Genomic DNA, 49,751 nt, shown 5'->3' on the forward strand with positions numbered 1-49,751 from the left:
TCAATGACTTTTGCCAAACCGCCTAAAGCTCAGTAAATTCAGCAAAGTTCAGGGTTTTGGGGGTTAGAGGCATGCTCCTCCTCCAAGGACTCCGTCCCGCTGAGGCGAACGGCAAGCTGAGAAGACTGCTCACGCCGGTAGGACGGATTCCTTACTGCATTGGGAAAGTCTACGGGATGAGGACTCCGCCCCGCTGACGCGGACGGCTCTGCTCCTGTTGGCGAGCCGTAGGTCTCACCGGAGAGCAGGTCAGGGGATCCCTCGGCTTCTATAGCCTCTATTGAGGAGAGCTCTTCCGTGGATCCCGTCACGTCAGACTCCAACACCCCTTCCAAATCCACCAAGCTGCCGTTGAAGTGGTCGGCAAAACGGCGGGCAATCTCCGCCAGCTCCTGGGTTAGCTCGAAGGACTGCCCACCGTGCAGGGTGTCGCGGCGCTCTGCACGACTTGGAGAATCGGTCGCGACAGCGGTGCGGAGCACTTTGTTCGCACCGGCAGGAAAAAGTCCTTGGGTTGCCAAGCCGGCCACCTTGGGGCCACCCATAGGATTGTCCCGCTCAGGCTCTGGCGAAGGTGGGCTGGAGTCAGAAGGGGAATGTTGCTGTCGCCGGGCAAGGCCGTGGCTCTGCGGTTCTGCTCTGGGCTCCCTTGAGGAAGCACGACTGTTGGTGCTATCGCTCTGCAACCCCGGCGTGGTGACAGGATCCGGGGCCACGGGGGCGGGGGGCAGGTCTGTTTCTCGGCTGAGCAGTGCCGAGGACTCCGTCCCACTGACGCGAATGGAAACATGCGGCCCGCTGGAGCGCTGCACAATCAAGTTGAGCTGCACAGGGCGCTGCAGCAGGTTGTGGAGCACCGACCGCAGTTCGGCTTCTTTGCTGCGCACTTTTTCCACCAGACCCTTGCTGGGAAAGGCGAGGGTAATTGCTTCAGGAGTCTCTTGGTGCAGGTGGCCGGATCCCATCAGAGCCTTGGTGAGGGGAGAGAGGCGCTTGAGGAACTCGTCCCAGTGGGGGCGCAGCAGCTTGACTGTGGCGGCGTCCCTTGCCGGTTCTCCGGGCTGCTCCGAGGACTCCGTCCGAGTAGCGCGATCTGCCTTCTGGCTCGACGCAACAGCAGGGGAGGCTGAAGGCCCAACAGTTAATTCATCTATCTCACCAACAGTTGATGGGCTTGATGGGCTGATGGTCGCAGCAGGGGCCGGAGGGGCTGTCCCGTCCGGGGGAGTTCTCTGAAGTGCAGGAGATAGGTCAAGGGCTGGGAAAGGACTCCGTTCCGCTGAATCCTCAGCCACCATGCTTGGGCGCAGCTGGCCCAGCAGATCCACTAGGGCAATTTCCAACCACAGTTGGGGCTGTCCGCTTTGACGAATTTGCGGCTCACACTGGCGCAGATGGCTCTGGGCTGCCAGCAGTATCTCCACCGAGTAGCGAGGGGCCCGTTGCTGCAGGGCTGCCCAGGTGGAGTCCGTTACAGCCACCAACTCCCGTTGCTGGGGGGCTGTCTTGACCAGCAGCAGATCCCGGTAAAGGGCCACCAAGTTCTGCAACAGGGCTAAGGGCTCTTTGCCCCGCTCCAACAATTGCCGAGTTTGGCTGAGCACCGCCTGCACATCCTGAGCCAGCAGCGCATCCATCAGAGCCAAAAGCTGCTGTTCCGGGATCCCGCCCACCAAGTCCCAAACCGCCTCCGGGGTGATGGATCCTTCCAAGAGGCTGAGCTGGTCCAGCAGGCGTTCGGCGTCCCTCAGGCCCCCTTGGGAAAGTTGGGCCACCAGTTGCAGCGCCTCCGGCGTGATAGGGATCCCTTCTTGGGCGGCGATCTTGCCCAGGTGGGCCACCATGTCGTCGAGGGGGATGCGGCGGAAGTCAAACCGCTGACAGCGGGAAACAATGGTGGGCAAAACCCGCTGCGGGTCAGTGGTGGCCAGGACGAATACCACGCGGGGGGGCGGCTCTTCAAGAGTTTTCAGCAAGGCGTTGAAGGCCGCATTGCTGAGCATGTGGCACTCGTCGATGACATAGACTTTGTAGCGGCTGTTCACCGGGGCAAACTGGGCCCGCTCGATCAGCTCGCGGATGTTGTCTACGCCGGTGTTGCTGGCCGCGTCAATCTCGAGAACATCCAGGGAGGCTCCCGCAGTGATGGCGCGGCATTGGCTGCACGCCTGGCAGGGATCCGGCGTCGGCCCCTGTTCACAATTCAAAGACTTGGCCAAGATGCGGGCGCTGGAGGTTTTTCCCGTGCCCCGCGGCCCGCAGAACAAATAGGCAGGCGCCACCCGCCCCAGCCGGATGGCATTGGCCAGCGTTTGCACCACCGCTCCTTGGCCGACCACATCGGCAAAGCGCTGCGGGCGATATTTCAGATGAAGGGGTTCGTACTTGCCGGCAGCAGCCATTTCCGAGATCTCCGGTCGCGATAGTGGGACGGAGTCCTTGCCAGCAGCGCCCCAACCGGAAGAGGAGAGAGCAGAGAGCAAAGAGGAGAGAGAAAAGAGGAAAGAGCCTCACTTCTCTCTTCTCGCTTCTCTCTTCTCATTCTGGCTCCTCGATGAAGGGATCCCTCCCTGCCCATCAAGAGCAGGGCTGGACACCAGGGGGGGAGACCGGCAGAGCTTTTGTGCTCCCCTCTGCTAACGTGACCGGCGGCGGGCCAGGGGACTTGGGATCCCGGCGACGCAGAGAGGGAAGCTGGGGCAGTTGCACTCTCCAGCCGGGCGAGTCAAGCTGATCCATGTGCTGCACGCGGTAGCTGAGCTGGTACAACTCCTTCCTAAGCTGGCGATTCTCGGCCTGGATGGCGGCGATGCGCTCGCGAATGGGCTGAAGGCGGGCCTGCAGCTTGCGCCGGTAGAGCTCCGGCAACTCCTGGATCATCTGCTCCAGCAACTGCTTCTCTTGGTAAAGCTGCTCGATCTCCGCCTCATAGCTGCGAATTTGCCGGTGTTGCTTTTCTTGGCGCAGCTCCAGAAGGTCTATCTGGCCCTGCAAGATGCGATTGCGCTCTCGCAAAAGCTGGATTTCCCGCTCCCGCGCGGCCAGAGCTTGAGCAAACTCCGTCTCGCCAACGCAGCCTGCTTCCTGCATCGCTTCTCCCTCAACCCACCCGTACATGGCTACCCTCCGTCCCACCGGGGCGTAGGGGATCCCCTACCCGTCACTGTATCCGGCCCGCGGGGGTGAGGCAAATGGCCTCTGGCCCGCCGACGCCAAAGCTTGCTTCACCTGGGCTTCCAGCTCAGCCAGGGATCCGGAGTTGTCCAGCACCACATCGGCACGGCGCACTTTTTCCGCCAAAGGCCACTGGCTGGCGATGCGAGCTTCGATTTCTGCCGGTGTAAGAAGATCCCGGCGGGCAAGGCGTTGCCGCTGCTGCTCTGGAGTGCAAGTCACCACCCAAATCTCGCTGGCCCAATTTTCCATGTGGGCTTCAAACAGCAACGGGATCATCAGACAAACGGTTTGGGATCCCTGGGCAGAGGAAAACCCTGGCCCGCTGTTCTTTTGGGAACCAGGCCCTTCCTCAAGCAACACGCCATGCGCCTCAGAGCTCTGCTCCGCCAACGCGGACAGAAAATCTTGCAGTTGAGCTCTAACGAAAGGGTGGATTTGGGCCTCTAGCCAAGCCCGCTCAGCGGCATCTGCAAACACGATCTGGCCCAACCGCCGGCGATCCAGATCCCCGGAGGGTGTTTGGATGGCCTTCCCATAGCGTTCCAGTACCCGCTCGCGAATGGGGGATCCCACCGCCAAGGCCTGGCGGGCCATTTGATCGGCATCGGCTACTGGGATCCCGTGCTGCTCCAGGATGCGGGCCACCGTGGATTTGCCCGTGCCCACTCCGCCTGTCAGGCCGATGATTCGCATAGCTGTCGTGGTTACGGTTTAGCTTGCTGGGGTAGAGGGGCGCTGCCAGGGTAAAGCCAGTTGAAGGTTTTTCTTCAAGGGGAGGCCGTTTTTGCAGCCAGCGGAGAAGAACGGTGCTCTGCCGCAGCCGGCAAAGGAGAGCTGGGCGGCAGCAGGCTATACTCAAAGCCCTCCACCAAAGCCCGACAGGAGGCCTCGATGATGTTGGTGGAAACCCCCACCGTTGTCCAACGGCGGTGACCGTCGCTAAACTCCACCAGCACGCGCGTTTTGGCCGAGGTGCCGGCTCGCCCATCCAAAATGCGCACCTTGTAGTCGGACAGGTGAATCGCTTCCAGTTGGGGATAAAACTCCAGCAGCGCCTTGCGCAACGCCCCATCCAGAGCGGCCACCGGCCCATTGCCTTCCGCCGCTGTCACTCGAGTTTGCCCCTGCACCGCTATCTTCACCGCCGCCAAAGATTGCACATCCGTTGCTTCGCCACTGGGATCCCGGTCTTTGCTGTTCCAATCGGAGCGTGTGGTGGTCGTCACGTTGAAGCTGAGCACCTCAAAAGGATGGGAGCGTTGTCCCAGCAAGCCCCGCACCAACAGCTCAAAGCTGGCCTCAGCCGCCTCAAACTGGTAGCCCTGCAGCTCCAGGGTTTTCAGCCGCTCCAAAATCAAGCGCACCTGCGGATCCGACTTCTCCAGCCGGATCCCGAATCCGGCCATTTTGTGGAGGATGTTGCTCAGCCCCGCCTGTTCCGAGACCACAATGCGGCGACAGTTGCCCACTTGCTCCGGGGCGATGTGCTCGTAGGTGAGGGGGTTTTTCTGAACGGCGCTGACGTGGATCCCGCCCTTGTGGGCAAAGGCCGATAGGCCCACAAACGGAGCATGGTCATCCGGGGCCAAATTGACCACCTCGCTGATGGAGCGGGAGATCTCCGTCAGGTGTTGCAGCTTCTCTTGCGGCAGACAGCGATAGCCCAGCTTCAGTTGCAAGTTGGGAATGACGCTGCACAGGTCGGCATTGCCGCAGCGTTCCCCATAGCCGTTGATGGTGCCCTGCACCATGCGCGCCCCTGCCTGCACCGCCGCCAGGGCATTGGCCACAGCAGTGCCGGAGTCGTTGTGGGTGTGGATCCCTAGGGGCAAGTGCTGCAGGTGATGGGATTCTGCCAAGACAGCTGCCGTGATCGCCGCAATCTCGTGGGGCAGGGATCCGCCGTTGGTATCGCAGAGAACCAGCCACTCCGCCCCCGCCGCCGCCGCTGCCGCTAGGGTTTGCAGGGCATAGTCGGGGTTGTGGCGGTAGGCGTCGAACCAGTGCTCGGCATCGTAGATGACCCGCCGCCCCTGGGATCGCAGATAGGCAATGGTGTCGCGGATCATGGCCAGGTTTTCCTGCAGCGTGGTGCCCAGGCCCTCGGTGACGTGGAGATCCCAAGACTTGCCGAAGACGGTTATATAGCGGGTGCCCGCCGCCAAAATGGCCTGCAGCATGGGATCGTCTGCCGCCCGCCGCCCCGGCTTGCGGGTAGAACAAAAAGCCACCAGCTCGGCTTGCTCTAGGGGCTCTTCCCGCATCTGCCAGAAAAACTGCACATCCTTGGGATTGGCTCCTGGCCAGCCCCCTTCAATAAACGGGATCCCCAGCCGATCCAGCAGCTTGGCAATCTGTAACTTGTCTTGCACCGACAGCGATAGCCCCTCTCGCTGGGCCCCATCCCGCAGTGTGGTGTCGTAGAGAGTGATGGTGGCTGAGCAACCCAGATCAATCTTCATATCGCATCAGTTTCTTGTAAAAGGCGGTGGAGAAATCCGGCTGTTGTCCGCGCTGCACCAAAGAGACGACATCAATCAGATAATCCACAAACTCGTAGTTGGCGATGGAGAGCTGATAGGTGAGATCTGCATCCTGAGCAAAGATCACCTGAACCACCGTCAGATCCGAGGGCAACGGGGACATGTGCCAACTGGCCAAGAAGCGGACAGGCTCTTCCCCCTCGATGGCCCTCTGCCCTTCCAGGCTGGCTTTTTTGTAGAGGCCCACCGCGAGGGCTAGGTACTGTCGGCGGGCAACGGCGTAATAGGGCTGATAGACGGCCACTTCTGGCGGGCTAGCGGGTTCAAGTTGCAAAGCCATAGTGCGCTAGGAGAGGGGTACAGCTTTTTCTGATTTCATGAAGTTCTACAAAATAGGTGGGATCCCCATAGCCGAGAGAGATCTCTGCATTGGCTGTAGCAAGTGTCGCCGGAAAAAGCTGTGAGGTCAATTGCGGCAGAGAACCCAGAAAAAATTATAAGGGGCCACTGCAACCCATTTCATTCAGCGTATCGCGAAGCGGTGCGGTTCCCGGTAGGGTGCCGGAGGCATAGCACAATCGCGACAGCGGGTGAGCGGACTACGGATAGATTGCCCAATTGTCTACTTTTCCTTGAGGGATCCCGCATCCCATGCTGGGGAGAAGCGTTGGAAAGTCGGGGATCTCTGGGAAAGAATAGAAAGAGGGGGGATCCCTGCCCCTGATAGCAACCGGCTTTTCTCCTGCCGGCGGTGGCGAGACGGTGCCCTTGCTTGATTCTCCAAACGTTTGGCATCTCCTGGCTTCATGAACACAACCCAAGACCCAACCGCTTCTCGTCTCGACCTTCTCCCCCCGGGAGAGGGAGGAACAACGGCCAACCTCCTGCTGGAGTGGGATCCCGTCCTGCAGCGCAAGTTCCAGCAGCTTGTCCAGATCTTCGCCGAGATGGAGCGGGTCTTGGTGGCCTACTCGGGGGGAGTTGATAGCAGCTTGGTGGCCAAGTTGGCCTGCGATCAGCTGGGGGAGCGGGCCCTGGCCGTCACCGCTGCTTCTCCTTCGCTGCTGCCGGAAGATTTGGAGGAGGCAATTCAGCAGGCTCGGCAAATCGGGATCCGCCATCAGATCGTCGAAACCCACGAGCTGGAAGATCCGGGCTACGCCGCCAACCCCGTTAACCGGTGTTACTTCTGCAAAAGCCACTTGCACGATACCTTGCGCCTGTTGGCCCAAGCCCAGGGATATAACCATGTGGTGGATGGTCTCAATGCCGACGATCTGGCCGATTACCGACCGGGGACACAGGCAGCTCGGGAGCGCGGCGTGCGTTCCCCCTTGGCGGAGGTGGGGATGAGCAAGCTGGAGGTGCGGCAATTGTCTCGCCACCTGGGGCTGTCTTGGTGGGATAAACCGGCCCAACCCTGCCTCAGCTCTCGCTTTCCCTACGGGGAGGCAATCACCCCTGAGAAGCTGCGTCGGGTGGGAGCGGCGGAGCGCTACTTGCGCAGCTTGGGTTGGCGGCAGGTCAGGGTGCGCTCGGAGAAGGACACCGCCCGCATCGAACTTCCTCCGGATCAGATCGTGGAGTTTGTGCAGAAAACCAATCTGGAAGCGCTGGTCAAGGCCCTGCAATCCTTCGGCTATCTCTATGTCAGTCTCGATTTGGAGGGCTACCGCAGCGGCAAGCTCAACCGAGTCCTCAACCTTTCCCAGTTGGCCACAAGCTAGCGGGCTGGGGAAGCCGTAGGGGATCTGTGTTGAAGTTTTGCGCCGGGTGATTATGAGAGGGTTGCGGTTGCTCTGGCTCTGCTTGGGGGTGCTGGGGTTGGCAGTTGCCGGCCCTGCTGCGGCTCAGGTGGAGTCCCAGAAGAAGGGGGGCGCTCAGCCCATGGATACGACTGACCTCAGCGCCGTTGCCGACCGAACGTTACGGCTGCGTTCTGACCGGCAAACCTTCGATCAACGGGCGGAAGTCTTCCAAGCGGAAGGCAATGTGGAGATGCGGCTGGGCCGCTCTGTGTTGCGGGCGGATCGCCTGCGCATTGAACTGCGACAGCGGCGGGCTGTGGCCGAGGGCAATGTTTCTATTCAACTGGATCGGCAGCGCATTCAGGGATCCCGGCTGGAGTACGACTTTGAGCAGGAGCGGGGGTTTTTGGAAGAGGCCTTCGGGCAGGTGGATATTGGCCAGTTGCAGGCCAGTGGATCCCCGGCAGCCGCTTTGGCGCCAGAGCGGTTGGTGCGCTTTCGTGCCGTTCGCATTCGCTTCGATGCCAACACCTGGGAAGGAGAACAGGTGCGGCTGACCAACGACCCGCTGGATCCGCCGGAGTTGGAGATTCGCAGCCCACGGGTGACCTCCACCCTGCAAGCCGATGGCTCCAGCCTTTTGATTGCCGAGGCCGGCCAACTGGCCTTCGACCAGGTCTTGTTTCTGCCCCTGCCCATTCGGCTGCGCTTCGACTCGTTGAACCGTCAGCCTCCGGTCAGCATCTTCTACGATGATTTCGACAGGGAAGAATTGCGACGGGGCCTGATCCTGCAACCCAACTTCGAGCTGCTGCGGGATCCCAACGTGAGCTTGGTGCTCTCCCCGCAACTGTATCCACAACGTCTTTGGGGCAGTGAGCAGGGCCTTTTGGATGGGATCGGGCTGCGGGCCGATTTTCGTTGGCGGCAACCGGAAGCCAACGCTCAAACCTCGCTGTTTGCCGAGCTGCGGGGGATCGTCTTCCAGGAGTTTGCTCAGCGCTTGCGAGCCCAGGTCGAACACCGCATCACCACCGGCGATGGCGGAGAAGTCGCCTACACCTACGCCTATCGGGAACGCTTCTTCAGCGGTCGCCTGGGGTTTCAAATTGTGGAAAACCGCCTCGGTGCCAGCTACCGCTCACCCACCCTCCGCCTGGGCAATACCGGCTTGGATCTCAGCTACCGCATAGCCGCCGACTACATCGATGCCTTGGGGCAGCCGGATGAAATCGACACGGATCCGGAGTTGGCCTTAGCCAACACCACCGACCGCATTCAGCTCTCCCGCCTGCAACTGGGGGCAACCTTGAATCGCTCCTTTCCCCTCTGGAGCCCTCCCAAGACGGCGGCGGATCCCCCACCCCGCTTTTCCGCTCTGCCCATCGAGCAAGGGATCTGGCTCAGCACCGGCGTGAGCAGCAGCCAGTCTTTTTACTCCAATGGCCGGGCCCAGAGCTATACTGCCGGCAGTATTGGCATTGATGCGGTGATCGGGGCTTTCGTGGCCGATACCTTCGACTACACCAACCTGAGGGTGACCTACTCCAACGGTTTTCTGGCCGGAGCCTCGCCGTTTTTGTTCGACCGCATCACCACGCGGGAACAGCTCGTCTTGGGCTTTTTGCAACAACTGTACGGCCCGCTGCGGGTGGGGGCAGAGACAACGGTAGATTTGCAGTCAGGCCAGCAGGTGGATGTCGTCTATCGCCTGGGCTATGACCGCCGCACCTATGGCTTCAGCCTGCAATACAATCCGGTGCGCCAGTCGGGGGCTCTGGAGCTGCGGGTGGAGGGCCTGAACTGGGATCCCGGCCAATCCTCGCCGCAGCCGACGACGGGATCGAGGATCCAAGAGCCCTGATCCCCAAACTCCAAGGGAACGGAAAAATGTAATCCTGACTACTACTCTGTGGAGATTTTCTATGAGAAATTACCCCAACTTGGGGAGAAATCCTACCTCAAATCTGCCTTGAATTGCAGAACCCTTCTGGACATCGAAACGGTAAGGTAAGATACAGAAGTTACAGTCATTTTAAACAGGAATGAGACCTTTCCGTGGCATTGCTTCCTAACTCTCCTCTCCCAAAGGAGAGGGGCTGGGGGTGAAGGATGACTCCCTCTGTAAGCGGCGCGGAACGCTTGGGAAGTGTTTCAATCTAGTTTGGAATGACTATGAATGACTATGTTTTTCCAGGATTGATTTCTGCCAGTTGGGATCGCCGTATCGCAGACTACCGCAGTGATCCCCAGACAGTGTTAGGGTAGATGATAGGCTGAGCAACGTGGGCTGGTAATCTGAATTATGCAAACACTCGATGCAATCCCCGATAAAAAACGAGCAGAGCGAATAACCTGTAGCTACATCAATGCGACCAGCTCCATTCAGGTGGTTCGCATCACGAATATCGAAAACTGGTACTTTGAGCGGGTGGTCTTTCCAGGCCAGCGGCTGCTCTTTGAAGCAGTGCCCGGAGCCAAGCTAGAGATTCACACGGGCATGATGGCCAGCTCCATTCTGGCAGACACCATCCCCTGTGAAAAGCTGCGCGTTCGAGAAACGGAGCCGGCGACCGTAGGCGCCTAAATCTCCAGAGGCCAGCGGTGCGGACTAGGTTTCCCGGCTTTGTTGCCTTCTCTCCTCACTCTCTGGGCTGGGGGAAGGCTGAGGCGAGGGGCTGGCGGAGCGGCGCGGCTTGGGAGGTAGGGGGATCTCCAGGAAGCGGGCGCTCAATCTCACCAGGCTGGTCTCTTGGGGCGGCCAAGGGATCCCCAACCAACGGGCTGTGAGCTCCAGCAAGCTGGGGGGTGGTGTCGGCGTAGGAGTTGGCGTGGGTGGTGGGGTGGGGTACAGATCTAGGCGCGGTGGCCGTGGGGTGCTAACCCGAAAAGCATCGGGGGGCGGTTGGGTCAGAGGTACATTCGGATCCCCGCATCCCAGCAAGCCCAGTCCGCCGGCAAGCAACAGGCCGTACAATTTTCGAGTGCCTCTACTGCCCATGAGTACGCTGCTGGACACCTCCAACAGGGTATCATCGAGAGCCCAAGGTTCTGAGCTGAGCTTGTAGATCTGCCTCCAGGCCGGACAGCTCACGAGCCAGGGTTGCGTAGCGGTTGCCAGTCAAGTTTTTGGCGGTAAATTGCTCCAACAGTTGCTGATCCCGGGCAACCATTTGGTTGAGATACTGAGCCACAGAGGCTTGTGGATCCTCGATCAAAGCTCGGCACACCTGTAGGGCCATCACCAGTTGGGCCCGCACTTGTAAAAACAGCGATTGGATGTACTTCTGCTCGGCCTCACTGAGTTGCCGAAAATCCCGCCAATGCTGCCCCCCCTGCAGCGATTGCCGAAGCTCGTTGACCCAGTGGTTGTAGTCTTTTACCTTGCGGGCCAGATTGGTGGCAAACTTCATCATCTCAGGGGTGCTGTTGAGCAGGTGGGCCTCCTGCCAACGCTGGCGGATGCGATGCAGGCTTTTTCCCAAGCGCAAGTTGGCTCTCAGGATCCCCAACAGGAGCAGCAGTAGGATCCCGGCAGCCGCGGTATAGGACACCCAAGAGCCGGGATCCCGCGTCCCCAAGAAGATGACCAAGGCTATTGCTATCAAACCAAAGGCCAGCATGCCCCAGGAGCGTAGCCGCTGTTGCTGCAGACGCAGGTACTCCGCCCGCAAATCAAAGGCCTCGCAGCAAGCGTCCAGATCGGCGGCCATGAGCTGGCGAAACTCGTCCACAGAGATCGGTTCCACACTAATCATCGAGGGCACCCTTAACGCAAGTGGATCGAGGCCAAACGGCATCAAGACCTGCCCTGCCAATCACGGGCAGCTTCCGTGCTTTCTTGTAGGGGCTCCAGCGTTTCGCTGGCCGGAACCACCATCAACCCATACCCTCCGCTGCGGCAAAAATCGACGATCTCCTGCGTGTCAAAGCGTTCTGCCACGGGCTTGGGCAGCCCCTGTTGAGCCAGCCTCTGCGCATATTTTCTTGCCGCAAACGAGCTCTCGAAAGCAATGACGATATCTTGACCCCCAACCTGGCGCGTGCAGATTCCCTCCTGCCCATTGGCTTGGTAAAGCAGCACAATCACCTGGGGGGGCAAGTCCTCTGGGCTGACCCAAGACAAACCCTTCTCAGCCTGGGATCCCCCGCTAAGCAATACATCCCGCGCCTCATTCAGCCGCGCCAGTTGCGCCTCTAGCAAGGGTCTTTGTCGCTCGTCCTCCAGTTCTGCGAGGGCAGTACTGAGGGTTTGGTATTCCTGAAACAGTCGCCCCCGGATCTGCCGCTCGGTTGCGTCCGGCGGAAGGTTGAGAATCTGAAGGGCTTCGGCGGTGTTCATCATGGGCTCTGATTTATTCAAAATCATTGCCTAGACTAGCTGCTTTGAGAGTCTCTGGAGAGAAATTCTCCTATGATCGTGGCTGCCCGCTTTCTCGGCCAGAAGAGAGGGTGGACTCACCGTTCGCGCCAGCGGGCCGGAGGCCTTGTGCGGCGATGATTACTTCCATCTTGGGGCTGCTCAGCAGGGGAATTGACCTGGGGTTGGTCAGATAAAGAGGGAAGGGGGAAGCCCAACTCAAAAGCCTCTCGTGCCAGCAAAGCCAGCAGAGATGGATTCAACTGGGCGCGTTTCACCCGCTCCTTGAGGCGATTCCACAGGTGTGCTCGGTGGATGCGTTCCAACTCTTCTCGCTGTTCACGTATCATGTTGTTCCCACCTCTCTTGTATCAATCCTAACTAAGCAACAGGGGAGCTGGTGTCAGGGAACTTTGATGGATTTTAGGAGATGGGATCCTCATTTTCTCCGAGTTGACCCGCCGGGATCCCTGGGGTTGCCAGCAGGGAACACCATTCACATCTGTAATTTCTTGTGTTGCAGCAAGCCCGTCTTCGGAATGTATAAGGGCGGGATCCGACAGTTTTTCTAGGGACATTTTGGGATCCCTGCGCGCCTTAGAGGTCTTCCACACAGGGAACTGCGGCCTTGACAGGGCCAGCTTGCCCCAATCTATCCAAAAAATGCTGCAGGAGCTGAAAACCGGGTGGGTTGAGGCTGTAGTAAATCCAGCGCCCCTGCTGGCGAGCATTGACCAATTTCGCATCCCGCAGGGTTTTTAGGTGAAACGAGAGCTTGGATTGGCTCACCTTCAGCTCCTCGCAGAGATCACAAACACACAACTCACGCCCCTGCAGCAGTTGCAGCACGCGCAGGCGAATCGGGTCAGAGAGGGCGTGGAATCCCTCCCGCACCTGCTCATCTGTCAAATTCCCCTCTACCTCAACCAGGAACGAAACCATCATTCAACCAGGGTAGCAGGAGTTTTGCGCTGCGGCTGCTGATGGATTCGATGGCAGGGGAAAGGCGCAACAGTCAACCGGCTCAGCGACGGTAGGTCAACCGCGCTTGAAGATAACACTGCCAACATTCCGTTGCCAACTTTGTGTTCTCTTTAACGTTTCTTGTTGCTGCCTTCACAAGCTCTCTACAGTTTCGCTGGAATCAATCACCGGCATCCGTTATGCAAGAGACACGGCTGCAGCGGCTATAGTTAGTGTTGCTGGAAAAAGCTGCTTTGAATCATCTGTTGAAAAGCCTGGGCTGCTCGCGAAGTGTGCAGAACCCTCGCGAGAGCATCTACAAACGGCTCATCAATCTTTTGCCAAGACGGAGACGTTAATCCCGACACAGGGATCCAATACGAGCTTGGCAGGTGGCGATTTCTTGGGGGGTGAGGTTGTCCCAATTGACGTCGCGGCGCAGCACCAAGCCATTGTGCCCAGTGATGAAACGGGGCAGCTCTGCTTGGTCGATCACGCTCAGATCCCGCATGTGATAGGTAGTGTAATAGGTAACATCTGGGCTCTCGAAATCCACGTCGATAAGGGTGAGGGTCTTGCGGGGGGGCAGAGGGCTGCCCAAGAGGGGACGAGGGCCAGAGCCGAGAATGCCGCAGTGAAGCAGTTGCAGTTGCCCTTTGTGGCCAGGGTAGTAGCCGTGGTCGTGGCCGCTGATGTAGGTGTGGACGCGGTACTTCTCCAGCAGAGCCCGTTTGGCATCCGCCTCCAGCAGCACTTCTCCCGGATCGTCGCGCCCGACAGTGATGGCGTAGAGGGGCAGATGGCCGATGACAATGCGCAACTTGGCCTTCTGAGCCCGTTCGCTGGCCAGAGCCGCTTCCGCCCAGGCCATTTGTTCGGGCGGGATGTAATTGCAGGTGGCATCCCAGACTAGGTAAAACACATCGTCTTTTTCAAAGGTGTAGTAGAAGGGAAAGTCCCCCCGATCCACAAAGTTCAAACCTGGGTCGTGGGCCGGATCGTTCCAAAACTCGCGGGCCAGATCCCGTTCTTTTTGAAAGAGAAAGCCGCCCCGCGTGGTGCGGGCACAGGAAGCATCGTGATTGCCCAAGGTAAAGCCGTAGGGAAGTTTGGCCGCACGGATTGGGCCAGCCACATGCCGGTCGAAGGCTGCCCACATGGCGCGAATGCGCTCCTCCGACAGGCGGGGATCCTGACCGGCCACCATATCTCCTCCTCCCAAAACAATATCCGGCTGAAGATAGGGGATGAGGCCGATGCCCCGATCCACCTCTGGGTCGTATTCCACCGAGCCGTAGATGCCGTTCATGTCACTGATGACCAAGAGGCGCAGATCTCGGCGGGGGGGGATGTAGAGGCCATGGGGGGCATCTGGATGGGGGACGACGGTGGGGGTCGGCTGGGGGGTAGGAGAGGGGAGAGCGGCTCTAGGGGATCCCATCCCTGGGGCTAGATGAGAGGGCTGCTGCCGACTGGCCCAATAGGCTCCTGCCAATCCACTGCTGCTGGCCAACCCCAACAAACCCAGAATTACCTTGCGCCGCTGCATGATCTTTGCCCCCAACACTCCAGCGGTATTGTAGAAAATCAAAAGGCTGATGTTGGGCTCTTCCATCTGCGCACGGCCTGGACTCGGCTCGAAGATGGTTATGCGCGGCAGCTCTTGTAGAGTTCGGGGTGTTTTTTGAACAACTGTTGACGCACAAATGCTACCTTGGTAGAGATGAGCAACTACCTATCTCAGACTCGGTATGACTTGAGGTTTTCCATGCCTCGCCCCTTGGATTCTTTGGAAGCTGCTTTGGAACGGTGCCGGGAGTGCAATCTGCGTTTGAGCCGACAGCGCCGTTATATCCTGGAGCTGCTGTGGCAGTGTGGCGAGCACCTCTCCGCCCGCGAGATTTACGATCGCCTAAATCAGCAGGGCAAACCGATTGGCCACACGTCCGTTTATCAAAACCTGGAAGCTTTGGCCAGCCACAACATTGTCGAGTGCTTGGATCGTGCCGATGGGCGCCGCTACGGCAACCGCACCCATCCTCACAGCCACGTGAACTGTCTGGATAGCAACCGCATCTTGGATGTGGACGTGGAGCTGCCGCCTGAACTGCTGGCCCAAGTGGAGCAACAAACGGGCACCCGCATCCAAAGTTACCGCATTGAGTTTTTTGGGGTGGAAAAGCCTGCGGAGCCCCAGCAGTAACCTTGGCAAAGGGATCCCTGCTGCCCTGAGCAAAAGTTGGGCAAAGGTCAGTAAGCTCGATTTTGGCCTTTGCCGATTTGCGACTGGATTTGCTCGAGAGAACTGGCAGGGGCCAGGCATTTGTTGCCCCAGCACACCAGCCCTAGAGCTCCTTCCGGCAGAGGTTCGGCTTCGGTGGGGAGAGCAAAGACGGTGGTGGGCCAAGATCGTTGCTGAAAGGCGGGAATGGAATCGGCCTCCAGGGTGACTTTCACCCAATTGCTGTACCAATCCAGTCCGGCAAAAAGGCTGGGGCAGGTGCGCGGCTGGGTGCTCATGATGTGGGCAAAGGTTTTCAAGGCCTGCTCTGCCCGCTCCAGGTAGTCCAGATCTCCAGTGAGGGCGGCAAGGCGCACCAGGTTGGCAATGGCCACCCCATTGGCTGCAGGGGTAGCGTTGTCCTGGAACTCCTTCTCTCGCACCAACAGCTCAGGGGCACTCTGGGCATCGCTGACAAAGTATCCCCCCCTGGCCGGATCCCACAGTTGCGTATCCATCTCCTGCTGGAGCTGGAGGGCAGCCTGTAACCAGTCTTGAGGGGTGGGATCCCCCACCAGAGGCAGGCAGGCTTGCTGCAAGTCCAACAGGGCCTTGATCAGCAGGGCGTAATCTTCCGATTTGGCGGGCACCTGAGCTGTGCCATCGTAGTTCAGGCGCAACAGGGATCCGGTCTCAGGGTGGCGCTGCTGGCTGAGGATGAATTGGGCAGCCCGCAGAGCGAATTGCAGATAGTCTGCGTTGCCGAACACTTGATAGGCCCGCGCCAGGCCGGAGATCATCAAGGCGTTCCAAGAGACGATCATCTTGGTGTCGGTGACAGGTGGGATTCGCCCTGGCCAGGATTGCAGACGGGCCGATTGGGCATCCACTGCCGGAGGGAAGGGAACTCGTCGCTCCGCAGAGCCATAGCGTGCCTGAAACAGATGGGTGGTCAAGGCGGCTTCAACTTCTGGCGGCAACGTCCCCCCCTGTTTGCGCTGCAAGACGATGCAGCCGGGCCGATCAGGGAAATTGCCCCCCGGAGACAGGTCAAACGCCTGCTGCAAGGCGCGGAAGGTTTCTTCCCCCAAGAGATCCTGCAGCTCCTGCCAGCGCCAGACGTAGAACTCTCCCTCTTCCGGCTCCCGATCCTCTGCTCGGGCAAAGCTGTCGGCATCTTGAGCGGCGTAGAAGTATCCGGCAGGGGCGGTCATCTCTCGCGCCACCCACTCCACCGTCAGCCGCACCGCCCGCTCAATGGCCGGATCTTGGATCCCATGGGCCCAGAGATCGGAGAGAAACTCTAGGATCTGCCCGTTGTCGTAGAGCATCTTTTCAAAGTGGGGCACCGTCCAGGTGGGATCCACAGTGTAGCGGTGAAAGCCGCCGGCCACATGGTCGAAGATCCCTCCCAGCACCAAGGCCATGCCTCGCTCTTTGGCCCGTTCCAGAGCGCTCTGCGAGCCGGGGATCCCTTCTGGTGGGTCGAAGCGGGCCGAACGCAATACCAACTGGGCGTAGGGCATCATGGGAAATTGCTGCACCGCCCCGGCATTGGCGAGCAAAGGCTGGATCTTAGGGATCCCAGAGCGCAGCAGGTCGGCGGGAATGTGGTCTTCCGGCACTAAGTCGCTGAGGGTGGTCAGAGCCGTCAAAATCTGGCCTTTCATCTCCTCTATTTTTTCCTTTTCCTGCCGGTAAAACTGCAGGATGCGCTGCAGCAAGGCCAGAAACCCCGGGCGGCCAAAGCGGGGCTCTACAGGAAAATAGGTGCCGGCGTAAAAGGGCACCAGGTCATCGGGCGTGAGGAAAACATTGAGGGGCCACCCCCCCTGCCCGCTCATGAGCTGCAACGCCTGCATGTAGATGCTGTCGAGATCGGGCCGCTCCTCGCGATCCACCTTGATGGGCAAAAAATGGGCATTCAAAAAGGCGGCAATTTCAGGGTTGGAGAAGGCCTCGCCCTCCATGACCGTACACCAGTGGCAACTGGAATAGCCGATGGACAGAAAAATCGGCCTATCCTCGGCCCGGGCTTTCTCCAGAGCCTCGGGGATCCAAGGCCACCAGTCCACCGGGTTCTCGGCGTGCTTGCGCAAATAAAGGCTGGAACTTGTGGCGAGGCGATTGGCCATGAGTACACCCTCTCACCCTTTTTGCTTTTCAGGCTAGCGCGTCCTCCTCCCAAGGCAGAGCCAACCCACTGTTGTTCAAGATACACTCACCCAGGATCCCTGTCGGTCAAGCCTGCTCCTGCTCGGCAGCCGGGACTAAAAACTCCAGAGGGCGCCCGTGTAAAACCAAGGTGGTGCTGGGATTTTCCACAAAGCCGATCCGCTCGTAAAAGCCACGCTGATGGGTTGTGAACAGGTAGACGCGCTCCACCGACTGCAGATGGGGATGGCTAATCAGGGTTTCCACCAACTTGCGCCCAATGCCCTGACGTCGGTAATCGTGATCAACCACGATATCCCAGAGGACGGCTCGGTAAACCCCATCGGAAGTGGCGCGGCCAAAGCCAATCAGGCGCTCCCCATCCCAGGCGCTGACCACCGGATGGCTGTGAGCAACGGCCCGCTCCATCTCCTGCCGCTGGCGATTCTGCGCCCAAAAGGCATTGCGGTTCAACAGCAGGAGAAGTTGATCCAGATCCAGCTCGCCCCGCTCCAGAGAGAAGCGAATGTTGCGGTTGTCCACCGGCTGATGAGAGAGGGCAATGACAGGCTCAGGAGAGGGATCTGACATGAAGCGGCCTTTGCAGTGGCGAGGGTTGACAATGGGGAAGGTCGGCGAAACACTTGGGCCTGACGAACGGAGACTAGCTGGCCGAGGCACTTTCGGCGGTTGGCCCCGCATGCTCTAGGGCATAGGCTTTGAAGCGCTCCAGATCCGCCTGGATGGTGCTCTCCACCACTTTGCCCACAAACAGGCCATCCAAGATTTTGCCGAGGATCCCCGGGATCTTGTAGGCCACCGACAGCTTAACAATGGTACTGCCTTTGCGGTCGTAAAAGCGCAGCGCGCCCCGGTTGGGTAGCCCTTCCACCGAACTCCAGCCGATGTGTTGGTGTTTCACCACCGTATGGGTGCGGGAGATCCAACTGAAGGTGAGGCCGCGGGTATCCAGTGTCCACCGGGACAGCTCCTGATCCAGCAATTCCACCGAGCGGATCCACTTCATCCAACGGGGCATGAGGGTGAGGTTGGCCCACAAATCCCATACCTGCTCAATGGGAACAGGCACCTCCACCTGACAGGTATGCTCTAGCCAATCTGACTCTGACATAGGGCCTCCCACGCAACACCCAGCAGAAACGCAAACCATCCAGGGGCTTGGCCACAACGCCTCGGGACGGGATCCCTGCCTTTACAAAATTTTATATCGACCTAAGATAGCATTATCGGCCTCGTGAAAGTTTGGGGCTCTGCGCTTTTGGGCAGGCCGGTTTCTTTTTCGAGCAAGTTGCGGCTGCCCCCCATGAGGGCAATGCAGAAGGCAGGTATCATGGTTGCCATCTGCAAGCTCCACTTGCAAGGGTTCGCTGCATCCACTCGGTTGACTTGACGGAACGACCTCACCATGGTTTCTCAATGGAAACAGCATCTGAAGAACTACTTCGTGGCGGGGTTGCTGGTGGTGATCCCTCTGGCAACTACCATTTGGCTGACGGTGGAGGTGGCCACCTGGAGCATTGGCTTTCTGACCAGCATTCCGAAGCAGTTCAATCCCATCCAGGGTTTGCACCCGATCTTGATCAACCTCATCGATCTGGCGGTGGGCCTGTTGACGCCGATTGTGCTCATCCTGTTGATTGGCTTCATGGCCCGCAACATTGTCGGCCAGTGGCTGCTCAATCTCAGCGAACAGTTGCTCCATGCGATTCCGGTGGCGGGGCTGGTGTACAAGACCTTGAAGCAATTGCTCAGTGTTTTGTTTGCCCCCAACAATCAGGGCTTTCGGCGGGTGGTGCTGGTGGAATACCCCCGGCCTGGGGTTTGGGCGCTAGCTTTTGTAACGGGCATCATTCAAACTCCCATACAACCGGGTGGGTCACAGCGCTCCCTCAGCGTGTTTGTGCCCACCACTCCCAACCCAACGACGGGCTGGTACGCCATCGTGCCGGAAGACCAGGTGGTGGAAGTGTTCATGCCTGTAGAAGATGCTTTTAAGATGCTCATTTCTGGCGGCATTGTCACCCCTGAGAGTTTTGAAGCGGGACTGCAGCGGCGAGAGGGACCTTTGGCCGTGGCCATGCCCAGTTTGCGGGAGCTGGTGGAGCAGGAGCGGCTGGCAGGATCCCCCAGGGCTGACTCGGTGGGCTCTGAGGTAGGTTTTGAGACTGAAGGGATCCCTTAATCCTGCTTTCCTGTCCCTGCAGAAGGGCCGGGCTGCCAGAGCTGGTATTCTTTGGCCTGTTCCAAGCGCACATAAAAAGGCCGCATTTGCCGATCCAATGCCTCCACTTGCTCGGAGGGAAAGGCCTTCCAGTCAGCACGGCTGGCCCAGCGGAGGATGAGGTGGACAAGTTCGGGATCCTCTTGATCCAGCCAAACTTCTTTGCCCAGAAAACCCGGATGCCGGCGCAGGGCGGATCCCCAAACCCGCTCGTCTTGCTCAAGAAAGGCTGCTTGCCCACCGGGAGGAACCCGGAAGCAGAGATGTTCGATGGCGATAGGGCCGGGCGGGCTGGGGCAGGTCGACATAGGAGCAGAGGCGGCAAAGTTAAAGATGGGCCCTCTCAAGACTCCAGGGGGGAAGCAGTCAATCGTTGCAGGGTGGGAATGAAGTCGGGGTAGGAGATGCGGGCACAGTCGGCTCCCCTGAGGAGGGTGGATCCCTGCGCTCCTAGAGCTGCCACCATCAGACTCATGGCGATGCGGTGATCCTCGTGGCTGTCGACCTCGGCCCCGTGAAGAGGGATCCCTCCCTTGATTTCCAGGCCATCAGGATATTCAGTGACCTGGGCTCCCATGCGGCTCAGCTCTTGGGCTATGGCAGCCAGACGGTCGCTTTCTTTGACCCGCAGCTCTGCGGCATCGCGAATCACCGTGATCCCTTCGGCAAAGGCCGCCGCCACCGCCAAAACCGGGATCTCGTCGATCAGGGTGGGGATGAGATCGCCGGCGATGGTGCAGCCGCGCAAGCGGGCCGAACGCACCCGCAGATCTCCCAGGGGCTCGCCGGCCATTTCCCGGCAGTTTTCAATTTGAATATCGGCCCCCATCTCCTGCAACACCCGTAGTGCACCGGTACGGGTGGGGTTGAGGCCCACATCCCGGAGCAGCAATTCGCTCTCGGGCACAATGGAGGCGGCCACCAGCCAAAAGGCTGCCGAGCTGATATCTCCCGGCACCTGAACTCTCTGGCCCACCAGGCGGGATCCCCCCACCACGGCCACGGTTTTCGCCTCTGGATCCACGTGAATGTCGGCTCCGAAGGCCCGCAACATCCGTTCCGAGTGATCCCGAGAGAGAGCCGGCTCGGTGACTTGGGTGGTGCCTTCTGCCAGCAGGCCCGCCAGCAAGAGGCAGGATTTCACCTGCGCCGAAGCCACCGGGGAGCGGTAGTGAATGCCCTTGAGGGATCCCCCTTGTACGGCCAAAGGTGCCAACGTCCCACCGGCCCGTCCCCAAATGCTGGCCCCCATCTGCCGCAGCGGTTCTACCACCCGCCCCATGGGCCGCGAGCGCAGGGATCGATCCCCGGTGACGGCAAAAAAGCGCCCGGCCTGGCCCGCCAGGATCCCCAGCATCAGGCGCAAGGTGGTGCCGGAGTTACCTGCATCCAACACGTCTGCCGGTTCTTGCAGCTGGCCCAGGCCAACTCCCCGAATGCGAACACACTCGCTGTTGAGCTCCGAAATATCTGCCCCCAGCGCCCGAAAACAGGCTGCCGTACTGCGGGGATCCTCTCCCAGCAACAGCCCTTGGATGGTGGTTTCTCCTTCGGCCAGGGATCCCAGCATCAGGGCGCGGTGGGAAATGGATTTGTCGCCGGGGATGCTCACTTGGCCGCGCAGGCCCTTGGCCGGCGAGAGAGTGAGGATATCGGTAGAAGAAGAGTGAGTCAACACAGCAACCCTGACGGCAGACTGGGCAAAAGCGGCAGCAGTCTCATCTTACTCAGGTTACTCAGGCCCGGACTCATGCCCCAGAGATCTTACCAGGGATCCCAAGACAGCCTGTCTTTTGACGGCAACCCCTCTTTTCCCAGAGGATCACCTTAACAACATGGATTCCTCGGTCGGGGCCTGGCCTCGGCCTTTTTTTTGCAGATACTGAACTTTGTAGCAGCAGAAATAGAACCCCCGCAGACCGTGCTTGGCAAGGTGTATCAACACGACTCTGTTTTGACCGAGGAGGTGATGGCCTACCTGCAACCCCAGGGGGGCGGTATTTTTTTGGATGTGACGTTGGGAGGGGGTGGACACAGCTTGGCGCTGCTGCGGGGGGGAGCTGCTCGAGTGGTGGGGTTGGATCGGGATCCGGCGGCTCTGCAGGCGGCGCAAGCGCGTTTTGCAGCAGAAGGGATCCCCGGCAGCCGCATCCAACTGTGGCACCTCAATTTTGCCGATTTCGATCTGCAGCAGCACGGCTTTCGGGATGAGCAGGGGCAGGGGATCCCCTTCGATGGCATCGTGGCCGACTTGGGGGTGAGTTCGCCGCAACTGGACTGTCCTGAGCGGGGATTTAGCTTTCGCGGGGAGGGGCCGCTGGACATGCGCATGGATCCCAGTACAGCTCAGGAGACTGCCGCCGATTGGGTTAATCATCGCCCGGTCGAAGAGTTGATCGAGATTTTCACCCGTTACGGCGAAGAGCGATTTGCCCGCCGCATCGCCCATCACATCGAGCAGGCTCGTCCCCTCGCCACAACTACCCAGTTGGCCCAGGTGGTTTGGCAGGCAGTACCTCCGGCAGCTCGGCGAGGCCGCATTCACCCGGCCACTCGGGTCTTTCAGGCGTTGCGCATTGCCGTGAACCGAGAACTGGAGGCTTTAGAAACCTTGCTGGCCCAAGCCCCCACTTGGTTGAAACCCGGCGGCAGGTTGGCCGTGATCAGCTTCCATAGCCTTGAAGATCGCTTGGTGAAATGGGCCTTCCGCAGGGATCCCCGTTGGCAGGTGCTCACCCCCAAGCCCTTGTCCCCTTCCGAACTGGAACGGCAACGCAATCCACGGGCCCGCTCTGCCAAACTGCGAGTGGCTGCCCGCAGCAGTCAGATGTAGGTTTAGGTTGGTTCTCCCGCTCTCAAGAGATCGGCTACTGTGAAGCGGACAGCTGTCCTGCTGAGGCCGGGAATCGGGAGAAGGGGGTTGCTATTGGGGGATGCGGGGAACTAGGGTGAAGCGGAACCGGCAGTCCTGCACCGTCGGATCCCTTGGTGTGTGTGAGGTTAAGCCCTATGGTTAGCCAGCCTTTGAACGCAGGTCTTGATCGTCCCAAGAGCCCTCGTCGCCACAGACAGCCTTCTGCTCTGAGCCGACCCCTCTCCGGTACAGTTCAGGCCAGCCGCACCCAACCTTTGAATTTGAAGTTGAAATCAGCCCATCCTCGCAGCCAGCATCTTGCTTGGGCAGAACACCTAGCCTGGTGGAAGCAAATCTCCACAGGGATGGCTATCCTCTCCGGCGTTTCAGTGTTGAGCCTTTACAGTTGGACTGTGCATACCCAAAGCCGGTGGAGCCAGCGTTACCAGGTGTGGCAGCAGATGCAACGCAACGAACGACAGTTTCTGCTGACTCAGGAATCCATCGCCAATTCTCTGCGGGAAATTGCCGACCGCTCCGAAATGGTGCCGCTGGTACCGGATCGGATGATCGAGGTGCCAATTGCCTCTCCCAGCCAAGTTGAGCCGGATCCAGCCCACCAGACGACAGCCCCGCCTGAAATCGAAAAAGCTCCTCTTTTCTACCCGGTTGGGTACTAGTCCAATGAATCCCGTGGACAGCAGCCAAGCCACTGCTCCCCTCTTACTCTCCCAAAGGCTGTGGATTTTGCAAGATCTCAGCGTATCTCTATCCTCCCTATTCTTCAAATTCTTCAAAAGTCAAGGGATCCCTGGGCCTCAGGATCTGGAATAGTAGTGGGCTACTCTTTAACTGCTTACAAAGCAAAGAAGAAGTCTGGCCCAGGTTTTCTAAGTTGGTGGGATGTGGCCCATCCGAAGCCCTGGGATTGCCGTTGGGATCCCGTTCACCCCTGGGGATGACATCCCCCCTGGCAGGATAGGAACTCCAGAGCAGGGGATGTATGATGCCTAGCACGGCTTTCTCGGAGCAATCGCAGAGAAAGCTGTACCGACAGGTTGTCCTGGGGATCAGCCAGGGCATGTAAAGGGGAAAGTCCGGTGCAAATCCGGCGCTGTGCCGCAACTGTGATGGGCTTGGGCTAGACCCATGCCCTCAGTCAGGATGCCCGCCTGCGGTTTTGGCTCGCATTTCTTCCGCGTCGCACGGAATCAGGAGCTTCAAGAAAGAAAATGAATCCCATTCTAGGTCTCAGCCTGGCGCTGGGGGGTCTTGTTTTGGGGATCCCAGCGTGGGCGCAGCCGGCGGCCTCTTCACCTTCAGCTCAAGAGGTGTTGGAAACCGGTGTTAGCGCCGAGATTTTAAATCAACCCGTCACCACACCTTTTCGCCGTCCTGGTTTGCTGCGGGATTCTTCCCGCCCGGTTTACGTCATTACCCGCCAGCAAATTCGAGAGCAAGGGGCAAGAACGGTTCAGGAGGCCCTGCGCTACCTGCCCGGGATCCTCAGCGACGGCACGGCAGGAACCCAGTTGGGAGCCCTTAGCTCCCAGTTTATGCGGGGAGGACGAACGGCCCAGGTTTTGGTGCTGTTGGATGGCCGCCCCATTAACGACCTGGGCTTTTTTGGCGGGTTTGACCTGTCCAAGATCACCACGGATGGAGTTGAGCGCATCGAGGTCTCCCCAGGCGGGGGCTCCACTTTGTATGGATCGGACGCGGTTGGCGGGGTCATTAATATCGTAACCCTGGAGCCAAAGCCGAGATCCGAGACTGTGCTGGAAGCGGCTATCGGCAGCTACGGCCTCAATGAGCAAGGGATCCAGAACCGCGGCCAGGTGCAGGATCTGGGCTGGGTGGTCAGCTATCGCCGTCTGCAGAGCAACAACGACTTTCCTTTTGAAATTAGGCGTTTGGGCAAAGCCGGCAGGCGGGAAAACTCGGCGGTGGAGTATCACAACCTACAAGCCAAGCTCACCTGGCAATTGGCAGAAGGCCAAGTCCTAACCGGAAATGCCCTTTATCTCAACAAAGCGTTTCAGGTGCCTGGCAGCACCGAGTTTCCCTCCCCCGATGCAGTGCAAAACACCAACGACCTGCTGTTAGATCTCAGTTGGCTGTGGGATCAAGAGAGGGGATCCCTGCAAGCTAGGGTATTTTTTGACGACCTCAACTATCGCTTCAGCGCCCCACAAAGCCAGGGATCCCGGGATGAGATCTCGCGAACGGGGTGGGGATCCCAACTGCAATACACCTGGAAGGCTGCTGAAAACCTGGAGCTTACTCTAGGAGCGGATTACCGATCCATTTCAGCTCGCAACACCACCTTCTCCTTTGCCAGGGGATCCACCAATGTCAACTACGACAATACCGTGAACCAAGGGGCCCTCTTTGCCCGCCTGGATTACAAGCCACAGCCCAACTTTTATCTCAACTTAGGTGTTCGCCAAGATTCGAGCAATCTGGTCAACGGTTCGGCCACCTCTCCTGCCGCAGGGATCCGCTGGGTTTTGGCAGAAAGCACCACCCTGAGGGCCAATTATGCCGGCAGCTTTCGCACCCCCTTGATCTCAAACTTATTCTTTCGTTTGCGGGGCTTTTTTGAGGTAGATGGGAACCCCAATTTGCGACCGGAGCGGGGAGAGAGTTTTGACATTGGCCTGGATCAGGCTCTGGGAGATTTTGGCCTGCTGCGCTTGACCTTTGCCCATAACCGCATCCGCGATGGCATCACCTTTGTCAGCACCGGCCCGCGCAGGGGAACCTACGAAAACATTGAGCTCGTGGAATACACGGGCTTGGAAGCAGCCCTGGATTTGCGATTGGGGGAAAACTGGACTCTTTTTGCCAACTACACCCTGAACGATCCCATCATCCGCTCGGCGCTGGATCCCAAAGCGGTTGGCAAACAGCTAGCCTTCGTGGGAGCAGACAGCCTAAACCTGTGCCTGAGCTACCGCGATGCAGAGGATCGGTATGCCTCAGTTTTCCTGCATCACATTGGCACTTTCTTTACCAACAACGCCAATACCCAATCTCTGCCCGGCTACACCAACCTGGCTCTGCGGGGAGGGATCCCGGTTGCAGAAAATCTCGCTCTCGAGGTGGGAGTCGATAACCTGCTGGATGAGCAATATGAGGTTTTCCCCGGCTACCCCGGAGTGGGTCGCACCGTTCGGCTTAATTTAAGGGGCCAATTTTAGAGCGACTTGAGGCTGACTTTTAGCTGTCTAACTCACTGCTGAATCCTTGGCCAAGACATTGAGATCGTCTTTGCCTCTTCTCACACCCTTTGCTTGGACAGAAACCTATGACTATATCAAGGAGCACCATGTCTCGATCAACTTCCCAGTTGCCCATCCAAGCTGGCAGCGCTGCTCAGCAACCCAGCGGTCATTATCTCTGGGTTTGCATCACCTGCGGATCTCGGTGGGTTAACGGCCAAAAAGAAGGGATTAGCAAGGGAGAAATGCTGCTGTCTGCCCTGCAATCTCAAACCCTCAATCCTCAACTGACCCTGAAGCCGGTTGCCTGTATGAGCGGCTGCAGCCATGCTTGTGTCGTTGCGTTGGCAGCACCTCAAAAGATGACCTATGTTTTTGGAGATCTCGATCCAAAAGATGTGGATCTCATTCTGCAGACAGCAGAGCTCTACCTCACCAAGCCAGATGGGATCCTACCCTGGGCCGAGCGCCCTCTCAAAAAAGAGGTGATTACTCGTATTCCACCACTACCTTGAGGAGCTCTCTCATGGCCGCTTTCACGCCCTGGATAACCCCTCTCCATCAAACTTGGCAGGAAGTTTCTCTGACGGGTTGGACAACCCTTTATGAAGGGATCCCTGCCCATATTGACTGCTTGGGGCCGTTGCTCTACGAGCTGTTTCAAGAGCACTGGGCCGAGATCCAGGTGGGCCATGTGGCGGAAGGCGGGGTGCTGGAGCTGGCTTTCAAGAAACCTCCAGCTTTGTGCGTGCTCTACGATGGCTATCTAACCGTTGCCACCGAAACTTGGCACCTGCATTTGTGCCTGGAGGAGCACCAAGGCGGCCCCCATCGCAAGACCCCACCTGAGCTGCGCCGCAAAAGATTGGTTAGCCGTGCTGCTCTCTACCGGCGCCTCAATCCCCAAGGTCAGCCCCGCATGTGGGGGATCCAATTCTGGAATGGAGCAGAAGAGCCTTTGCTGCAGATTTTTCTGCCCAGCCCCTTTTTGGGGCCAGAGGAAGACTACCTGCCGGAAGGCAAAGCAGATTACCAAAAGCTTTCTCTTTACGAGCGCATCCGCGCCATCTATGTGCAGGGGAAAGAGCGGATCCCCTATGAGGATAACCCTCTTAAACGTCCCTACCTTGCTGTTTGTCGTTCCAGCCGTTGTTATCCTTCCCGCAACTACCAACCGGTTGTGGAAGCTCTGGAATCGGCTCTTCGAGAAGCCAACCTGGACGTACAGGTTATCACCTCAGGCTGCTTGGAAGTTTGCCAACAGGGGCCCGTGGTTTTTTACTCTGGGGATCGCACCTGGTACAAGCGGGTTACTCCCCAAGTAGCTCGGCAAATTGTTTTTGAGCATTTGCTTAATAGCTGTCCTCTGAAAGACCACCTTTTTCCAGGAGATTAAAGCATGATTGGCCTGCAACCGAGTGCTCAACCTATCCCCAGATCTTGCCGCTTGATCTCAGCCCCACTTTGGATACAAGCTGCTCAAGATTTGGCCCAAGGCTGGTTCTGGCCCAGCTTGTTTACCACCGTCGGCTGTCTCAGCAATATTGCTTATACATGTACCCTTCCTTTTGTAACTGTTGGTATTGTTGCAGGCACAACTTTAACCCGACAAAGGGCAATCATTAGTGCCTTGATGATTTGGCTGGCCAACCAAATCTTTGGCTACACCTGGCACAACTATCCCCGCACTCCCGATTCGTTTGCCTGGGGGTTGGTGCTGGGGATCGGCACGGTGGGGATTGCTCTTGCTGGCGGTTACCGACCTCTGTTTTCTCAGTCCAAGCCGCTTCGGCCAAGGCAACTGCTGCTGAACTATCTCTGGATCCCGGCCATGCTCATCTTGGGGTTTCTGGCTTTTGAAGGGCTGATTTTGGCAGCCGGCCTGGTCTTGGGGGGAACGGAGGGCTTGACCCTGCCCATCCTGGGCAAAATCTGGTTGCACAACTGGCTGTGGACAGGACTTTGGATTGGGATCCACGCGCTGCTGGTGTGGGACAGAGGACGTCGCCGGGTGTGGCTTGGAGAGGAGAAACTGCGGTGAGCTGCTCCCGTACACCCATCCCGTCAGCGGTGCGGAGTACCTTTGCAGTGATCTAGAGCATCCCCAAGAGGGATCCAGGCCAAAATAGGGGCGACCTATGTGGGAGGGGATCCCTTTGCAACTCAGTCGCGTTAACAGTGAGGAGCATTCCTGCCATCCTCTGCTCTTGGCTTCCCAACGCCTCTTGCTGTTCAGCGGCAAGGGAGGAGTGGGCAAAACAACCTTGACCTGCGCGCTGGCTCGCCAACTGGCCCAGGTGGATCCCCAGCGCCGTCTGCTCCTGATGTCCACGGATCCCGCCCACTCGTTGGGGGACGTGCTGCAAATCTCGGTTACGGATGTGGCCCAACCCTTGCCGGATCGCCCCAATTTGCAGGTGCGGGCTTTGCAGGCGGAGATTTTGCTGCGGTCTTTTCGGCAAACCTATGGGCCGGCCCTGGAGCTCATTGCCGAGCGGGGCAGTTGGTTTGGCCGAGAGGATCTGCTGCCGATCTGGGATTTGGCGTGGCCGGGGGTGGATGAGCTGATGGCCATTCTGGAGGTCAACCGGCTGCTGGCTGGGGAGGAAGTGGATACCGTTATCTTGGACACGGCCCCCACCGGGCACACCCTGCGGCTGTTGGAGCTGCCCGACTTTTTGGATAATCTGCTGGCCGTGTTTGCCACCTTTCAGGCCAAGCATCGGGAGATCGCCCAAGCCCTGACAGGCACCTATCGACCGGATGAGGCGGATGCATTTTTAGCCCAGTTGCAGAGGGAACTGGAGGGGGGCAAAGCCCGCTTGACCACTCCGGAGAGCACTTCTGCTTGGCTGGTGATGATCCCGGAGCAGTTGAGCGTGGCGGAAACCCGCCGCTTTTGTCAGCAACTGCAAAACCGCCGCGTGCCCATCGGCGGTCTTCTGGTCAATCAGGTGCTGCTTGCAAGAGAGAATAACAGCCAACCTTCGCTGCCCGCTGCTCTCCCCTCTCCTCTCTACTCGGCGCGGCAACAGGAACAGCGGCGTGTGCTCAAAGCCCTACAGGAGGAGCTGCCCGGATATCCTATCTGGGTCTGTCCTTATCAACTGCAGGAGCCAATTGGGTTGGCGGCCCTGGATGAGCTGGTTCAGCAGCTTCGCCCCTTGCCAGAGGTGCTGCTGGAGTTGGAAGGGATCCCAGAGCAAAAAGCAGAGAGCCAAGAGAAGAGAAAGTCTCCCTTCTCTACCCTCTTCCCTTCCTTCAGGGGGATCCCGTCCCTACCGGATTTTTTGACCCAAGGGATCCGACTGGTGTTGGTGGGGGGCAAAGGGGGTGTGGGCAAGACGACGGTGGCCGGGGCCCTGGCTTGGAACTTGGCCAAGCGCCATCCCGACAAGCAGCTCTTGCTGGTCTCCATCGATCCGGCCCACTCGTTGGGGGATCTGTTTCAGACGAAACTGGGTCAGGATCCCATTCCCCTGCTGCCCAACCTGCTGGGGCAGGAGGTCGATGCGGCGGCGGTGCTGGAGCAATTCCGGCAGGATTATCTGGAGGAGGTGGCGGCCATCTTGGCAGGGGAGGGGACGGCAGGGGTGGAAGTCCAATACGACCCACAGGCGTGGCGGCAACTGCTGCAGATGCCCCCACCCGGCTTGGATGAGGTGATGGCCCTGTTGAGTGTTCTCCGACAGGAGACGAGCGGGCAGTTTGACCTGGTGGTGCTGGACACGGCCCCCACAGGGCATCTCCTGCGGTTTCTGCAGATGCCCCAGGCTCTGGAAGGTTGGGTGAGCTTGGCCCTGAAGCTGTGGCTGAAATATCGGGATGTGGTGGGCAGGTCGGAATGGGCGCAGCGGATGCGGGAGCTTTTGGCCCAGGTGCGGCAGCTTCGGCAGCAGCTCCAGGATCCCCAGCTTGTCACCTTTATCCCCGTCTTTAACCCCGAGCAGGCGGTTCTGGCAGAAACCGAGCGTCTTTTGGCGGAATTGGATGCTTTGGGGATCCCTCATCCCTACGCCGTTCTCAATCGGGTGTGGTTGGAGGATTCTACCCCCTTTGGAGAGGCCCTCCGCCGTCGTCACCAGACTCTTCTGGCCCAGCTCCCCCAGCCATTTTCCCAGCAGGCCATCTTGACCATCCCCTTCCTACATCCTCCCAGCTTGGAGAATATCGGCTCCTACTTATTGGCTCCTCAGGAGCCCTAACCTAGGGGTAGACCTTGCTCACCCAAGGAGTTATGGATCCCCATCTGGAAGAACGCGCCCGCGAGCTGCGCACCCTGCTGCAGAAGGCCAGCATTGCCTACTATGTCCACGATGCTCCCATCCTGGAAGACAGCGTTTACGACCGCCTTTACCGCGAGCTGCAAGAGCTGGAGCGGGCTTACCCTGAACTGGTCACTCCCGATAGCCCTACTCAGCGGGTGGGAGAAAAACCTGCAGAGCATTTTCCCACCGTCTTCCACCGCATCCCCCTCTACAGCTTGGAAAACGCTTTCAACCCAGAAGAACTGGAGGAGTGGCAAGAGCGCCTGCTGCGAGTTTTGGGCCTTGCCCCTGTTCCCGACAGCAGGACAGAGGGAGAGCTGGAATATGTATGTGAGCTGAAGATTGATGGCGCCGCCTTGGCCCTAACCTACATCGAGGGTCTTTTGGAGCGGGGCGCTACTCGGGGGGACGGACAGGCCGGAGAGGACATCACCCCCAACGTGCGCGCCATTCGTTCGATTCCCCTGCGGCTGGCGACAGCAGATCCGCCTCCCGTTTTGGAGGTGCGGGGGGAAGTCTATCTGGCCCTGGCCGAGTTCGAGCGGATTAACCGGGAGCGTTGCTCCGCCGGGGATCCCCCCTTTGCCAACCCGCGCAACTGTGCTGCCGGTACCCTGCGGCAGTTGGATAGCCGCGTTGTGGCCGCCCGCAAGCTCAGCTTCTTCGCCTACGCCCTCCACTGGCCGGAGGGATGGCCTGCCGGGGATCCCCCGCAAACCCAGTGGCAGTGTCTGCAGCAGCTCAAGGAATTGGGATTTCCAGTCAACCCCCTTTCCCAGGTCTGTCGGGGCTTGGGAGAAGTGATCCAATTTTATGAGCGATGGCGGGGTGCCCAGCTCCCCTACGCCAGCGACGGGGTGGTGGTGAAATTGAACTCCTTGCGGCTGCAGGAGGAGGCCGGCTTTACGCAAAAATTTCCCCGCTGGGCCATTGCCCTCAAATACCCTGCCCAGGAAGTCCCCACCCGCATCCGCGCCATCGTGGCCAGCGTGGGCCGTACCGGCGCCGTCACTCCAGTAGCAGAGCTGGAGCCGGTTCCTTTGGCCGGCACCCTTGTCAGCCGCGCCAGCCTGCACAATGCCGATCGCCTGCAGGAGCTGGATGTGCACATTGGCGATACTGCCATCGTGCGCAAAGCCGGGGAGATCATCCCGGAGGTGGTCGGGATCCTGAAGGAATTGCGCCCTGCCGACGCTGTTCCCTACAGCCTGCCCAGCCAGTGCCCCGAATGCCACGCCCCTTTGGTTCGTCCCCCTGGCGAAGCCGTGACCCGCTGCCCCAACCCCGAGTGCCCGGCTAAGTTGCGCGGCCAATTGCAGCACTGGGCCAGCCGTGATGCTTTGGATATCGAAGGCTTAGGGGAAAAGCGGGCAGCCCAATTGGTGGAGAGCTTGGGGGTGCGCACCGTAGCCGATCTCTACCGCCTCACCCCAGAGCAGTTGCAGGGTTTGGAGGGAATGGGATCCCGCTCCAGCCAAAAGCTGGTGCAAGCCATTCAGCGCTCTCGTCAACAGCCCTGGGAACGGGTGCTCTACGGGCTGGGGATCCCCCATGTGGGGGTGGTCACTGCCCAGATTTTGGCTGGCCATTTTCCCACCCCTGAGCTTTTGGCCCAAGCCAGCGCAGAAACCATCGCCCAGATCTATGGGATAGGCGCGGAAGTGGCGGAAGCGGTGGTGGCCTGGTTTGCCGAGCCGGCCCATCGTCGCCTGTTGCAGGAGTTGCAGGCGCTAGGGATCCCCGCTCTTCCTCAGCAGGAGAACCCTGCCGTCTCCCAGATCCTGGCCGGGAAAAAATTCGTAATCACCGGCACCTTGCCCACCCTCTCCCGCCAGCAGGCCAAGGCTTGGATTGAGAGTCGGGGGGGCAAAGTCACCGCCAGCGTCAGCCGCCAAACCGACTACGTGGTGGTGGGCTCTGACCCCGGCTCCAAGCTGGAGCAAGCCCAACAACTGGGGATCCCCCTGCTGACCGAAGCGGAGCTGTTGGCGCTGGATCCCACCGTGGAATCCGGTGATCTGCATCCTTGACAGGGTGGATCCCCGAAAAACTTGGGTAGGGTGGGTTGTCTTAGCGGCAGGGATAATTTATGATTCACCTCTAGTGAGGAGTGGACGCCAATAGGGGGAAGCGAACGAAACACGGACAGTTCCTTCCCCTTTTTGGTTACAAAAAGGCGCGGCCACACCTCCAAAAAGTATCCAACTTAACTGAAGGATTCCTTTGCCAGTGCCAGATAAGTTCAACTATGATGGGATCAGCGGAGACGCATGTTTCCGTTCACTCCTCACACCATCTTCCGCTCGGCGTCAAGTCGGGCGGTTTTTCTATAAATCCGTCCAAAGGATGTATGACCATTCCCGATAGCAGCGAAACGGCTCACCCCTTCCATTTCCAGTTTTCCTCCTTGTGAGACACTTGGGGAGAACCGAGGCTGTGGCGTTTGCACGGGTAGCGCAGAGCGCTGGAGAAGCTTATGGTCGCTTTGAAGCAAGAATGAAACACCTCCGTTGCATTGCTTCCCAGCTCCCTTTTGAAGAGTGGGTGGTCGCGGAAGCGGCACGGAGCGCTTGGGAAGTGTCTCAATCCAGTTTGAAATGACTATATCTCCAGTCTTTCCAGTTGATCCCCATGGGAATCTCTTGGCACCCTGCCCCCTTGGGGATCCGGAAACAAGCCCTACGAGCCCAGTGGAGATGCTAGACTAGTAGGTCAGTGAGATTCCACCAACTTCGGCCTCCTTACGCTTTCGCAGCCAATTTGCGACTGGATTGGAAGGTTTAGTTTTCTTCTGGCTTTTGCCGGATTAGGATAGCCAAGAGCAAGCAGCAACGAGGATCCCATGGCCAAATATGACTCCCATCTAAAGTGCTCCTTCTGCAACAAGTCACAGGATCAGGTGCGTAAGTTGATTGCGGGGCCGGGGGTCTACATCTGTGACGAGTGCGTGGAGCTCTGCAACGAGATTTTGGATGAGGAACTCTACGACGGCAACACTCCTCCTGCTGCCGCCCCTGCCGCCAGCCGTCGCGAAACCCCCAAAAAACCCTCCCGCAGCCTGCCTTCTCTGGCTCAGTTGCCCAAGCCGCAGGAGATCATGCGCTATCTTGACCAATACGTGATCGGCCAAGAAAAAGCTAAGAAGGTCTTGTCGGTGGCGGTTTACAACCACTACAAGCGTCTGGCTGCCAAGGCCAACCCCGGTAGCGTCGGAGTTTCGGAACTGGATGAGGTGGAGCTACAGAAGTCCAACATTTTGATCATTGGCCCCACTGGCTCCGGCAAAACCCTGCTGGCGGAAACCCTGGCTCGCATGTTGGATGTGCCTTTTGCGGTTGCAGATGCTACCACCCTTACGGAAGCTGGCTATGTGGGCGAGGATGTGGAAAACATCCTGTTGCGCCTGCTGCAGGTGGCGGACATGGACGTAGAAGAGGCCCAGCGCGGCATCATCTACATCGACGAAATCGACAAAATTGCCCGCAAAAGCGAGAACCCCTCCATTACCCGCGATGTCTCCGGCGAGGGGGTGCAGCAGGCTTTGTTGAAGATGCTGGAAGGGACAATAGCCAACGTGCCTCCCCAGGGAGGGCGCAAGCACCCCTATCAAGACTGCATTCAAATCGACACTTCCAACATTCTCTTCATTTGCGGGGGGGCTTTTGTTGGCCTGGAAAAAGTAATCGAGCAGCGCATTGGCAAGAAATCGATGGGCTTTATCAAGCCAGGGGAGCAATTGTCGGTTAGCCGCGAGCAACGTATGGCCAATGCCCTCAAGGCTTTGGAGCCTGAAGACTTGATCAAGTACGGCATGATTCCCGAATTCACGGGGCGGCTCCCGGTAGTGGCGACTTTGGATCCGCTGGATGAGAAGGCGCTGGAGGCGATCCTGACGCAGCCCAAAAACGCCATTCTCAAGCAGGCGCAGAAGCTGTTGCGCATGGACGGGGTGGAACTGGAGTTTGAACCTGCCGCCATTGCTGCCATTGCCAAAGAGGCTTATCGCCGCAAGACCGGGGCTCGCGCTCTGCGGGCCATTGTGGAAGAGCTAATGCTGGATGTGATGTACGAGGCACCCTCCCGCCGCGACCTGAAATACATCCGCATCACCGCAGAGATGGTGGAGCGCCGTTCCACCCGCGAGCTGATTCCTCACCCCTCTACGCTGCCCAAGCCTGAGTCGGCCTAGAGTCGCGGCCCTTCCGATCCCTGCTGGATGAACTTATGATCTGTTCTTGAAAGAGGGGGCAGGAGATCCTATGGCAGGGACTGCGTTCCGCTGGCGCGAACGACAGCGGGTGGATCGTGAATATGCGGTAATTGGTCTGGGGCGCTTTGGTTCTAGCTTGGCTCTCACCTTGATGGAGCGAGGGCACAATGTCTTGGGGATCGACCGCAGCCGTGAGATCGTGCAGCGCCTGGCGGATCAGCTGACGCAGGTGGTGGCACTCGATTCCAGCGATGAAGATGCGCTGCGAGCGGTGGATATCCTCTCCTTCGACACGGTGGTGGTGGCCATTGGCAGCGATTTTGAGAGCAATTTGCTGACGACGGTGGCCCTGAAAAGTCTGGGGGTGCGCAATGTGGTCTGTAAGGCGTCGACCGAGCGGCAACGCTCTATTCTCCTGCGAGTGGGGGCAGATCGGGTGGTGTTGCCGGAGCAAGAGGCGGGGCGCCGTTTGGCTCAGGTGTTGACGGCACCGGGGATCTTGGATCAGCTAGAGCTGGAGCCGGGCTACAGCATTACGGAGCTACAGGTGCCGGAGGCGTTGGTGGGCCACACGCTGGCGGAGTCGGATCTGCGTCGCCGCTTCGGCATCACAGTGTTGGTGGTGAAGCGAAAGCAATCGCTGGTGGTCTCTCCCCCCGCAGACTACCTGCTGGAAAAGGGGGATTTGCTGGTGGTTCTGGGGGCCAATACCAACATCTCGCGGCTGAATGAAATGTAGGGAGGGCTCCGATGAGAGAGGGCTCCGTCCCGCTTCCGCGAGAGGAGGGCTCTGAGCGCTTGGTTCCACCGGTACCATCCCGCGCCCGCCACCTGCCGACACCGGGATCGGCATTGTCTCAGTCCTCTAGGGCCTTTGGGAATCGTCTGCAGTGGTTTTTCGGGGGGGACAGGCGTCGCCCGCTGCCACCGCCATTGCGCCTAGTTGTAGGGTTGGGGCTCTTGGCAGTGGTGGGAACTTTGGTGCTCATGTTGCCGGGGATCGGGCGCGGGGATCCCTTGAGCTGGAATGAGGCGCTGTTTACGGCCATGTCGGCCCTGAGCGTGACGGGGCTCTCGACGATTGTGGCGGCGGAGGATCTCACCCTGTTGGGCCAGATTGTGCTGCTGATCCTGATTCAGATTGGCGGGGTGGGCTTCATGGTGTTGGCGGTGGTGGTGTTTCAATTGATCGGGCGGCGCATTTCCCTCCTCAATCGCTTGGCGCTGTGCAATTCGCTGGGTCTCATCGATCCGGGGGCGATCCTGGAATTGACTCGGCGGGTGCTGCTGGGGGTCACTCTCATTGAGTTGGGGGGGGCTCTGCTGCTCTGGGTGCACTGGCGGGATCTCTATGGGCCGGGGCGGGCAGTTTTTCTGGCTATTTTTCACGCGGTGTCGGCCTTTTGTAATGCAGGATTTGACCTGTTTGGCCGGGAAGGGATCCCTACAGACGGTCTGTCGCTGGCGATTTTGGCCGGTCTGATTTTTATCGGCGGTTTGGGCATCCCAGTTTTGTCGGATTTGTTAACCTGGCCACGGGGCCACCGCCCCTCTCTGCACACCCGGATTACCCTGGGCGTGGTGGTGGTTTTGCTCTGCACGGGCGGCATTGGCTTGTTTTTGGGAGAGAGCTTGCCCGGCGGATCCCTGCTGGAGGTAAGCTGGCCCCGCCGCTTGGGCCTGACGTTTTTTCAGTCGGTTTCTGCCCGAACGGCCGGGTTTGCCGGGATCCCCATTGAGGATTTGACCCCGGCCAGCCAGTTGCTGCTGATGGCTCTCATGTTTATTGGGGCAGCCCCAGCTTCCATGGGGGGCGGCATAACCACCGGCACCTTGGCGGTGTTGGTGTTGGCCCTCTGGGGCTATGCCCGCGGTTTGCCCAGCGCTCAGATTGCCGGGCGCAGCTTGGATCCCTCCATGGTGCGCAAGGCGGCAGCGGTGTTAACGGTTTCTCTGTTTGTGGTATTGTTGGCGGCTTGGTTGATTTTGCTGACCCACAGTAACAGTAGGTTGGATCCGGTGTTGTTTGAGGTGATCTCCGCCTTTGCCACCTGCGGCCTCTCGACGGGCTTTACCGGGGAGCTCAACTGGTTTGGCCAACTGATCATTGTGCTGGTGATGTTCTGGGGCCGGTTGGGGGCATTGACAATTGTCTTGGCCTTGGCTCAACAACAGCCCCGCCCGTTGGTAACCTACCCTGAAGAGTCGATCCTAATCGGTTAGTCCAGAACTGAGGAGAGAGCAGCCTCCGTTAGACTGAGTAAGGGATCCCTTCGTCCCTCTCGTTACCGGGAGCCATCCGTGTCCAAGTTCCTTTTAATTGGTTCTACTGAGCCCTTCAGCGGTAAGTCGGCTGCCATCTTGGGTTTGGCCAAGCATCTGCAGCAGCAAGGGATAAAAGTCACCTATGGGAAGCCCATCGGTTCTTGCGAGCGGGAAGATTGCTCGCTGGAAGGGGGCGATCCGGATATGCGCTTTGTGGCGGAGTCTCTGCGGCTGACGATGGATCAAATGCCGCCGATGCTGCTCCGGCTCAACGAAGAGGCTTTGCTGGCTCAAATGAAGCGAGCTCCCGGGGATCCAGCTCCAGAGTGCCCGGTTGCCCCTCTGTTGGAGTTTGTCCGGCGCTCCCCTGCCGATTTGGTGCTGCTGGAAGGCCCAGCCGATCTTTACGAGGGGGAATTGTTTGGCCTGTCGCTGGCCAAGATGGCCCAAGCCCTGGATGCTCCGGTACTGCTGATCAGTCGCTACCATTCCTCCTTGGCTGTTGATTCTCTTCTCTTTGTCCATCGTCAACTGGGATCCCGCTTGGCAGGCGTGCTGCTGAACGATGTGCCACCTGACCAAATGCAACCGGCAAAAACGATCATTCGGCCTTTTTTGGAGGGACACGGGATCCCGGTGCTGGGGATTTTGCCCTCCCATCGCATTTTGCGCAGCATCAGCGTTGGGGAGTTGGTGCGGCAACTGGATGCCGAGGTGCTCTGCTGTCCGGATCGGATGGACCTGATGGTTGAAGACATTGCGGTAGGGGCGATGAACGTCAACTCGGCCTTGAAGTACTTCCGTAAGCTGGATCACAAGGCGGTGATCACCGGTGGAGACCGCACCGATATTCAACTGGCCGCCCTAGAAACTTCCACCCTCTGCCTGATCTTGACCGGCAAGCTCCCTCTGGATCCCCGCATTCGGTCTCGAGCAGAAGAGCTGGAAGTGCCGATTCTCTCGGTGGATCTGGACACCTTCACCACCATCAACCGCATCGAACGGGTTTTTGGGCAGATTCGCCTACACGAGGAGGTGAAAGTCCGCTGCATCCAGGAGCTAATGTCAGCAAATTTTGACTTTTCCCGTCTCTATGCCCATTTGGGCTTAACACAACCCCTAGTGTCGGCGGCAGGTGCGTAGGATAAAGTCATTAAGGCTTCTCTACATCTGGTGTCTAAATAGGTAGTTCTCCGAGAGCGAGCACTATACCTGATCAAGATGAAATAAGCTCAGTTTTGATGCGCTGGCTTCTAGTGTCTGATGCTTTCCAGTATCTGCAATGATTTCTGCAAAAAAACGCAGGGATCTATCGCCGGTTTGGCCTACTCACCGAATTCGAGAGATATCATGCGAGTATTCATCACCTCAACACACCACTCCTCCCCCAGATTTTCTGGGGGTTTTTGTTCGCGCCATTTTGGCAGAATTTCCCTGTCTCTCTAACCTTACGTCACGTGAGCTGGTGTTGACGAGGTTTATACTACTGATAGTGTAAAGTAAAACTTTCCCGGAACTAGATACACTAAATAGTGGTGCTGGCACGCCCTTGTGCGGTAAGATGCAGTGTCTGTTGTCGAGCCGGGATCCCAAATCTTCCCGTTAGCATCGGATGAGCACCATGGCCAAGGTTTCACGGATGCGCAGCCGCAAAGGAGCGCGCCCCAGCCGTCTGGTTGCCTGCCCCCACAGTGGCATCTTCACCGACGGGGGATGTTCTCCCAATCCGGGGCCAGGGGGATGGGCTGTGGTGGTGGTTCAAGATGATCAAATTGTGGAAGAGTTTTGGGGAGGGGATCCCGATAGCACCAACAACCGCATGGAGTTGACCGGCCTCATCCGGGCCTTACAATATTGCCGCCACACCCAGGGCAACGGCGTAGATACCATCTACAGCGACTCCCACCTTTGCGTACAGACCTACAACGACTGGATGGAGCGCTGGGCAGCCCAGGGATGGCGGCGGCGCACAGGGCCAGTGGAAAACTTGGATCTGGTTGAGGAGTTATATCAACTCAAGCAGGAGTGCCCTCAGGTGCGGGTGGTTTGGATCCCAGCCCACCAAGGTCTGCGCTGGAACGAGTACGTGGATGGGTTGGTTGCCCAGGCTCGAGCCAGAGTGACCGTTCCTCCAGAAGTTAGGGATTGAGGTTTCACACCGGCAGTGGGGGCACTGTGAAACTGGTTAGCAGCGAGATGCTTGCCAAGACTACAAGGCTGTTAGGCTTGGCTTGACTGCAAGGTGCAGAACTTCCTGGATGGTTTTAGCCATGCGCTCCCAGGTAAAAGACTTAACCCACTCTAAGCCTTTCCTGACTTTCTCAGCGCGCAACTTGGGATCCAGAACCTGAACCAGGGTGTCCGACAAAGAGTCCTCTACATAAAATGCAGCTTCTCCTCCTACTTCCACTAAGGCAGAGTTGGGATAGATAATGACAGGGGTCCCACAGGCCATGGCCTCCAATACGGGTAGCCCGAATCCCTCATATGCACTTGGGTAAACCAGCGCCACGGCATTCTGGTAGGCTTGAACCAACTGCTGCAGATCTAGATAAGCATTCATAACAGGTTGCGGAGCTGCCGCCTGTCGATAAGCCTCTGGAGTCGACCAGGAATGAGTGCAAAGGACAGGGAAAGGCTTATAGGACCACTGCTGATAAGCTTCAAAAAATAACTCCTGTCGTTTGTGAGTGCCTTGGTGGCATCCAATCAGCAGCCAGTGCTTGGGAATAGCTGAGGGATCCGGCTTGAATACACTGGTGTCAACCCCAGGGTAAGCTACTACTGCCTCTTTGCCAGTTAGACGCAGCAAGTCACAGGCCGTGTTTTGGCTAACAGCTACAATGCGAGCGGCTGCTTCAAGGGCTGCGTGCTTTTGGCGCCACATGGGATCTGAGAGATCCTGACCCAGCACTTCTGGGATCATGTCATGGAGCAGGAGCACCTGCGGAATGTCAGAGGGCAGGTATGTATGGTAGGTGCTCATAAAAACATCAGCCCCTGACCAAATAAAAGCTTGTCTCAACTCAGGATCATCCCAGCGGGCGTAGCTAAAGGGGTGACCCTGCATTCTCTCGACACCCTGGGGTAGCTCTCCCATGCCACCCCGATCGTAGAAAGTGATGCGAATCCCCAGCTGAGGCAATTCCCGCAGTAAGTTGCGCCAAACTGTAGCAATACCAGTTTGGAACATCTGGAAGAACACCCCGTCCACAAATAGGTGAAGACGTTGCCGCACCTCTACCACCAAGGGATCCCCGTATGCCCAGGGGAAAAAGGGCTGCAGGGAGCAGGGCTTTTCCGCTTTTTGCAGCTCTTCCCAGGCTTTTACGGCCCCTTGATAGCCGTAGTAGGACTCCTTAAACTCCACCTGCTTTCGCAACGCATGGGCATAGTGGTCAAACACTAAGCCCTCTGCTTCTGCTTGGTCTGCAGTCAAAACCTTCTTAGGAACCTGTCCATTTCGGGTTAATATGGGCGGCTCGTGAGTTTGCCACTCACACTCAGCGGAATCCCATCTCCAGACCCGCCACCCCTCCATCTGGGGGTTGTTGCCCCACTTGCCTTTGTTGTCCAACACAAGATTGGGGCCCACAAAGTAGCGACAGTAGAACTGAGCTGCCTCTAAACTGGGGTCTGCTTCAAATCGTCGATGCACCCGTCGGATTTGTTCAGCTGTCCAAATCTCATCAGCATCCAACTGCCACAGCAAGCAGGGATAATCAGGCTGAGCTGCCCTGACCATTTCGATTTTGCCATCCCAAAACTGGCCATCAGGCTTCTGAACCAGCCGAACACGGGTATCCTTGGCCGCCAAGTCTCTCAAGTATTCAACTGTGCCATCTAAGCTGTGCCCTTGAGCATACTCCTCAGGGATCCGGCCACCGTTGGCCAAACTCCACCCTGTGTCATGCCGCAAGGCAGCAACGCCCTCAACCACCACCCATTGCCAGGGGATCCCTAGCTTATCCAACTCGCAGAGGGTGGAGTAGTGGCGCTCAATGTACGGCTCTCCGTCTAAAACAATGGTGAAGAAGTGAATGGGAAGAGTGGCTCTGCTGTCTTTAAAGATGGCAAAGCCTTTGCGGACATTTCCCCAGCAAATGAGTCGGTAGCCATAGCTGGGGAGCTCCGTCAAGCAACGGCTGTTCTTAAAAGCAAAGATATCATCCAAGGCAATGTACTTGGGGCGAGCGCCCTGTTCCAAAAAAGCTTGGAGGTCATACCAGCCTGTAAACTTGCCGCCGTCAATGAGAAGAAGGTCGGGGTTGGGAACTCGGCTTGCCCCATCTGTGGGAACAGACTTGAGTAAATCTTGTCCCTCCTGGTGCCATTCCAGAGCCTGCTCTCGGCTATAGGGGACCCAGAAGCTGGAGCAAGATTTCAGCCATTCTTCCACCTCCTCCACTGTAGCGATCCTAGGTTGGGCAGCAGCGTGAATGGGGACACAGCGGGGATCCTTGCTTACCCTTCTAGCCAACTCTTTGTAGCGCTCAGGATGAGCTTCTATGCTGTAGATGCGAACAGAGTCAGGAAGGGCGTAGCGCAAAACAGCTGTGGATCCTTCTCCACTACTGGCCCCTACCTCGACCACCACCCGCAGGGAGGGATCCCTGCAAATTTCTGCAAGAGCTGCTCCAAAAGGCTCATCTAGCCGGATTTCTGGTGGGATATACCACTCTGGCCAGGCGGAGTCGCCGTTCCGTTTCTGATTGACCCAGCGGCCATACGCAGCAGCAGCTTCTCGATGATAGAAGGAACTGGCTGTGGGTAAAAAGGCATCAGCCTCCTCCTGAGAGAGGTCACGAAGGTATTGAGTAACCTGAAATAGCCACAGGCGCGCCACTTCCTCGCCTGTCTGGGGATCGTAAAGAGAGTTGATAAAGGCATTTGGAGGCCAATCTTCTAGAATTTGCTTCAATACTAACCACACCCAATCCTCTTCCCCAGCTCTAGCGAAGCAGTCAAGGCTGTGCGCCAGCAGCTGAAGTCTATGGTGGTGGTGTACAGGAAGCTTTAGGGCTTCCTCCCGCATGCGTTCTGCAACAGGTTGATAGACAATCGACAGAACTTGCAAAAGTCGCTTTGTCTGTGGCCACAATAACCCTTCTAGAGATCCACCCCTGTACCTTTCTGCAAACTCAGGAGCGATGGAAAGAGCAATGGTCTCTAGGAGAATTGAGGGAATACTTTCTTGTTCGGCCTGGGCAAAAAAGGCAGAGTAGGATCCTTGCCAAAATAAAGTTCCCAGCTGTTCAAAGTTGGTGGCTTGCGTCACAGCTAATGACCCCCATTGCTCTTCCTGCTAGAGAGAAGGAGTAGCTCTGCTTAAGCTCAAGCATAGCAAGGATTGCAACTTCTGGCAAAGGGAGAAGTGTCATTGCCTGGGGAAAAGCAACATGTACAGGAAAGCTTCAAGTTTGTTGCAGGAAATGTTCAACTGATAACTATTCCTGTCTTGGCTGCTATCGCCGCGGGGCAAGCATTTCGTGGACTTTGGTTCACTACAGCTCCTCCAGGCCGAGTTTGGGATCTTATTACGCTACAGCCTATTAAGAGGCTACAGGATACAGCTGTAAGCCTGCCTGTTCTGGACTCATCGGAATCAAGCCTCAGAAACACGACGTTTTGTATCCCTTGATCTGTGAACAGGCCGTAGGTTTACTCACAATTTAGACTATCTTGTTAGACTATCTTGACTTGTGCTAGAGTGGGCTATTTTTTCACTTACAGAAAATTTGGGTTTGCAGGCTCATGCCTAGATGCTACGATTGGCTATATCCACTAGCTGCTTAGGTAGCCGCCATGCAAGTCCAGCTTCATTCTCGGCTGCGCCCTCTCTCCCTTACGTTGATGGCGGTGGGGGGCTCTTGGCTCCTGGGATCCTGCCAACTCAGAGGGCCACAGGTACAGTTGCCCGGCGATGTTCTGCCGGAAACCGCGCTGGTTCCCCAGTCGGCGCCCCTGGTGCTGACCTTTTCTACCCAACCGGAAGAATCTTTTCGCACTCACCCTGACCTTTTGGCCCAGTGGGAGAGCTGGACGGCAGAAGCTTTGGCTGAAACCGGCAAGGAGTTCTCTCGGGAAGAGATGCAAGCTTGGGCTGGCGAGCAATTCACGATGGCAGTGGTGATCCCCAATCTGGTGCCCGGAGCTGCCGAGCCGGTGCCTGGGATCCTGTTTGGAGCCAGCACCCGCAACGCTGATTTGTCTGGGCAATTCTTGGCCCAGGTGCGGCAACAGGCAGCAGCAGAAGGGGCCAACTTCGAGCAGCGCCAGGAGCAGGGGGTCACCCTCTATGTGCAAACCAACGGAGAGCCGGGCGAGCGATGGGTAACTGCTGAGTTTGGCAACCGCTTTGTGGCAGTGGCCAACGACCCAAGGGTGATGCAGCAGGCGATTGCTGTGTATCGCGGCGAAGCAGAGCCGATTGGCCGCTCCGAAAGTTTCCGCACCGCTGTTGGCGATCTGTATGAGAGCGGCACGCTGGCCTTTGCCTACTTCAACTTCCAGGCTTTGCAGGAGGATCCCGAGTCTTTCCAAGACTGGATGCAGGATCTGGATCCGGCGACGCTGGGATCCCTGCAACCCCTGCGCTCTTTGGCCATGGCTGCCCACTGGCAGGAGCAGGGCCTGCGGCTGCGCATGTTGACCCAGACCGATCCGAAAACCCAGGTGCAGGGGGGGTGGCAAACGGCTCGCGGCGAACTCATTCAGCGGCTGCCCGGCAATGCCTTGGCGGTGCTGACCACCCAGCAGATTGCCCAGCGCTGGCAAGCCGTTATGCCTGAGCTGGAAAAAGATCCGCCGGTCAAGGAGTCGTTAGAGGAGCTGCGGGCTGAGTTTCGCGCCAATACTCGCTTGGACTTGGAAAAAGATCTGCTGGCCTGGATGGATGGGGAGATGGCCTTGCTGGTGGCACCTGATGCCCAGGCCCATCCGCTGTTGCAGGGCATGGGAGCAGCCCTGGTGATCGAGACTGGCCAAAAAGACAAGGCCAACGCGGCCCTGACTCAGTTGGATCGGCTGGCCCAAGAATCCGGAGCACGGGTAACGGAAGCCGGTGGGCAGGTGATCTGGGCGGATCCCTTGTTTAACCGCCCGCTTTTGACCCGCGCCTGGGAAGGCAACTATTTGATCGTGACCAGCAGCACGGCGGCGCTGCAAACCCTCGCCCAACGCCAGGGCAATTTGCTTCCCCAAACCGAGCCGCTGAAAACCCTCTACGATCAGTTGCCCAAGCCCAACTACGGCTACTTTTTGCTGAATTGGCAAGGGATCCGCACAGTGCTGGAGGCTACGCTGCCGGGCGGTTTGGCAAGCTTAGAGCCGGAGGCCCGCGAGCTGCTGACCCGCGTCGATGGGCTGGGCATTACCAGCTACCCTGCCGGGGATCACGCCTTTGGGTTGGAGCTGCTGGTCACCGTGCCGCCTAAGCCACAGCCGTAAGCTCTTTCCCCCCTCTCCCTTGGGGAGAGGGGCTGGGGGTGAGGGCTATAGCCGAATTAGGCCATAGGTAAGGGCATAGCGAACCAGCTCGGTGCGGCTGCTGGTGCCCGTCTTGTTCAGCAGGCGGGTCACGTATTTTTCCACGTTGCGCACGCTGGTCTGCAGTTGCTTGGCGATCTCCTTGTTCATCAGCCCTTCTGCCACTTTTTCCAATACCTGTCGCTCGCGCGGCGTGAACTCTACCTTAATGGGTGGGGGCAAGGGAGTTGGGGCGGGGGGCTGAGAGGGACCGGTTGGGGGAAGAGTTCGCTCTGCCAGAAGCGCCCGAATGGAGGCCAGCTCGCGGGCGACCACTTCAGAAGGACTGGCTGCTCGGGAGCGCTCAATGAGATTGGAGACGATGGCCACCAGCTCCTCCGGATCGAAGGGCTTGGGCAAATAGGCATCGACACCGGCCCGGTAACCCTGGATGCGGTCGGCGGTCATCCCCTTGGCGGTGAGGAACACCACCGGCAGATGGCTGTAGGGCTCGAGTTTTCGCAGTTGGGCCAAAAATTGATAGCCATCCATGCCCGGCATCATGATGTCGGAGATGATCAACTGAGGCTGGGCCGTGCTGAGCAGTTGCAGAGCCTGCTGGGCGTTGGCCGCCGGGATCACCTCAAAGCCGCTGTCCTCGAGGTAGGCTTGCACCGCTTCCCGTAAGCCGGGTTCATCATCTACTAGCAGAATGCGGGCTGCTGGACTGGCAGCAGGGGGTTCGGGTTTGGCTGGGGGAGAAGAGGCCATCTGCAGCTCCTGGGTAGCGTTCAAGCGTTTGGCGGCACCTGCCATCCCATATCTCTACAATCTTCCTACTAACCTGTGGGCAATCTCAGGCGAAAACAGGAGCCTTGGGGGGAGCTTTCCACCTGGAGATCTCCGCCCATCCGGGTGGCCAGGTCGCGGCTAATGGCCAACCCCAGCCCCTGCCCTGGCTTAGAAAGATCTGCCCGAAAAAAGGGATCGAAGATCCGCTCCAGGTTCTCAGGGTGGATGCCGGGGCCGTTGTCGCAGACGGCAACGAACACTTCCCATTGCGAAGCAGTTGAGGGATCTTCACCCAGCTCCACCTTCAGCCGGATCTCACCTGGGGGCGGGGTGTACTTGCAAGCGTTGTCGATCAAGTTATCAAGCACCTGCCGCAGGGCACGCGGATCGGCTTGTACAGGGGGTAGGGAAGGGGGCAGAACGGCTTGAAAGTGGTGTCCCTGGGTTTCGGCCAAGGCTTGATAGATGGGGATCCACTCCCGCAGCAGGTCGGCCAAGGAGAGGGGCTGAAGCTGGAGGGGGGCCGGGATCCCGTCCAAACGCTCGAACTCCGCCAGCAGCTCCTGCAAATGCTTGCACTCCTGTTCAATGCTCAGGCCAATCCAGTGGTTGCGATCCTCGGGGGGCAAGCGTTTTTGCAATAACTTGGCCAGCGTGCTCAGGGCGGTGAGAGGATTGCGCATTTCGTGAAGCAAAGTGGAAAGCTGCTGGGCAGAAAGAGTGACCCCCTTAACCTTGGGTTCTCCGGCTCCGCAGACGGGTTCAGGCTCTGGATGGTGTTCAGCAACTTTTCTGGCTCTCGGCATGGATCCAATCTCTAGACTCTCCCGGCGCTGGCAGATCGATCCTAGCCCTACCTCCCCTGCAATCCGCCATATCAATCCTGAGACGCTATCGGGATCCCAACTGGGTGGCTTATAGCTGGCGGGGCAGGTAGATGTTGAGAACTTCCCCCCGATGGGCGCGGTGGCGCACGGTGAGGTAGCCCCCCAAGGCGCGGAACAGAGTTTGGGTGACGGGAAGGCTGAGGCTCACTGCACCGGTATCCGGCTGCACGACCAACAACTGCCCAATCGCCTGAGGGGATTTGGGCTCTGAGGCAACAGTGGCGTCGCTGCCCTCAGGTGTGTTGACCTGAAACTGAAGTTTGACCAGCTCCCCTGCGCTGACCAACTGGGCGCGAATGTGGCTGCCAGCCGGCGTGCTGCGGGCAATGCGGTCGACCATGCCAAACAGCACCGCTTCCAGCGCCTTGGGATCGCTGACCACATCCGGCAGCTCATCGGGAATCTCCAACTCCAGTTGGGATCCCCGCCGTTCCACCTGCTCCTGCCAGCGAGGCAGGTTTTGCCGCACCAAGTCCACCAGCGCAATGGGCTCTAGCTGAAGCCGACGCCCCTCCTGTGGGGTAGCAGCGGGCATCACCGTTTCTGTAGCCTGGAAAAACAGCCCGAAGCGGTTGATTTGCTCGGTACATTCGCGGTCAATTTTCTCCACGTATTCCCGTACCCGCGACGGCAGATCGTGCCGCTTCAGGATGAGACTAACCAAGGTGCGGATGGTGCTGAGGGGCGTCTGGATCTCGTGGATGAGAGCCCGCAACAGTTCTGCCTCCGAAAGGCTGTTCTGTTGGCCTTGACCGGCAGGCTGGCCATGGGAAGGAGGAGACCGCCGCTTCTGCCAATCTTCTGGCCGGGTTGTGGGCGCAGGGGAGTTCTCGGCTCTGGCGGGGGGTAAGCGAGCGGGCGGGGATCCCGACTCGGCCAGGTTTCCCAGCAGAAGAAGGCTGCTGAAGCGGGCCAGCACCCGCACATGAGGCTCCATGAGGGGATGGTGCTTCATCAACTGCTGCCAGAAGGGCAAGCGATCCGGCCTACCCTGTTGAACCCGCTGCTCCAGGATCTGCCAAGCCCGATGCACCACTTCCGGCTCAAAAGACACCATCATCCCCCTCTGCCGCGTGTGGGGGTGATGCCCTTGGGCGGCCACCACCGAAAAAACAGGGGTGAGCACCAGCAAAAAAGGCTCCTCCACCAGGGGATCCCGCGGCAGGAGAGGGATCACCGTCTGGCCAGGGGTCAGAATCGACTCAGGGGACAAGTCGGGGGTAAACAGCCAGGGATCTTCACGGGCCAGCTCCCGCAGCTTCAGGTTCGGTTCTGGAGCGTCAATGGGCGACGGCAGTTGAGGCAGCGGATCCCGAACCACCCAGGGGGGCCACCAAGACACCGGCCCACCGATCACCACCCCAAACTGTCCAACTTCTTGCCATAGCTGGAGCAGGGCTGCCACCGTCTGCTGCCAGGAGCGCTCTCCTGCCCCCGGCAACCATTCCGGCAAGGGCAGATCGGCCCACAAAGCTTCCATCAAGGACAGAAATCGGCGGCTGTTCACGGATCTCTTTGACCCATCCTTCCCTTGTAGGGTAGCGGTTGTGGCCCCTCTGGGGCAGGGGAAAACCTCACCTTTTCCGGGGCGGATCCCCGTCTCACTCAGGGACAAGAATCCTCGTCCTCATACGGTAGCGAGTCTGTCCAATCAGCCTACCCGTCCATCCGGCAGAGTTGCCCCGCGCAAATTGGCCCCGCTGAGGTTGGCTGTGCTCAGATCGGCTCGGGTTAGGATTGCCTCGCCGAGATCGGCATTTTCCAGGTTGGTGCGGCCCAAATAGGCATCCACCAGGTTGGCACACCGCAAATCGGCCCCGGCCAGATTGGCCCGACTGAGATCCGTCCGCGCCAGTTTGGCCGAGCACAGACAACTGGCGGAAAGATCGGCTGCGGCCAGATCCGCCTCGCTCAAGTTGGCCTCTGTCAGATTCACCTGGCGAAGTATCGCCTCCTTCAAGTTGGCCCGCGCCATCTGCACCCCTTGCAGGTCTGCCCCCAAAAAAGAAACCCCCCTCAGGTCGGTCTCGCTCAGGATGGCTCCCTGCAAACGGGCTTGCTGCAGGCTGGCCCCTTGCAAGTTGGCCTTGATTAAACTGGCCTCTTTTAGGTTGGCCCCGCTCAGGTCGGCCCGTGTCAAATCCGCTCCCGACAGGTTGGCTCCGCTGAGATCGGCGCGGCTAAGATTGGCGTTGCGCAATACCGCTCCCCGGCGGCTATCGAAACGGAGATTAGCCCCCCGCAAGCAAGCTCCCCCCAAGTTGGCACTGGTGAGGTTGGCCCAACGCAAATCCGCATCCAGCAGGTTGGCATCGATCAACAGAGCCAGCGTCAGGTTGGCCCCATGCAAATCTGCTCCTTGTAGGGTGGCGCCGTGCAACTGGGCATCTCTGAGATCCGCCTCGCTCAAGTCCGCCTGGCTGAGGTTGGCCCCACCAAGGTTAGCCCCGACGAGGTTGGCCTTCTGCAGCTTGGCCCGCCCCAAGAAGGCGAAGATCAAATTGGCACTGTGCAGGTTTGCTTGGGAGAGATCCACCCCGATCAAATCGGCCCGGCTCAGGTCAAGGGCGGCCAGGTTCTCGCCGGCAAAGTTGATCCGTCCTGCCCGGTAAAGCCGAAGCAGATCCTTGGCATCCATAGAAGAGAGGGGAGAGCTCAGAGAAGTGAGAGAGGAGCTGCACTGGTGGTTATTCTAGATAAGGATCCGGGCGTTTCCCCAGCACTCTGCGCAGCTGATCGCCAGTGTTGAACGGGATCCCCGAACAGCGGGTTTGAGCTTCAAACCAGCCCGAACAGACGGCGCTCTGCCTCCTCCATGCGATCCAAGAAAGCAGCAAATTTGGTGGAGATCTCCCCCACTTCCTGCAAAAAGGCGCGTAGTGTTTGGTACTTGAGAACCAAGGCTTCCTCTAGAGTGCAGGCTTGAAACTGCTCATCCAACGCCTTGCCCAACTCGCTCAGGGCCTGTTCGATAGCAGTTTTGACAGAGCCGACGCTGCGCCGCACCAAACGCATCACCTCCTGCTCCAACTGCGGCTTTTGCTGGGCCAGCTCGCTGCTGGCCAACACCTGTCTTAGGGAAGCATAGGGATCCGCCAGCTCAGCGGGCATTTCGGTAACCGCCTCCGGCAGAGCCTGTTTTGCATTGCTGACGCGCAGGGGCTGCACCAGGCGCCACTCCGATTGTTCTAGCTTTTTCAAGATCCCCATGAACATTGCGGCGGATCCCTCGACATCCCTCAAGAAGCCGCGCAGCACTTGGTGTTTGAGGGTCAGATATTGGACGGGATCCTCATCCTGCAGACCTTCGTCCAGGGCGTTGCCCAACTCGCTTAGGGTGTTCTCGATGGCAACCATCAAGGATCCGGCGCTGTGATGGAGCAGTTGGCGGCAGGACTCTGGGATCTCCTGTCGCAGGTCAGAAGAGGGGCCGGGTGGTGTTGTCCAGGTTGCAAAAGCCAGAGGATCTGCAGGTTCTTCCTCATCTTCTGGGATCCCAGCGTCAATCCAAGTCATGGGGCTGGCCAGGGACTCTGCCTCGCCCGCGCGAGCGGCATCTTCGGTATTCAGCCAATCCAGATTGGCGGAGAGAGGCTCAGCAGCCAATCCTCCGCCGGGGAGGGTCGCTGGGGGCACGTCAACGTAAAGAGGCTTCAGCATCTGCAGCACAGCATTGGCGGCTTGGCTATCCTGATCCGGCTCCTGCAACTGCTGCACCGCCTCCTTCAGCCGGGCTTCCAGTTCTTGGGGGGAGGCGCAGGCATCGTAGAGGGCTCTGAGCAGCTCGTCCAGGCTGTAGCGCCGCAGGGCCGCCAACCCCTGCAGAGTAGGCTCTACTTTGTGGTACAAAGCCGTGAACAGAACCAGCTTGGCCCGCAAAGGACTGGTTTGCCGCATCACCCCTGCCCGCAGCTCGAAGGGATCGTAGTCTTGCTTTTGCAGTTGCAGTCGTGGGCTTCCATACTCCAAGGACAAGATAGGCGAGGGTGCGGCCCAAGCTGATGGCTCCTTGGGCGAGGGCATGAGTGGGCTAGAGGGATCCGCTTGGGGCTGTTGATACAGGGGCTGTAGCTTGCTTAGCAGCATCTTGGCGATGCGAGCATACTCGGCTTTTTTGTTGATGCGGCTGATGGCCTCTCGAAAGCGCTGGCCCAAAGCATCAAGGGTAGCGTGCTCACGGCAAAGCTGCTCCAGCAGGGCTTTCAGATCTATCTGGCTCAACTTGCTGACATCGCTTTCCCAAGTGCTGGTGCAGGCAAAGTAAACCAGCTTTTTCACTCGGTCTGCGTACCCGCCCTGCTGCACTTCTTGCACAACAAGGCCAAAGGGATCCGAGACAACCATAGGGAGCTGCTAAGCAGGAGCATGACTCTAGTCAATAATAAGCTCAACTATACTGAAAATAATGTATAATATGTTCAGTACGGATTACTACC

At 58.6% G+C, this 49,751-nt stretch carries 41 protein-coding genes and 1 riboswitch; of the genes, 19 read left to right on the plus strand and 22 right to left on the minus strand.

Going from position 1 to position 49,751, the window contains the following annotated elements; genetic code table 11:
• Window positions 1-38: 38 nt before the first annotated feature.
• The 5 genes from NW828_RS04690 to ebsA all read right to left on the minus strand — a co-directional run bounded on the left by NW828_RS04690 (window position 39) and on the right by ebsA (window position 6,000).
• Complete coding sequence (locus NW828_RS04690) at window positions 39-2,402, minus strand: DNA polymerase III subunit gamma/tau (protein WP_414381967.1); 2,364 nt, start codon at window positions 2,400-2,402, stop codon at window positions 39-41.
• A 175-nt stretch (window positions 2,403-2,577) separates the two neighbouring features.
• Window positions 2,578-3,117: a hypothetical protein gene (locus NW828_RS04695; RefSeq protein ID WP_414381970.1), complete on the minus strand. Its 540-nt coding sequence runs from the start codon at window positions 3,115-3,117 to the stop codon at window positions 2,578-2,580.
• Between the two features lie 36 nt (window positions 3,118-3,153).
• A complete protein-coding gene (gene coaE, locus NW828_RS04700; RefSeq protein ID WP_414381972.1) occupies window positions 3,154-3,870 on the minus strand; it encodes a dephospho-CoA kinase in 717 nt (238 codons plus the stop codon).
• Between the two features lie 74 nt (window positions 3,871-3,944).
• On the minus strand, window positions 3,945-5,639 hold the full coding sequence (gene cimA / locus NW828_RS04705) for a citramalate synthase (protein WP_414343179.1): 1,695 nt from the start codon (window positions 5,637-5,639) through the stop codon (window positions 3,945-3,947).
• Window positions 5,629-6,000, minus strand: coding sequence for a type IV pilus biogenesis protein EbsA (gene ebsA / locus NW828_RS04710; RefSeq protein ID WP_414332026.1), 372 nt, complete (start codon window positions 5,998-6,000; stop codon window positions 5,629-5,631). The genes cimA and ebsA overlap by 11 nt, the downstream gene beginning before the upstream one ends.
• 466 nt (window positions 6,001-6,466) lie before the next feature.
• Between ebsA and larE the strand changes: the two genes are divergently transcribed.
• The 3 genes from larE to NW828_RS04725 all read left to right on the plus strand — a co-directional run bounded on the left by larE (window position 6,467) and on the right by NW828_RS04725 (window position 9,995).
• Window positions 6,467-7,387: an ATP-dependent sacrificial sulfur transferase LarE gene (larE, locus tag NW828_RS04715; RefSeq protein WP_414381975.1), complete on the plus strand. Its 921-nt coding sequence runs from the start codon at window positions 6,467-6,469 to the stop codon at window positions 7,385-7,387.
• 52 nt (window positions 7,388-7,439) lie between these two features.
• On the plus strand, window positions 7,440-9,272 hold the full coding sequence (locus tag NW828_RS04720) for a DUF3769 domain-containing protein (RefSeq protein ID WP_414381978.1): 1,833 nt from the start codon (window positions 7,440-7,442) through the stop codon (window positions 9,270-9,272).
• Window positions 9,273-9,713: 441 nt separating this feature from the next.
• Window positions 9,714-9,995 carry a DUF1830 domain-containing protein gene (locus NW828_RS04725; protein ID WP_414343190.1) on the plus strand — a complete coding sequence of 94 codons (282 nt, stop codon included), beginning with the start codon at window positions 9,714-9,716 and terminating at the stop codon, window positions 9,993-9,995.
• A gap of 24 nt (window positions 9,996-10,019) precedes the next feature.
• On the opposite strand, the gene NW828_RS04730 is transcribed toward NW828_RS04725, so the two are convergent.
• The 6 genes from NW828_RS04730 to NW828_RS04755 form a co-directional block, all read right to left on the minus strand.
• A complete protein-coding gene (locus NW828_RS04730; RefSeq protein ID WP_414381980.1) occupies window positions 10,020-10,409 on the minus strand; it encodes a hypothetical protein in 390 nt (129 codons plus the stop codon).
• Between the two features lie 31 nt (window positions 10,410-10,440).
• Window positions 10,441-11,166, minus strand: a complete 726-nt coding sequence (locus NW828_RS04735; RefSeq protein WP_414381982.1) for a hypothetical protein — start codon at window positions 11,164-11,166, stop codon at window positions 10,441-10,443.
• 41 nt (window positions 11,167-11,207) lie between these two features.
• A complete protein-coding gene (locus NW828_RS04740) occupies window positions 11,208-11,777 on the minus strand; it encodes a DUF3110 domain-containing protein (protein WP_414343197.1) in 570 nt (189 codons plus the stop codon).
• An 89-nt stretch (window positions 11,778-11,866) separates the two neighbouring features.
• On the minus strand, window positions 11,867-12,118 hold the full coding sequence (locus NW828_RS04745; protein ID WP_414381985.1) for a hypothetical protein: 252 nt from the start codon (window positions 12,116-12,118) through the stop codon (window positions 11,867-11,869).
• 247 nt (window positions 12,119-12,365) lie between these two features.
• Entirely contained in the window at window positions 12,366-12,710 is a 345-nt protein-coding gene (locus NW828_RS04750) for an ArsR/SmtB family transcription factor (protein ID WP_414330075.1), read from the minus strand.
• A 376-nt stretch (window positions 12,711-13,086) separates the two neighbouring features.
• Complete coding sequence (locus NW828_RS04755) at window positions 13,087-14,346, minus strand: metallophosphoesterase family protein (RefSeq protein ID WP_238376945.1); 1,260 nt, start codon at window positions 14,344-14,346, stop codon at window positions 13,087-13,089.
• A gap of 153 nt (window positions 14,347-14,499) precedes the next feature.
• Here NW828_RS04755 and NW828_RS04760 point away from each other — a divergent pair, with 153 nt between their 5' ends.
• A complete protein-coding gene (locus NW828_RS04760) occupies window positions 14,500-14,934 on the plus strand; it encodes a Fur family transcriptional regulator (RefSeq protein WP_414331897.1) in 435 nt (144 codons plus the stop codon).
• A gap of 47 nt (window positions 14,935-14,981) precedes the next feature.
• Here NW828_RS04760 and NW828_RS04765 read toward each other — a convergent pair whose 3' ends face one another.
• From NW828_RS04765 to NW828_RS04775, 3 genes are all read right to left on the minus strand, one after another.
• Window positions 14,982-17,087: a thioredoxin domain-containing protein gene (locus NW828_RS04765; RefSeq protein ID WP_414381987.1), complete on the minus strand. Its 2,106-nt coding sequence runs from the start codon at window positions 17,085-17,087 to the stop codon at window positions 14,982-14,984.
• A gap of 106 nt (window positions 17,088-17,193) precedes the next feature.
• On the minus strand, window positions 17,194-17,697 hold the full coding sequence (locus tag NW828_RS04770; RefSeq protein WP_414381990.1) for a GNAT family N-acetyltransferase: 504 nt from the start codon (window positions 17,695-17,697) through the stop codon (window positions 17,194-17,196).
• A 73-nt stretch (window positions 17,698-17,770) separates the two neighbouring features.
• A complete protein-coding gene (locus NW828_RS04775) occupies window positions 17,771-18,238 on the minus strand; it encodes an SRPBCC family protein (protein ID WP_414357051.1) in 468 nt (155 codons plus the stop codon).
• Window positions 18,239-18,532: 294 nt separating this feature from the next.
• Between NW828_RS04775 and NW828_RS04780 the strand changes: the two genes are divergently transcribed.
• On the plus strand, window positions 18,533-19,309 hold the full coding sequence (locus NW828_RS04780; protein ID WP_414381993.1) for a DUF502 domain-containing protein: 777 nt from the start codon (window positions 18,533-18,535) through the stop codon (window positions 19,307-19,309).
• Here the strand turns inward: NW828_RS04780 and NW828_RS04785 are convergent.
• Entirely contained in the window at window positions 19,306-19,656 is a 351-nt protein-coding gene (locus tag NW828_RS04785) for a TIGR03792 family protein (protein WP_011432948.1), read from the minus strand. The genes NW828_RS04780 and NW828_RS04785 overlap by 4 nt on opposite strands.
• 35 nt (window positions 19,657-19,691) lie before the next feature.
• The gene (aroA, locus tag NW828_RS04790) at window positions 19,692-21,026 is read right to left on the minus strand and encodes a 3-phosphoshikimate 1-carboxyvinyltransferase (protein WP_414381996.1); all 1,335 of its coding nucleotides are present in this window, start codon (window positions 21,024-21,026) and stop codon (window positions 19,692-19,694) included.
• A 243-nt stretch (window positions 21,027-21,269) separates the two neighbouring features.
• Between aroA and rsmH the strand changes: the two genes are divergently transcribed.
• From rsmH to NW828_RS04855, 13 genes are all read left to right on the plus strand, one after another.
• Window positions 21,270-22,181, plus strand: a complete 912-nt coding sequence (gene rsmH / locus NW828_RS04795; protein WP_414357048.1) for a 16S rRNA (cytosine(1402)-N(4))-methyltransferase RsmH — start codon at window positions 21,270-21,272, stop codon at window positions 22,179-22,181.
• Between the two features lie 176 nt (window positions 22,182-22,357).
• Window positions 22,358-22,882 carry a hypothetical protein gene (locus tag NW828_RS04800; RefSeq protein WP_414381999.1) on the plus strand — a complete coding sequence of 175 codons (525 nt, stop codon included), beginning with the start codon at window positions 22,358-22,360 and terminating at the stop codon, window positions 22,880-22,882.
• Between the two features lie 358 nt (window positions 22,883-23,240).
• Window positions 23,241-23,393, plus strand: a riboswitch (cobalamin riboswitch).
• Window positions 23,394-23,434: 41 nt separating this feature from the next.
• Window positions 23,435-25,405: a TonB-dependent receptor plug domain-containing protein gene (locus NW828_RS04805; RefSeq protein ID WP_414382002.1), complete on the plus strand. Its 1,971-nt coding sequence runs from the start codon at window positions 23,435-23,437 to the stop codon at window positions 25,403-25,405.
• 128 nt (window positions 25,406-25,533) lie between these two features.
• Window positions 25,534-25,941, plus strand: a complete 408-nt coding sequence (locus tag NW828_RS04810) for a DUF1636 domain-containing protein (protein ID WP_414382005.1) — start codon at window positions 25,534-25,536, stop codon at window positions 25,939-25,941.
• Between the two features lie 11 nt (window positions 25,942-25,952).
• Entirely contained in the window at window positions 25,953-26,822 is an 870-nt protein-coding gene (locus tag NW828_RS04815) for a (2Fe-2S) ferredoxin domain-containing protein (RefSeq protein WP_414382008.1), read from the plus strand.
• Between the two features lie 237 nt (window positions 26,823-27,059).
• Entirely contained in the window at window positions 27,060-27,467 is a 408-nt protein-coding gene (locus NW828_RS04820) for a hypothetical protein (RefSeq protein WP_238376949.1), read from the plus strand.
• A 115-nt stretch (window positions 27,468-27,582) separates the two neighbouring features.
• Window positions 27,583-29,631 carry an ArsA family ATPase gene (locus NW828_RS04825; RefSeq protein ID WP_414382011.1) on the plus strand — a complete coding sequence of 683 codons (2,049 nt, stop codon included), beginning with the start codon at window positions 27,583-27,585 and terminating at the stop codon, window positions 29,629-29,631.
• Between the two features lie 32 nt (window positions 29,632-29,663).
• Window positions 29,664-31,724, plus strand: coding sequence for an NAD-dependent DNA ligase LigA (ligA, locus tag NW828_RS04830; RefSeq protein ID WP_414382037.1), 2,061 nt, complete (start codon window positions 29,664-29,666; stop codon window positions 31,722-31,724).
• 812 nt (window positions 31,725-32,536) lie between these two features.
• Window positions 32,537-33,883 (plus strand): ATP-dependent protease ATP-binding subunit ClpX, encoded by a 1,347-nt coding sequence (clpX, locus tag NW828_RS04835; protein ID WP_414382013.1) that lies wholly within the window; start codon window positions 32,537-32,539, stop codon window positions 33,881-33,883.
• Between the two features lie 70 nt (window positions 33,884-33,953).
• Entirely contained in the window at window positions 33,954-34,643 is a 690-nt protein-coding gene (locus NW828_RS04840; RefSeq protein ID WP_414329043.1) for a potassium channel family protein, read from the plus strand.
• Between the two features lie 59 nt (window positions 34,644-34,702).
• A complete protein-coding gene (locus NW828_RS04845; protein WP_414382015.1) occupies window positions 34,703-36,127 on the plus strand; it encodes a TrkH family potassium uptake protein in 1,425 nt (474 codons plus the stop codon).
• Window positions 36,128-36,205: 78 nt separating this feature from the next.
• Entirely contained in the window at window positions 36,206-37,312 is a 1,107-nt protein-coding gene (locus NW828_RS04850) for a phosphotransacetylase family protein (RefSeq protein WP_414382017.1), read from the plus strand.
• A gap of 478 nt (window positions 37,313-37,790) precedes the next feature.
• The gene (locus NW828_RS04855) at window positions 37,791-38,318 is read left to right on the plus strand and encodes a ribonuclease H family protein (RefSeq protein ID WP_414382019.1); all 528 of its coding nucleotides are present in this window, start codon (window positions 37,791-37,793) and stop codon (window positions 38,316-38,318) included.
• 60 nt (window positions 38,319-38,378) lie between these two features.
• On the opposite strand, the gene NW828_RS04860 is transcribed toward NW828_RS04855, so the two are convergent.
• Window positions 38,379-41,102, minus strand: a complete 2,724-nt coding sequence (locus NW828_RS04860) for a glycosyltransferase (RefSeq protein WP_414382022.1) — start codon at window positions 41,100-41,102, stop codon at window positions 38,379-38,381.
• Between the two features lie 872 nt (window positions 41,103-41,974).
• Between NW828_RS04860 and NW828_RS04865 the strand changes: the two genes are divergently transcribed.
• Window positions 41,975-43,618 (plus strand): DUF3352 domain-containing protein, encoded by a 1,644-nt coding sequence (locus tag NW828_RS04865; protein ID WP_414382026.1) that lies wholly within the window; start codon window positions 41,975-41,977, stop codon window positions 43,616-43,618.
• A 45-nt stretch (window positions 43,619-43,663) separates the two neighbouring features.
• On the opposite strand, the gene NW828_RS04870 is transcribed toward NW828_RS04865, so the two are convergent.
• The 5 genes from NW828_RS04870 to NW828_RS04890 all read right to left on the minus strand — a co-directional run bounded on the left by NW828_RS04870 (window position 43,664) and on the right by NW828_RS04890 (window position 49,659).
• A complete protein-coding gene (locus tag NW828_RS04870) occupies window positions 43,664-44,407 on the minus strand; it encodes a response regulator (protein ID WP_414373340.1) in 744 nt (247 codons plus the stop codon).
• A gap of 68 nt (window positions 44,408-44,475) precedes the next feature.
• Complete coding sequence (locus NW828_RS04875; protein ID WP_414343700.1) at window positions 44,476-45,234, minus strand: sensor histidine kinase; 759 nt, start codon at window positions 45,232-45,234, stop codon at window positions 44,476-44,478.
• 109 nt (window positions 45,235-45,343) lie between these two features.
• On the minus strand, window positions 45,344-46,822 hold the full coding sequence (locus NW828_RS04880) for a sensor histidine kinase (RefSeq protein ID WP_414382028.1): 1,479 nt from the start codon (window positions 46,820-46,822) through the stop codon (window positions 45,344-45,346).
• A 144-nt stretch (window positions 46,823-46,966) separates the two neighbouring features.
• On the minus strand, window positions 46,967-47,953 hold the full coding sequence (locus NW828_RS04885; RefSeq protein ID WP_414382031.1) for a pentapeptide repeat-containing protein: 987 nt from the start codon (window positions 47,951-47,953) through the stop codon (window positions 46,967-46,969).
• A 140-nt stretch (window positions 47,954-48,093) separates the two neighbouring features.
• Window positions 48,094-49,659 carry a hypothetical protein gene (locus NW828_RS04890; RefSeq protein ID WP_414382034.1) on the minus strand — a complete coding sequence of 522 codons (1,566 nt, stop codon included), beginning with the start codon at window positions 49,657-49,659 and terminating at the stop codon, window positions 48,094-48,096.
• Between the last annotated feature and the right edge of the window lie 92 nt (window positions 49,660-49,751).

The sequence above is a fragment of the Synechococcus sp. W55.2 genome (assembly GCF_047461635.1).
GTDB lineage: Bacteria > Cyanobacteriota > Cyanobacteriia > Thermostichales > Thermostichaceae > Thermostichus.

What these genes read in the sequence shown, in the direction of transcription:
- NW828_RS04765 (WP_414381987.1), bottom strand. Translation starts at nt 17,087, where the DNA reads ATGGCCAATCGCCTCGCCACAAGTTCCAGCCTTTATTTGCGCAAGCAC.
- NW828_RS04735 (WP_414381982.1), bottom strand. Translation starts at nt 11,166, where the DNA reads ATGATTAGTGTGGAACCGATCTCTGTGGACGAGTTTCGCCAGCTCATG.
- NW828_RS04775 (WP_414357051.1), bottom strand. Translation starts at nt 18,238, where the DNA reads ATGTCAGAGTCAGATTGGCTAGAGCATACCTGTCAGGTGGAGGTGCCT.
- coaE (WP_414381972.1), bottom strand. Translation starts at nt 3,870, where the DNA reads ATGCGAATCATCGGCCTGACAGGCGGAGTGGGCACGGGCAAATCCACG.
- ligA (WP_414382037.1), top strand. Translation starts at nt 29,664, where the DNA reads ATGGATCCCCATCTGGAAGAACGCGCCCGCGAGCTGCGCACCCTGCTG.
- NW828_RS04855 (WP_414382019.1), top strand. Translation starts at nt 37,791, where the DNA reads ATGGCCAAGGTTTCACGGATGCGCAGCCGCAAAGGAGCGCGCCCCAGC.
- clpX (WP_414382013.1), top strand. Translation starts at nt 32,537, where the DNA reads ATGGCCAAATATGACTCCCATCTAAAGTGCTCCTTCTGCAACAAGTCA.
- NW828_RS04760 (WP_414331897.1), top strand. Translation starts at nt 14,500, where the DNA reads ATGCCTCGCCCCTTGGATTCTTTGGAAGCTGCTTTGGAACGGTGCCGG.
- NW828_RS04815 (WP_414382008.1), top strand. Translation starts at nt 25,953, where the DNA reads ATGGCCGCTTTCACGCCCTGGATAACCCCTCTCCATCAAACTTGGCAG.
- NW828_RS04780 (WP_414381993.1), top strand. Translation starts at nt 18,533, where the DNA reads ATGGTTTCTCAATGGAAACAGCATCTGAAGAACTACTTCGTGGCGGGG.
- NW828_RS04870 (WP_414373340.1), bottom strand. Translation starts at nt 44,407, where the DNA reads ATGGCCTCTTCTCCCCCAGCCAAACCCGAACCCCCTGCTGCCAGTCCA.
- NW828_RS04740 (WP_414343197.1), bottom strand. Translation starts at nt 11,777, where the DNA reads ATGATTTTGAATAAATCAGAGCCCATGATGAACACCGCCGAAGCCCTT.
- NW828_RS04785 (WP_011432948.1), bottom strand. Translation starts at nt 19,656, where the DNA reads ATGTCGACCTGCCCCAGCCCGCCCGGCCCTATCGCCATCGAACATCTC.
- NW828_RS04745 (WP_414381985.1), bottom strand. Translation starts at nt 12,118, where the DNA reads ATGATACGTGAACAGCGAGAAGAGTTGGAACGCATCCACCGAGCACAC.
- NW828_RS04840 (WP_414329043.1), top strand. Translation starts at nt 33,954, where the DNA reads ATGGCAGGGACTGCGTTCCGCTGGCGCGAACGACAGCGGGTGGATCGT.
- NW828_RS04890 (WP_414382034.1), bottom strand. Translation starts at nt 49,659, where the DNA reads ATGGTTGTCTCGGATCCCTTTGGCCTTGTTGTGCAAGAAGTGCAGCAG.
- NW828_RS04720 (WP_414381978.1), top strand. Translation starts at nt 7,440, where the DNA reads ATGAGAGGGTTGCGGTTGCTCTGGCTCTGCTTGGGGGTGCTGGGGTTG.
- NW828_RS04875 (WP_414343700.1), bottom strand. Translation starts at nt 45,234, where the DNA reads ATGCCGAGAGCCAGAAAAGTTGCTGAACACCATCCAGAGCCTGAACCC.
- NW828_RS04805 (WP_414382002.1), top strand. Translation starts at nt 23,435, where the DNA reads ATGAATCCCATTCTAGGTCTCAGCCTGGCGCTGGGGGGTCTTGTTTTG.
- NW828_RS04810 (WP_414382005.1), top strand. Translation starts at nt 25,534, where the DNA reads ATGTCTCGATCAACTTCCCAGTTGCCCATCCAAGCTGGCAGCGCTGCT.
- NW828_RS04750 (WP_414330075.1), bottom strand. Translation starts at nt 12,710, where the DNA reads ATGGTTTCGTTCCTGGTTGAGGTAGAGGGGAATTTGACAGATGAGCAG.
- NW828_RS04820 (WP_238376949.1), top strand. Translation starts at nt 27,060, where the DNA reads ATGATTTGGCTGGCCAACCAAATCTTTGGCTACACCTGGCACAACTAT.
- NW828_RS04885 (WP_414382031.1), bottom strand. Translation starts at nt 47,953, where the DNA reads ATGGATGCCAAGGATCTGCTTCGGCTTTACCGGGCAGGACGGATCAAC.
- NW828_RS04755 (WP_238376945.1), bottom strand. Translation starts at nt 14,346, where the DNA reads ATGGAAGAGCCCAACATCAGCCTTTTGATTTTCTACAATACCGCTGGA.
- NW828_RS04690 (WP_414381967.1), bottom strand. Translation starts at nt 2,402, where the DNA reads ATGGCTGCTGCCGGCAAGTACGAACCCCTTCATCTGAAATATCGCCCG.
- cimA (WP_414343179.1), bottom strand. Translation starts at nt 5,639, where the DNA reads ATGAAGATTGATCTGGGTTGCTCAGCCACCATCACTCTCTACGACACC.
- NW828_RS04695 (WP_414381970.1), bottom strand. Translation starts at nt 3,117, where the DNA reads ATGTACGGGTGGGTTGAGGGAGAAGCGATGCAGGAAGCAGGCTGCGTT.
- NW828_RS04725 (WP_414343190.1), top strand. Translation starts at nt 9,714, where the DNA reads ATGCAAACACTCGATGCAATCCCCGATAAAAAACGAGCAGAGCGAATA.
- NW828_RS04865 (WP_414382026.1), top strand. Translation starts at nt 41,975, where the DNA reads ATGCAAGTCCAGCTTCATTCTCGGCTGCGCCCTCTCTCCCTTACGTTG.
- NW828_RS04770 (WP_414381990.1), bottom strand. Translation starts at nt 17,697, where the DNA reads ATGTCAGATCCCTCTCCTGAGCCTGTCATTGCCCTCTCTCATCAGCCG.
- NW828_RS04730 (WP_414381980.1), bottom strand. Translation starts at nt 10,409, where the DNA reads ATGGGCAGTAGAGGCACTCGAAAATTGTACGGCCTGTTGCTTGCCGGC.
- larE (WP_414381975.1), top strand. Translation starts at nt 6,467, where the DNA reads ATGAACACAACCCAAGACCCAACCGCTTCTCGTCTCGACCTTCTCCCC.
- NW828_RS04800 (WP_414381999.1), top strand. Translation starts at nt 22,358, where the DNA reads ATGGTTAGCCAGCCTTTGAACGCAGGTCTTGATCGTCCCAAGAGCCCT.
- ebsA (WP_414332026.1), bottom strand. Translation starts at nt 6,000, where the DNA reads ATGGCTTTGCAACTTGAACCCGCTAGCCCGCCAGAAGTGGCCGTCTAT.